Source organism: Nocardia alba NBRC 108234, assembly GCF_001612665.1.
Taxonomy (GTDB): domain Bacteria; phylum Actinomycetota; class Actinomycetes; order Mycobacteriales; family Mycobacteriaceae; genus Nocardia; species Nocardia alba.
This window is the reverse complement of the sequence record NZ_BDAX01000027.1, coordinates 1-56,871: the sequence shown is the minus strand read 5'-3', so window position 1 is coordinate 56,871 and position 56,871 is coordinate 1. Positions and strand designations below refer to the sequence as shown.

The following is a 56,871-nucleotide window of genomic DNA, read 5'->3' as shown; positions in this document are numbered from 1 at the left end:
CACGCGCTCAGTTTGCTCGGTATACCCGATCCGGGGGCGTTGACAACATATGGATTGCCCGCGTTGCGCGCGGTGGCCGATCTGGCTGCCGCGATGACCGTCGGGTCTCTGCTGTTCGCGGCGTTTCTGCTGCCTCCGCGTGACGGCGGTCTGCTCGAGGTCGGCGGCTATCGGGCGGTGCGCCGGGCTTCCGACGCCGCGCTGGTGTGGGCCGCGAGCGCGGCGTTGTTGGTGCCGTTGACGGTGTCGGATACGACCGGTCAGCCGGTGAGCGCGCTCTGGCGACCCGAAGAGCTGTGGCCGGTGATCACACAGGTCGAGGTCGCGGGCGCGTGGCGGACAACGGCGGTGTTCGCGCTGATCCTGGCGATCGGCTGTCGGTGCGCGTTGCGCTGGGGCTGGACGCCGGTGCTGCTGGTCGGCGCGTTGGTGACCATGATGCCGCTGGCACTGACCGGGCACTCGTCCGCCGGTGGTTCCCACGACGTGGCGACCAACTCGCTGATCCTGCACATGGTGTCGGCTTCGGTCTGGGTCGGCGGGCTGATCGCGGTGCTGGCCCACGCGATGCGCGGTGGGGTGAATACCGATATCGCCGCCCGCCGGTTCTCGGTGGCCGCCACCATTTCGATCGTGGTGATCGGTCTCAGCGGTGTCGTCAACGCCTGGGTCCGGGTGCCCCCTGCCGACCTCTTCACCACCACCTACGGCAGGCTGGTGCTCGCGAAAGCGGCCGCGCTGCTGGTGCTCGGCGTCATCGGTTACCTGCAGCGACGGGCGTCGTTGCCCGCGCTGGCCGCCGATCCGCGCGATCGCGGCGCGCTCATCCGTTTCGCCGGGGTGGAGATGCTGATCTTCGCGGCGACCATCGGCCTGGCAGTGGGGCTCGGCCGCACCCCGCCACCGCCGCCCACCGCGGTGCCGACACCGGTCGAAGTGGAGCTCGGCTACACCCTCGCGGGCCCGCCGACCGTGAGCCGCCTGCTGTTCGACTGGCGCTTCGACCTGATCTTCGGAACGCTGGCGATCGTGCTCGCCGCGCTCTACCTGCTCGGCGTCTACCGGCTGCGCAAGCGCGGCGATGCCTGGCCGCTCGGGCGAACCATCGCCTGGTGCAGCGGCTGCCTGGTGCTGTTGCTGGCGACGTCGTCGGGGGTCGGGCGCTATTCGCCGGCGATGTTCAGCGTGCACATGGGCGCGCACATGGCGTTGTCGATGCTGGCGCCGATCCTGCTCGCCCTCGGCGGCGCGGTGACCCTGGCGTTGCGCGCGCTGCCGCCTGCGGGTCGCGGTGGTGTGCCGGGGCCGCGGGAATGGATTCTGGCGGCTGTGCACAACCCGGTCTCCCGGTTCCTCACCCAACCCGTGGTGGCGTCACTGATCTTCGTCGCCGGGTTCTACGCGCTGTACCTGGGCGGGATCTTCGACACCTATGTCGACTCGCACGCCGCCCACCTGATGATGAACACGCACTTTCTGCTCAGCGGCTACCTGTTCTACTGGGTGGTGATCGGGATCGACCCCAAGCCGCGCGAGGTCGCGCCGCTCACCAAGCTCGCGATGGTGTTCGGCACGCTGCCGTTCCACGCGTTCTTCGGCATCGCGCTGATGAGCATGACCACCGTGCTCGGCGACTGGTTCTATCGCACCCTCGACCTCGGCTGGAACATCGACCTGCTCGCCGACCAGCGCAACGGTGGCAGTTTCGCCTGGGCCAGTGGTGAGGTTCCGCTGGTGGTGGTGATGCTCGCCCTGCTGATCCAATGGTCGCGCAGCGACACCAAGCTGGCCAAGCGCACCGACCGGGCCGCCGACCGCGACAACGACGCCGACCTGACCGCCTACAACGCGATGTACGCCGAGCTGGCACGGCGTGACGGTGAGGTCCGCCGGTGAGCGGATTCGGTGTGCCGTCGAGCGAATCGACCGAGCGAGCCGAACCGGCGCGGGTACTGCGCACCGATGTGCGGGCGGCCCGGCGGCGCCTGGCCGGCCGGGTGCGCAAGACGCCGGTGTTCCACACGAGTGTGGACGGACCGGACGGCCCGGTGGCGGTGTCACTGAAAATGGAGTTCCTACAGCACGGCGGCACGTTCACAGTGCGTGGCGCGCTCAACGCCCTACTGTCCGCCGACAGCGGCGCCGACCGGGTGGTTGTCGCCTCGGCGGGCAACGCGGGCATCGCGGTCGCGCTGGCCGCGGCACAGCTCGGCATGGAGTGCACGATCGTCGTGCCGGAATCCGCCCCGCACACCAAAGTAGCCGCGATGTGGGCGCACGGCGCCGAAGTGCTGTGGCACGGAACGACGTACGCCGAGGCGCAACGTCGGGCGCGCAACCTGGCCACCGAGCGCGGGGCCGAGCATCTGCACGCCTACGACATGCCCGCCGTGGTGGCGGGCGCCGGGGTGATCGGGCTCGAACTGGAAGAACAGGTGCGTGGCAGACCGCCGGTGCTGGCCGCGGTCGGCGGCGGCGGGCTCATCGCGGGCCTCGGGGCCGCGCTGGGCAAGCGCAGGGAGATCGTCGGCATCGAGTCCGAGCACATTCCGGTGCTCTCGGCGGCGCTCGCGGCGGGGGCGCCCGTCGATATCGCCGGGCCCGCGCACGCCACCGAGCTGCTGTGCACCACCAGGGTCGGTGATATCGCCTTCGATATCGCCCAGCGGCACCGGATGTCTACGGTCGCGGTGGCCGACGACGCGGTCGCCGCCGCCCGCGAGTATCTCTGGCGTGAGTTCCGGGTGGTGGTCGAGCTCGAAGGCGCCGCCGCGCTGGCCGCCGTGCAGAGCGGTGTGTACACACCGGAGCCCGGTGTGCGCCCGATCGTGGTCCTGTGCGGGGCGAACACCGAGCTTCCCGTGCTCTGACACCGACGTTGTTCACAACCGACTGATTCATCCACAGATTCATCGCGCGCCCCCCGCACCACCGTTCGACAGGCCATTCTTGGGTGGTCAGAGCGATTACGGTGGATTCGAGCGGGGGCGAGCACGATGTACGAAGCGCACACGACGGTGATCGGGACCGTCATCACACATCCGATGCGGCGCGATCTCAGCAACGGCGAACAGATGCTGACGTTCCGGATGGCGAGCAATTCGCGGCGATTCGACGCCACATCGGGGGAGTGGACCGACAACGGCACGTTGTATCTCACGATCTCGTGCTGGCGCAGGCTGGTGTCAGGGGTGGATCGATCGTTGCACCGCGGCGATCCGGTGATCGCCTACGGGCAACTCCGCTCGCACGAGTACCGCGGTAAGGACGGAACCGAGCGGCGGGATCTGGAGATGCGCGCGGTCGCCGTCGGGCCGGATCTCGCGCGATGCCACGCGAACGTTATTCGCCGGTCCGAGGGCCTGCGATCGCTGCCACACGCGGTGGTGCGGAATATTTCCGAGCCCCGCGACGCTGTGCCGGCGAAGGCCGACGACGCTGCCACCGGGTATGCGATGGCCGAACCCGTTGCCGTAGCCTGTACGACCGTGGCGGATCCTCTCCCCGCGCGATCGCCGGACGTGGTGTCGAGCACCACCGGTGCTGAGCAGGTCGACGCATGAGGGTCGTTTCCGCGGCACTCGTCCCTTCCCCATCCCGTCCCTGTTTCCCCCACCGATAGGCTTCCGCGTATGGCTGAGTTCATTTATCAGATGATCAAGGTTCGCAAAGCGCACGGCGACAAAGTCATCCTCGACGACGTGTTCTTGAACTTCCTTCCCGGCGCCAAGATCGGTGTTGTGGGTCCCAACGGCGCGGGTAAGTCCAGCGTGCTGAAGATCATGGCGGGGATCGACCGGCCCAACAACGGCGAGGCGTTTCTGGGTGCCGGCGCCACGGTCGGCATCCTCATGCAGGAACCCGACCTGAACGAGGAGAAGACCGTCCGCGGCAACGTGGAAGAGGGCCTCGGCGAGGTCAAGGTCAAGCTGGATCGGTTCAACGAGATCGCCGAACTGATGGCTACCGACTACTCCGATGAGCTCATGGACGAGATGGGCAAGCTCCAGGAGTTCCTCGACCACGCCGACGCCTGGGATGTCGACTCCCAGCTCGAGCAGGCCATGGACGCGCTGCGCTGCCCGCCGCCGGACGAGCCGGTCACCAATCTCTCCGGTGGTGAGCGTCGCCGCGTCGCGCTGTGCAAGCTGCTGCTGAGCAAGCCCGATCTGCTGCTGCTCGACGAACCGACCAACCACCTCGACGCCGAGTCCGTGCTGTGGCTCGAACAGCACCTGGCCTCGTACCCGGGCGCGGTGCTGGCCGTGACACACGACCGGTACTTCCTCGACAACGTGGCCGAGTGGATCCTCGAGCTCGACCGTGGCCGGGCCTACCCGTACGAGGGCAACTACTCCACCTACTTGGAGAAGAAGGCCCAGCGACTCGAGGTCCAGGGCAAGAAGGACCAGAAGCTGCAGAAGCGGCTCAAGGACGAACTGGCCTGGGTGCGGTCCGGCGCCAAGGCCCGCCAGGCCAAGAACAAGGCTCGACTCGGTCGCTACGAGGAGATGGCGGCCGAGGCCGAGAAGCACCGCAAGTTGGACTTCGAGGAGATTCAGATCCCCGCGGGTCCGCGGCTGGGTGACATCGTGGTCAACGTGTCGAACCTGGATAAGGGCTTCGGCGATCGTCAGCTCATCAAGGATCTGTCGTTCACGTTGCCGCGCAACGGCATCGTCGGCGTCATCGGACCCAACGGCGTCGGCAAGACGACGTTGTTCAAGACCATCGTCGGTCTCGAATCGGCCGACAGCGGTGAGGTGAAGGTCGGCGAGACGGTCAAGCTGAGCTACGTCGACCAGAACCGCGCGGGCATCGACCCGAAGAAGAACGTCTGGCAGGTCGTTTCCGAAGGCTTGGACTTCATCCAGGTCGGCAGCCAGGAGATGCCCTCGCGGGCCTACGTCAGCGCGTTCGGCTTCAAGGGCCCGGATCAGCAGAAGCCGGCGGGGGTGCTCTCCGGTGGCGAGCGCAACCGCCTGAATCTGGCACTGACGCTCAAGCAGGGCGGCAACCTGATCCTGCTCGACGAGCCGACCAACGACCTCGATGTGGAAACCCTCGGTTCGCTCGAGAACGCGCTCGAGCAATTTCCTGGCTGCGCCGTCGTGATCTCCCATGACCGGTGGTTCCTCGATCGCACCTGCACCCACATCCTGGCGTGGGAGGGCGACCGCGACAACGATGCGAAATGGTTCTGGTTCGAGGGCAACTTCGAGGCGTACGAGGCGAACAAGGTCGAGCGTCTCGGCGCCGAAGCTGCTCGCCCGCACCGTGTTACGCACCGCAAGCTGACGCGCGACTGATACGCGCGGCCTGTACGACGGCCCGGTGGAACGATCTGTGAACGGTCGTGCCACCGGGCCGTCGGCGTTGTGCGGCCCGGTGCCCCCAGGCGTTCATCCAGCATTCGCCAAGTTACCGGCGCGGCAAGCCCGAATTGCCTCAGCGTGTTCAGCTACCCGCAGCTAGTCTCGAAAATGCGTCACCTGTGTTGCGAAATCGAAGCGAACCACAATCCATGGGAGTGGGCTAAACGATGACGGTCTCGTCGGAAATCTCCACTGCGGCGTGGGCCGCGGGAATGCCGCGGAGCTTGCGCGGCGATCTCGGGGCTCTCGAGGAGGCGTACTTCCGACACGTCGATACCGGTGACGCGGACTTCCCGATTCCCGGAATCACGCAGATCTTCCGGCACCACATGGAATTGGCCGCCGTGCGGATGCCGGGTAGGGCCGGCGTGCGGGTGCACCATCCCGACGACGGGACCGGGATGGGCGCCGCGGTTCAGGTCGTCACCGACGACATGCCGCTACTGGTGGATTCGCTCACCGCGGCGCTGGGTCGGATGCAGGTGAGCGTCTCCGAGGTGATCCACCCGATCTTCGAGGTCGTCCGCGACGAGCACGGCCACCTCACCGGAGCCTCGGCCCATGAGGTGGACGGTCACAGCGCGACCGGGCTCACCGAATCGTGGATGCACTTGCAGCTGCACCCGTCGACCAGCCGGGCCCAGCTCGATCACATCGAGCGCACCATGCCCCAGGTGATCGACGACGTCCGTCAGGTGATCGACGACACCGAGGCGATGGCTCGGGTGCAGAGCTCGCTCGCCGACACGCTCGACCGGTTCGCCGCCGGGTCCACTCCGTTCCCCGACATCGAAGTGGCCGATTGCGCCAAGCTGCTGCGCTGGCTGGCCGCGGGTAACTTCACCCTGCTGGGTTATGCCCGCTACCGTCGTGGCGTCGAGAACGGTCACACGGTGTCCACCGTGGTACCTGGTGCGAGCCTGGGTGTGCTCCGGCCCGATGTCGGTACCGATTTCCGAGTGCCCATCAACGGTGAAGACCGCCCGTTGCTGCTGCTCACCCGGGGCCTGGTGCGCGCGACCGTGCACCGCTCGGTGTACCCGTACTTCGTTGGTGTCGCCGATGTCGACAAAACGGGCGCCGAGGTGGGCGTGCACCTGTTCATCGGGGTGTTCACCGTCAGCGCGGTGCACGAGAACGTGCTCGACATCCCGGTGATCAACCGCCGGGTGCGGACCGCGATCGAGGGCGCCGGGTTCGACAAGGACTCCTTCTCCGGGCAGGCGATGCTCGAGGTGATCGAGTCGTTCCCGCGCACCGAACTGTTCTCGGCCGACACCGAGACCATGCGCCGCACCGCCGTCGCGGTGCTCGGTGTCGGCTTGCGCAGGCAGGTCCGACTGTTCCTGCGCAGCGATGGCTACGGCCGTTTCGTGGCGTGCATGGTGTATCTGCCGCGCGATCGCTATACGACCGCCGTGCGTCTGGAGATGCAGGAGATTCTGGTCGCCGAACTCGGCGGCGTCGATATCGACTACTCGGCGCGGGTGAGCGAAAGTGAGCTCGCCAGTGTGTATTTCACGGTGATGATGCCCGCGGAAGCCACCGGCCAGGCCCGCCCCGACACCTCCGAGGGCAACCGGCTGCGTCTGCAGACCCTGCTCAACGCGGCCAGCCACACCTGGGACGACCGGATCGACGACGCCGTTGCCTCGTCCACTGTGCTCGATCCCGCTGTGGTGAAACGGTATTCGGAGGCGCTGCCCGAAAGTTACAAAGAGGATTTCGCGCCCGCCCGCGCGCTGGCCGACATCGTGCGCCTCGAGCGACTCACCGACGGCGGCATCGGTCAGCACCTCTACCGCAGGCCTGAGGCGGCGCCCGGTTCATGGCGGTTCAGCCTCTACATCGCCGGTTCCGGTGTCTCGCTGAGTCAGGTGCTGCCGGTCTTGCAGAGCCTGGGTGTCGAGGTGGTCGACGAACGGCCGTACGAGCTCGAATGCGAGGGCACCGCCGAGCGATGGATCTACGATTTCGGCCTGCAGGCCCGGCCGGAGCTGCTGCGCAACGCACTCGGCGGCGATCTCGACGCCGCACTGCTCGAAGCCCCCGGTGATCTCGACGCCCTCCGAACCCGGTTCACCGATGCCTTCGAGGCAGTTTGGTACGACCGGGCCGAAGCCGACGGTCTCAACGAACTCGTCCTGCGTGCCGGCCTGCCGTGGCGTTCGGTCGCGATCCTGCGCGCGTACGCGAAATACCTGCAGCAGGCCGGATTCCCGTACTCCCAGGTCAATATCGCTCGCGTGCTGCTGGCCCATCCGGAGGTCGCGCGCGATTTCGTCGATCTGTTCGCCGCTCGCTTCGACCCGGACACCGTGTCCGTCGAGGTCGCCGTCGAGCTCGAGCAGCGCGTGCGGGCCGGGATCGATGAGGTGGTCAGCATGGATGCCGACCGCATCCTGCGCGCCATTCTCGGCCTCATCAAGGCGACCCTGCGAACCAACAACTACGTCCTCGACGCCGATGGTCGCCCGCGCGACTACCTGGCGCTGAAGGTCGAGCCGCGCGAGATCGCCGAATTGCCCAAGCCGCGACCGCAATTCGAGATCTTCGTGTACTCACCGCGGGTCGAGGGCGTGCACCTGCGGTTCGGCTCGGTGGCGCGTGGTGGCCTGCGCTGGTCGGACCGGCTCGAGGACTTCCGCACCGAGATCCTCGGCCTGGTCAAGGCGCAGGCCGTGAAGAACGCGGTGATCGTGCCGGTCGGCGCCAAGGGTGGTTTCGTGGTGAAACGTCCACCCGCCTCGATCGGGGACCCGGCTGTCGACCGTCAGGCGAGTATCGCCGAGGGCATCGCCTGCTACCGCACCTTCATCTCCGGGCTGCTCGATGTCACCGACAATGTCGACCTGGCCACCGGCGCGGTGCTGCCGCCCGATCGGGTGGTGCGCCGCGACGGTGACGACACCTACCTGGTGGTCGCCGCCGACAAGGGAACCGCCAGCTTCTCCGATATCGCCAACGATGTCGCCACCAGCTACGGCTTCTGGCTCGGTGACGCCTTCGCCTCCGGCGGCTCGGCGGGCTATGACCACAAGGCGATGGGCATCACCGCAAAGGGTGCGTGGGAAGCGGTCAAACGCCATTTCCGCGAGATGGACATCGACACCCAGAGCCAGGAATTCACCGTGGTCGGGGTCGGTGACATGAGCGGTGACGTGTTCGGCAACGGCATGCTGCTCTCGCCGCATATCCGGCTGGTCGCCGCGTTCGACCACCGGCATATCTTCCTCGACCCGAGCCCTGACGCCGCGAGTTCGTTCACCGAACGTGAGCGGTTGTTCGCACTGCCGCGATCCTCGTGGGCCGACTACGACCGGAGCCTGATCAGCGAAGGCGGCGGGGTGTTCGAACGGACCGTGAAGTCGGTGCCGATCTCGCCGCAGACACGCAGCGTGCTCGGTCTGCCCGATTCGGTGCAGACGCTCTCGCCGCCGGAGCTCGTGCGCGCGATTCTGCTGGCGCCTGTGCAACTGCTGTGGAACGGCGGCATCGGTACGTATGTGAAGGCGAGCACCGAATCCAATGCCGAGGTGGGTGACAAGTCCAACGATGCGGTGCGCGTCGACGGAAATCGGTTGCGGGTCAAGGTGATCGGTGAGGGCGGCAACCTGGGCGCCACCGCGCTCGGCCGGATCGAGTTCTGCCGCGCGGGCGGCAAGATGAACACCGACGCACTCGACAACTCCGCGGGCGTCGACTGCTCCGACCATGAGGTCAATATCAAGGTCCTGCTCGACGGCGTGGTCAGCGCGGGTGGCCTCGCGCCCGCCGACCGTAATCCGCTGCTGGCCTCGATGACCGACGAGGTCGCTCGAATGGTGTTGCAGGACAACGTCGATCAGAACACTCTGATCGGGATCGCCCGTACCGACGCGCCCCAGATGCTCAATGTGCACGGCCGCGTGATCGCCGACCTCGAACAGCGACGCGGCCTCGACCGTGAGCTCGAAGCGTTGCCGTCGACTGCCGAGTTGGCCCGTCGGGGTGAGGAGGGCACCGGGCTCGCCTCGCCCGAACTGGCCAATTTGCTCGCGCACGTGAAGCTCGGACTCAAGGCCGACCTGCTCGATACCGACCTGCCCGACAGCGCCTATTTCGCGAGCAAGGTGCCCCAGTACTTCCCGACGCCGCTGCGGGAGCAGTACGGTGCCGCCATCAAGAAGCATCGGCTGCGTCGCGAGATCATCACCACGATGATCGTCAACGAGGTCGTCGACTACGGCGGCATCACCTACGCGCATCGGCTCAACGAAGAGGTCGGCGCCACCACCACCGATACGGTGCGCGCGTTCGCCGCGGCCACCGAGATCTTCCAGCTCCACGACGCGTGGTCGCGCATCCGCGGCGCCGACGCCCCCGCCAGGGTCTGTGACCTGCTGGAACTGGAGTCGAAGCGGACGCTGGACCGGGCATCGCGGTGGTTGCTGAGCAACCGGCCACAGCCCATCGCGGTCGGTGCCGAGATCAACCGCTATCACCGCCGGGTGCAGGAGCTGGCGCCGCAGGTGCCGGGCTGGTTGCGAGGCCACCATGTCACCGCCCTCACCCAGGGCGCCGCCGAGCTGATCGCCGACGGCGCGTCGACCGACCTGGCCACCGAGGTGTTCGGGCTGCTCGGACTGTTCCCCCTGCTCGACATCGTCGATATCGCCGACATCACCGATCGCGACGGCACCGAGGTGGGCGCGCTGTACTACGCGCTCAACGATCATCTCAAGATCGACTGGTTGCTCGAGGCGGTGAGCCACCTCGAACGCGGCGACCGCTGGCACGCGCTGGCGCGGCTCGCCCTGCGTGACGACATGTACGGTTCGTTGCGTTCGCTCACCCTCGACGTGCTGTCCGCGGGTGACCCGGAGGAAACTCCCGATGAGAAAATTGCATACTGGGAGTCGAAGAATCAGTCCCGGCTCGGCCGTGCGCGCGCGGCACTGTCGGAACTGTTCGAGTCCGGGACCCACGACCTCGCCACACTGTCGGTTGCCGCGCGACAGGTGCGGAGCATGGTGAGCGGGGTGGGCGCCCAATCGGAGGTACCACGGTGACGAGTTCGCCGAGCGGCAACACCGCCACGCCCACACCGGAGCTGGTGTTGCCGCAGCGTTTTCACGCGAAGGTCGAGATCCGCTGGTCGGACATGGACGTGTTCCAGCACGTGAATCACGCTCGGATGGTGACCCTGCTGGAAGAGGCGCGGATTCCGTGGCTGTTCGACGACGACAAGCCGACGGCGTCGATGGGGCGACAGGGATGTGTGCTGGTCGACCTGCATGTGAAGTACCGCGGGCAGTTACGCCACGAGGACACCCCGCTCGACATCGCCATGTGGGTCGAACAGCTGCGCGCGGTTGATTTCACCATCGGCTACGAGGTGCGGGCCAATGGTGCGGCCCCCGATTCGCCGCCCGCGGTCATCGCGAGCACTCAGCTCGCCGCGTTCGACATCGACACCCAGCGCCTGCGCAGGCTCAGCGAGTCCGAACGCGACTACCTGGCACTGTGGCGGGCTTGATCGCGTGAGCTCCGAGCAGCGGGTGCTGTACACGCCCGACCCGGCCGAACGCGAGAACCTGGCCACCTTCCTCACTCGTGCCCTCCGTCTCGACCCGGCCGCTGTCGTCCGGTTGCGGCGGAGGGGTTCCAGTCTCGTATCCGCCTGGGTCGCAACAGGGTTCGAGACGCTGGCGGTGCGCACGATCACCGCCGAACTCGGTGTCGACGATGTCACCGTCGGTGCGGACTCGGTCCTCGCCGGGCTGGGCACCGGTCACCCGGTCGATCTCGGCTATTCGATGGACTCGGCGTGGCGTGGCGCGTTGCCGCCGACGGACGGGTTCGCTCATGTGGAGGATGTTCCCGCGCGGGCTCTGGTCGAACTGGCCGAACGCGGTGCCGACGTCGCCCGGGAACACGGCGGTGCGCATGGGCCGCCCGCGTCGTTGCTCGACCAGTCGGTGCTCACTGTCACCGGTGCGGGCGATCTCCAGGTGCAGGTGCCGATGCGGGTGGTATTCGCCCTCACCGCGATGGATTTCATTCCGCATGCGGGGGACAAGGCGGAGTCGCGTCGGATTCAGCCGTCGGAGCTGGTGCGGGTGCGGGCTACCCGGACGTGGTTGCGATTGGATGCGCGATACGGGTCCGTCGCGCGGCGACTGGGTGGCGGGATTCCCTTGTCGCCCAGTTGAGTTCGGTGAATCGGAGTTTCCCGCCCCCGGTCATAGGATTTCGGGGCGGGAGCGTGGCCAGCGCCCGGCCATGGTTACCTCCGAGATCGCCAACGGCGGGCGCCTGTGGCTGCAGACGCGGGCGGTCTGCGCGTCTCGGGTAGACGGCGGAATGAAATCGCTCAGCGGTCAAGTGCCTGCCGATGAGGCGCGGCAGTGCGGTGGTCGTGGCTCCTGCCGGCACGGCTACGAGTAGCGGGTCGGCAGGGCTGTCGTGGCGGTCTCGGGGTGCGCAGTCGCTCGGCGGTCAGTGCACACCGAGGAGGCGCAGCGCAGCGGTGGTCGTGGCTGCCGCCAGCACGGTGACCAGTAGCGGTGCGCGCCGCCACGCGAGAACTCCACCCACGCCGACACCCGCGGGCAGGGCGATGCCGAGGTGGCCGGAGCCGGTGGGCAGCGTGGCCGTTGCCACCAGCGCCGCGAGCAGAATGAGGGCGCCGGTATCCAGGAGGTGGATTGCCCTGGGCGACAACCGCAGCCGATGGCGCATCGCGGGGCCGGTCCATCGCAGCGCATAGGTTCCTACCGCGAGCGCCAACATGGCGGGCAGCAGATATGGCGCGTTCACGCTGCCACGGTTCCTACCGCGAGCCCGCCGGCGGGCAGCAGATATGGCGCGTTCATGTCGCGACCTGCTCGGCGGTAGGGGTCGGTGGGCGCAGGGCGAAGGCCAGTCCGCCCAGGGCGATCAGCACCGGGAGTCCCGCCGGCACGAACGGCGCGACCGATACTGCCAACCCGGCGCCGACGAGTACCGGTCGCACTGTCGCCCGGTCGCGCAGAGCGGGCAGGATCAGCGCCAGCAGGATCACCGGGAACACCGCGTCCAAACCGAGCACGGAAGTGTCGGGCACGAGCGAGCCCAGTGCCGCGCCGAGTGTCGCGCCCAGCGGCCAACACAGTGCCACGCCGATACCGCACGCCCAGTACGCGGCGCGTTTCCGTTCCTGATCGCCGGGGGCCGTGGCGAAGGCCACCGATTCGTCGTTGAGGACATGGATGCCGAGCACTCGCCGCCAGCCGTGTCCGAAGACCTCGGGCGCCGACAATCCGTACGGCAGGTGGCGCGCGTTGAGCAGTAGCCCGGCCACCACCGCCGCCAGCGGACTACCGCCGGCCGCGACGATCCCGAAGAACAGCAGCTCCGACCCGCCCGCCAGCACAGTCACGGCCATCACGATCGGCATCCACATCGGGAACCCGGCCGCGATCGTCGACGCGCCGTAGGACACGCCGAACAGGCCGACGGCGCAGCACGCCGCGACGACGGCAGCCACGGTTGCCCGGTCGAGTGTTCGCCATATCGAACGCATGTTGTTTATATTGAACGCACGGGATGGGTAAAGTCAACGCGGTATCGCCAGCTCTCAGGAGGCGTAGATGGACCGGCAGGACCCCGTCGTCGGACCGCCCCAGGCGGTGATCGCCGCGGCGCTGCGTCGGGAACGCGCTCGTGCCGGGCTCTCGCTCACCGAGGTCGCGAATCGGGCCGGCGTCGCGAAATCCACCCTGTCGCAACTGGAATCGGGTACCGGCAATCCCAGCCTGGAAACCCTCTGGGCGCTGTGCGTCGCCCTGGACATGCCCTTCTCCCGGCTGCTCGACCCGCCGCGGGCCAACGTTCAGGTGATCCGCGCCAACGAGGGCGCGGCGGTCCCGTCGGCCGATGCCGACTACCGGGTGACATTGCTCGCAGCCGGCCAGTCGCACACCCGCTGTGATGTGTACCGCATCGCGGCCGAGCCCGGCCACACCCGTCGCTCGGATCCGCACAGTCCCGGCGTGGTCGAACATGTCGTCCTGGCGGCGGGCCGCGCCATGGCGGGTCCGGCGGATGACCCCGTGGAGATGCGCCCCGGCGACTACATCCGCTACCTGGGCGATCTCCCGCACATCTTCGAAGCGCTCGAGCCGGGAACGTGGGCGACGATGGTCGCCGAGAGCGTCTGAGCGGACCCGATGTCAGGCGGCCCCTTCGCCGAGGTACTGCAACCAGATCGGATCCAGGTCGGCGGTGGTGGACAGCAGCCGCCAGTGCGGCCCCTTGGGTGAGACCAGCGGGTGGCGCAGATGCCAGCCCAGGTCGGCCAGCATCTTGTCGGCCTTGCGGTGATTGCAGGGGGCGCAGCTGGCGACGCAGTTCTCCCACGAGTGCTCGCCGCCGCGGCTGCGCGGGATCACGTGGTCGATGGTCTCGGCCTTGCCGCCGCAGTACCCGCATCGGTAGTGATCGCGATGCATGAGCGCGGCGCGGGTCATCGGCACGCGGGCGCGGTAGGGCACCCGCACATAGGTGCGCAGGCGGATGACGGACGGAATCGCTACTTCGGAGCCCGCGGAATGCAGGACCGGTCCTTCGGGATCGTCGTGGACGGCGTCTGCTTTGGCGCAGATCAGCAGTACGACGGCTCGACGCGCGGACAGCGCGGTGAGCGGCTCGTAGGTGGCGTTGAGGAGCAGGACCCGACGTTTGCGCCATGCGGCGGCGTCGTGGTCTCCGGCGAGATGCAATGGCGCGGGGAGGTGCGGCAGGTCGTGAAGATCATGAGCGCCCGGATGGTGATCGGACAAGATATGCAGCGGGATAGCCCCCGAGCCACGATTGTGGACGTCGGCGGGCTGGAGTTGTCGGTGCGTGCGCGCCTCGTGGGAACGGGCGCTCGGTCGCTGCTTCATCTCGTTGACCTCAATTTCATGATTGGCAGGATCATGTGGTATCTGGGGCCGATACTGACCCCAGTTGACCATGGTTCCGCCGGTATTGCACGGCTATTTTTCAAACTTCCGGATGAACTGTGGTTGAAGGGCGGCGCGTTCGTGACCGTGGCGATCGGGGCACAATGGAACCCGTGAGCACTGGTGAGCAGACAACGACCTCCTTCTACGAAGCCGTGGGCGGCGCGGAGACGTTTCGCCGTCTGGTGTCGGTGTTCTATCGCGAGGTCGCGGCCGACGAGATCCTGCGTCCGCTGTACCCGGAGGAGGACCTCGGCCCGGCCGAGCGCCGGTTCCGGATGTTCCTCGAGCAGTACTGGGGCGGGCCGCGCACCTACTCCGACGAGCGCGGGCATCCGCGCCTGCGCATGCGCCACAATCCGTTCGTCGTCGGGCCGCTCGAGCGTGACGCCTGGATGCGATGCATGCGGATCGCCGTCGGTGAGATCGAGCCGTCGATCTTGGACGACGAACACCGCAAGGCTCTGCTGGACTACTTCCAGATGGCGGCAGCTTCGCTGCAGAACGCACCGTAGCCGTCTCAGCTGATCGCGCGGTGCCCGCTGTTCGCTGATGTCGGGCAGATAGCGAGCCGGTTTCGCCGCGATGGCGCCTTTTACCATGATGTTTCGCGGTGGCGTGGCAAACGCTGGCGATTTGCCGTATTCGCAGAAAGTCTCGCCCCGCATGAATAGTGTCGGTGATCTTTGGCAATATTGCGGGTGTGACACAGACACCTGCCTCGCCGGTGCCGGGGGAAGCACGCACCGATTCGTGGTGGAAAACCGCCGTGTTCTATCAGGTCTATCCGCGTTCGTTCGCCGACTCCGACGGTGACGGCGTCGGCGACCTCGGCGGTGTCCGCGAGAAGATGGGGTACCTGGAGCTATTGGGCGTCGACGCGCTGTGGATCTGTCCGGTGATGCGGTCACCACAGGCCGACGGTGGCTATGACGTGTCCGATCCGCGCGATATCGACCCGCTCTTCGGCGGGCTGGCGGCGCTGGACGAGTTGATCGCCGAGGCGCACGACCGCGAGATCAAAGTGACGATGGATCTGGTGCCCAACCACACCAGCATCGAACACGCGTGGTTCGCCGAGGCGCTGGAGGCCGCGCCCGGCAGCCCCGAACGGGCTCGCTACATCTTCCGAGACGGTCGCGGCGAGCACGGGGCGCAGCCGCCCAACAACTGGCCGAGCATCTTCGGCGGCCCCGCCTGGACCAGGATCACCGAACCCGACGGCACGCCAGGGCAGTGGTACCTGCACATCTTCGCGCCCGAACAGCCGGACCTGAACTGGGACAACCCCGAGGTCGCCGACGACTTCGAGAAGACCCTGCGCTTCTGGCTCGATCGCGGCGTCGATGGTTTCCGCCTCGATGTCGCCCACGGCATGGCCAAGCCGGAGGGCCTGCCCGATATGGACCGGGTCGAGACCAAGATGCTCGTCCACGACGACGACGATCCCCGCTTCAACAACCCGGGCGTACACGCCATCCACCGCCGTATCCGCACCGTGCTCGACGATTACCCGCACGCGGTGTCGATCGGCGAGGTGTGGGTCGACGACAACGTTCGCTTCGGCGAATACGTCCGCCCCGACGAGTTGCACCTGGCATTCAATTTCCGCCTCGCCGAGACTCCCTTCACCGCCGACGGCGTCCACGACGCGATCACGCACTCCATCGACGCGGTCGCCGACGCGGGCGCCCCACCCACCTGGACGCTGTCCAATCACGACATCGAACGTGAGGTGACCCGGTACGGCGGCGGCAAGGCCGGTGTCGCGCGGGGGCGGGCGATGATGATGGTCGAACTCGCGCTGCCCGGTGCGGTGTTCATCTACAACGGGGCCGAACTGGCGCTGCCCAATGTCGACGACCTACCGGACGACGTCCTGCAGGATCCGGTGTGGGAGCGCACGGGCCACCGGGAACGCGGACGGGACGGTTGCCGGGTTCCGATGCCGTGGGAGGGTTCGAACACGCCGTTCGGTTTCACCGCGGGCAAGCCGTGGCTGCCGATCCCCGCCGACTGGGCCGACCGTACCGTCGAAGCGCAACTGGAGACCCTGCACTCGACGCTGTCGCTGTACCGGCTGGCGATCGACCTGCGCGCCACCCGTCCGGAGTTCGCGGGCCAGCAGATCGAGTGGTACGGCAGTCCGGAGGGCTGCCTCGCCTTCCGTCGTCCGGGCGGGCTGACCTGCGTACTGAACGCCTCGGACGACCCGATCCAGCTGCCGCCGGGGGAGGTGCTGTTGTCGAGTGCTCCGGTGGCCGAGGATCGGTTGCCACCGAACGCGGCGGCCTGGTTGGTGTAGCCCGCGCCGGACACGCGGTGGGGCAACTGCCAGCCGGAGGATGAACTACTACACAGCATCGTCTACCTTTGGTGCGTGAGCATTCTCGAGACAGTGCTGATCTTCGTCGGCATCCCGGCCGCGATCTACTTCGCGATCGCGGGTTTGTCCTATCTCGGTAAGCCATTCCCCGGTGAGAAGCCGGCCCACTTCGCACTCGGGCAGAAGTGGACCCACCGGCCGGTGCTGTGGAGTGCTACCGATGAGGTGACCGCCTCGGCGGGCCACCACACCGCCGAGCCGCATGGCAGTCATGCGGCTCTCGAAACCGCGCATGCGGAGCTGATCGGAGGCCGGGCAAGTGGCAAGTTCTAATTGGCCCGCGGTGGTCGAGGCCGACCTGCCGCACGGGTTCGCCCTCACCAGCAGCGGTCGCGTGTCCGGTGTGCACGAGCCCGGCACCGTGTTCGACGAGGTGCCGTTCACCGATCACGAGCGCATCTTCCTCGACAACGCGCTCACCGAGGCGACCCGCGCCACCAAGGTCCGCTTCAACATCTACCTCGGCGACCTCGGCTCCGATCCGGCGGCCGGTGCCGACGCGATCCTGCCGAACACCCCGGAGTCGGCCGATTCGGTGCTCATCGCCGTGTCCCCGAACCAGGGTGCGATCGAGGTTCGCTCGGGTGCGAACGTGGCCGAGCGTGCCAACGACCGCATCTGCCAGCTCGGCGTCACCGCCGCCCTCGCCTCGTTCCGTCAGGGCAACCTGATCGACGGTCTGATCTCGGCCACCCGCGTGATGGCCGCCGCGATCGGTCGCTAGTTCGTTCCGTACCGTCCGGCGCGTTCACCTCGTGGTGAACGCGCCGTTCGTGTCCGCGGACCCGGCGCGGCGCTGATCCCGGATCGCCCGGCAGCGCGGCGATTCCGCGCGCCGATGACGGTCGCACCGAAGATCTCGAGTTGAGCCCGTAGGAGGTTGGGCGTGGTGTGGCGCCCAACCGTCTGTGTGGCATCGCGTAACCTGGTCGGCGGTTTATCGGCCGCGCCACGGCCGTCGGTGTATCGGGGGAAACTTGCACACACGTATTGCTCGGGTGATCGCCGCGGGTTGCCTGGCGCTGTCGGCGTCGGCCTGCGCCCAGGACAGCAAGACCGCCGAATTCACCGCGGCCGCACCCCTTTCCGCGTTCTACAACCCCAGTGCCGAATCGATTCCGGGACAGCGTGGTTCGGTGATCCGGGCGCAGCCGCTCACCGGTGCGCAGGCAGTGCCCGGCGCCCGGAATTTCCTGACGCTCTACCGCTCTCTGGACGCGCAGGAGAAGACCGTCGCGGTGTCGGGGACGCTCGCGGTGCCCGAAGGTGTCGCGCCCGCGGGTGGATGGCCGCTCATCTCCTGGGGGCCGGGCAGCACCGGCGTCGCCGATGTCTGCGCGGCCTCGCGTTCGGAGGGTTCCTCGCCGAGCCGGGATGAACAGGCTCGCTGGGTGGCCAAGGGCTACGCGGTCGCCAGGACCGACTATCAGGGCTTGGGGACGCCGGGCGGTCACGGGTACATGATCGGCGAGACCGAACAGCGCGCGATGGCCGATATCGCCACGGCGGCAAGGGAAATCGACAAGTCGGTCGGCTCGCGCTGGGTGGCGATGGGGCATTCGCAGGGCGGCCACGCGGCCCTGTTCGCCGCCGTCGACGCCGCGGGGTGGACCCCGAATACGCCGCTGCTCGGCGCCATCGCGCTGGCGCCCGCCTCGCACCTGGGCGAACAGGTGCGGATGGCGAAGTGGGCGGCGTCGAACCCACTGGGCAAGCTCGGCACGGGTGATGTGTCGGTGTACCTGCCGCTGTTGGTCCGCGGCGCCCAGACGGTCACCGATGTGGACCCGGCCCGATTCCTCACCGCCCGCGCGCAGTCGCTGCTGCCGGTCGCCGACTCCGACTGCACCGGCGGATTGCGCGAGAATGGCAAGTGGGGCGGCCTGTCGCCGAAGGATGTGTTCACCGCCGATGGGGATGTGTCCGGGTTGCTGCGAGTGCTCGACGACAACGACCCGAGCGCCTTGCGCTTCACCGTTCCGGTGCTCGTGCTCCAGGGCCGTGCCGACCTCACCGTCCCGTTGTCGGCGACCGATGCGATGGTCGCCGAACAGCAGGGGCGGGGCGAGTCGGTCGACTACCGCAAATACGACGGGGTCGACCACAGCGAGATCGTCGCCGCGTCCTTCGCCGACGCGCTCGGCTGGGCGGACACCCGCTTCGGCATCACCCGCTGAGTTCTCGCGACCTCGGCCCGCGTGAGCGGGTTCATCGTTGTCCCCGTTACGCCGAGAGCAGAAGAGCCGGGTGTTTCGGTCCCGGCGTCCCTACGCTCGAAGGATGGGCGAGCACAACGGGTTGCGGGTGATTCCAGGCGGACACGGCGAACGGCGGTCGCGCCCGGAACCACTCTGGCGTGAGGCGCTGGGCGAACGCCTGCGCGCGCTGCGCCTGGAGCAGCGCTCCACCCTCGTCGACACCGCGGGCCGCGCGGGTATCTCGCCGCAGTACCTCTCCGAGGTCGAGCGCGGGCGCAAAGAGCCATCGAGCGAGATGATCGCCGCACTGGCCGGCGCCCTCGGCACGTCGCTGGGAGACCTGGTGGCCCAGGTGGCCGAATCGATGCGCAGGCACGCCCTGGTGCCGACGCGCGCGGTGGTGCTGGGTGGGCAACGCCAGATCGCGCCCTCCGGTGCCGCCCCCATCATCTCGGCGCCGAACGCCGTCCTGCTCGCCGCCTGACCGGCCGATCGGGACCGACGGACGCCGCGCGCTTTCGCGCGCGCGAGGATCGCGTTTCACCAGGTCCGTGCCACCGCGCGCTTTTCCGTGCGCGAGGATCGCGTGCTGCCCTGGTAGTCAGCCGTCGACTGCCGCACTCGTCTGAGCGGCGCTGATCTGGGTGCGGAGTAGGTCGACGATCGCGCTGACGGGGAGTTCGGGGTCGATCGCGCGTTGCACACCGAGGCCGATACCGAGCGAGAGCAGTTGCAGCGCGATGTCTTCGGCCGACATCGGGAGACGCAGGCCGAGTTCGTCGGCCTGCGTCTGGATCACCGTGGCGAGCATCGCCGTCAGGGTGCGTCGGCGTTCGGCGAGTTCGGTGCGGATCTCCGGCATGTGCCGGGTGCTCGTCGCGAACTCGACTTCCAGCGCGGTCCAGCCGACATCACCGATGTTCTCATCGGCCCAGCGCGCGAATCCTTCGATCCGTTCCGCCATGGTGTCGTACGGAAGCATCGAGTCCACCAGGGTCTGCGCTCGTTCCACATGGACAACGTCGATCACGGCCAGGCCCAGTTCGTGCTTGGTCGCGAAGTTGGAATACACCGCGCCCTTGGAGAATCCGGCCTCGGTGGCCACCTTCTCCAACGGGGTCACGTTGTAGCCGTCGGCCATGAACAGTCGTTTGGCGGTCTCGACCAACCGCTCACGCGTGAGTGCGTGCGACTGCTTGCGCGTCATCCTGGCCATGTTGGGGAGTTTAGCAAGATGGGGTACCGCTGGAATTCAAATACCGTTAGTATTCGAAATATGACTACACGACGTGGCGTAGCGATCGGCTGCGGTGGCCTGCTCGGCTTCGCCTGGACCGCGGTCGCCCTCGATGCCGTCGAACGCGCGCTGAACTGGGACATCCGCACCGCCGATGTTCTGATCGGCACCTCCGCCGGCGCGGAACTCGTCGCGACCCTCGGCTCCGGGCGCACCCCGGCCGACCTGCTCGCCGCACTCGACGCCGATGCCGGTGCCGACCCGATCCTGGCCGCGCACGTCGCCGTCGATCCCGGCAGATTTCCCCCGCTCCCGGGGCTCGGATTTCCCGGCCTCGGCCTGGTCGGTGCTGGTCTGCGCGCTCGCTCGCCCTACGCCGCGCTGGCCGGACTGCTCCCGCGAGGGCGCGGTGACGCCGACTGGTTGCGTTCCTTCGGTCAGGCGCTGGCCGCCCCGAGCGGCTGGGTGAGCCACTCCGCCACCTGGGTGGTCGGCGCCGACGCGGCAACGGGTGCGCGAGTCGCCTTCGGAGCGAACGACACACACGGCATGACGGCCGGTGCGGCGCCGGTCGATCTGGGTGACGCCATCGCCGCGTCCTGGGCCATCCCCGGTTGGTTCCCGCCCGTGCGGATCGGCGGGAAGGCCTACGTCGACGGTGGTTCGGTGTCGTCGGTGTCGGCCGATCTGCTGGTGCCCCGAGAACTCGACGAGGTGGTGATCATCGCCCCGATGACATCCGAGGGCGGCGCACCCGCCACCGGCGTGAACCGGGTCGAACGCCTGCTCCGCACGCAGATGACCCGCGGTCTCGACCGCGAGGTGGCCCTGCTGCGCGCTGCGGGCACTCGCGTGATCCGCGTCGAGCCGGGCCCGGAGGAACTGGCCGCCATGGGCCCGAACTTCATGGATTCGGCCCGCCGCCCGGCCACCATCGCCGCCGCCCGTCGCGTTCTGCCCGCCCGCGTCGCCGACGCGCTGCGCGCTTCCGGCCACACGGGCCGACCCGCGTGATCGGCCCGACCCTGCGGTGCCGTCGCACTCCAGCAGCACGGCAGGCAGCGGATGCACGCCATCGCGCCGTCGGATCCCCGCGCGGCGGGGTCGCTGATTCCGTCCGTTCGCGCGTCGAGGTCGGCGCACCACTCGTTTCGTTCGAAGGAGAAGTCGTATGAGCCGCCAGCACGAAGTCGTTGTGATCGGAGCGGGAGTCTCCGGCATCTGCGCGGCGATCAAGTTGATCGAGGCCGGGGTCGAGGATGTGGTGATCGTCGAGAAGGCCGAGACCTTCGGCGGTACCTGGCGGGCCAACACCTATCCCGGCTGCGCGTGTGATGTGCCGTCCGGCCTGTACTCGTTCTCCTTCGCGCCGAACAGCGAGTGGTCGCGGCTGTTCGCGCCCCAGCCCGAGATCCTCGCCTATGTCGACCGGGTCGCGCGGGCGCACGGGCTGGCCGAACACACCCGCTTCGGCGTGGAGGTGGTCGGTTCGCGGTTCGACGATGCCGCCCAGCTGTGGCGGCTCGACACCAGTGAGGGCCCGCTGAGCGCCCGCTTCGTCGTCTCGGCCGCGGGTCCGTGGAACGAACCGCGCCTACCCGAGATCCCGGGCCTGGCCGAATTCCCCGGCGAGGTCTTCCATTCCGCGCGCTGGAACCACGACTACGACCTGCGTGGCAAGCGGGTCGCGGTGGTGGGGTCGGGTGCTTCCGCGGTGCAGTTCGTGCCCGCCATCCAGCCCGAGGTCGGCGAACTGCACCTGTTCCAGCGCACCGCGCAGTGGGTGCTGCCGAAACTCGATCATCCCGTACCCGGCTTCGAGAAGCGGGTGATGCGACGATTCCCGTTCGCGCACAAAGCATTGCGCTCTGTCGAATACGCGCTGATGGAAGGTCTCGGGGTGGCGTTCCGGCATCCGCGACCGCTGATGCAGACCGTGCAGGCGGTGGGTTCGGCGTATCTGCGTGCCGTGGTGCGTGATCCGGCGCTGCGGGCGAAGCTGCGGCCGGACTATCTGCTCGGCTGCAAGCGAATCCTGTTCTCCAACAGCTATCTCCAGGCTTTGACGAAGAGCAACGTCGCGGTGCACGCCACCGGTGTCGCCGAATTCCGTGGCAACACCGTGGTCGGCGCCGACGGCACCACCGCCGAGGTCGACGCGGTGATCCTCGGCACCGGCTTCCACATCCTCGATACCCCGCTGGCCGACATCGTGCGCGGCGCCGACGGCCGCACCCTGGCCGAGCACTGGAAGGGCTCGCCCGAGGCCTACCTCGGCACCGTCACCACCGGGTTCCCCAACGCGTTCACCGTGCTCGGCCCCAGCCTCGGCACCGGCCATTCGTCGGCGTTCGCCATTCTCGAGGCTCAGGTGGCCTTCCTCGTCGCGGCGATCGAGCGGGCCCGGCGCGAAGGCTGGGCGGCGCTGGATGTACGTCCCGAGGTGCAGGCGCGCTACGTCGACCAGGTGCAGGCGGCGCTGGCGAGCACGGTCTACAACGCGGGCGGGTGCCACAGCTACTACATGGACGCCAACGGCCGCAACAGTTTCAGCTGGCCATGGTCCACCGGCGAACTCACCACCCGGGTCAGTGCCTTCGACCCCGCGGACTTCACCATCACCGATGTGACGGTGCCCGCGTGAGCGTATCCACCGCGCACGACGGCAGCTCGATCATCAGACGAGAGGACACACTGTGAGCTACCCACGGATCGATCTCGCGGGCGCGACGGTCGCGATCACCGGCGCCGCTCGCGGCATCGGGCTGGCCACCGCCGAGGCGTTCGTCGCGGCGGGCGCCTCTGTGGCGCTCGGTGACCTCGACGAAGCGCTGGCCGTGCGGGCCGCCGCCGAATTCGGCGACCGGGCGATGGGTCACCTGCTCGATGTCACCGACAAGGTCTCCTACGCGGCGTTTCTCGACGCGGTCGTGCGGTGGCACGGACCGCTCGACGTGCTGGTGAACAACGCGGGCGTGATGCCGAACGGGGCGTTCCTCGAGCAGTCCGACCGGATCGACCGGCTCACCATGGACGTCAACGTCTACGGGGTTATCCACGGTATGCGGCTGGCCCTGCCCGCGATGGTCGAACGTGGCTACGGCCATATCGTGAACGTGGCCTCGCTGGCGGGTAAGTTCCCGCTCAAAGGCCTTGCCGTGTACAACGCCAGCAAGTTCGCGGTGGTCGGCCTGACCGCGGCCACCAGGCTGGAAATGGACGCCACCGGAGTCAGCGTGAGCGCGGTTCTGCCGTCGGCGGTCCGCACCGAACTGAGCTCGGGGATCGACTACGGCGTGCTGCCCGCTGTCGATCCGGAGGACATCGCCGCCGCGGTGGTCCGCACGGTCGAGACCCGGGCGGCCGAGACCGCGGTCCCCGGCTATGTCGGTCTGCTGGCGAACGCGTCCGGTCTCGTGCCGGAGACGGTGATGCGGGCCTTCCGCAAGGCCGCGCACGACGATGCCGCCATCACCCGCGTCGACGACACTGTCCGCCGTGCCTACCTCGACCGCATCGAAAAGCAGTGAGGGCCAGGCCATCACGACTCCCATGCTCGAAATCGCCCTGCTGGACGGTCACTGTTGATGCGCGGTGACCATCCAGCGGGTCGGCGAAGCGCGATCACTCGCGTTCGTGCAGAACCCGGTCGACCAGTCCGTATTCGAGCGCGGTCTCGGCCGTGAACACCCGGTCTCGGTCGGTGTCGCGACGGAGGGTTTCCGGCGTCTGACCGGTGTGCCTCGACAGGATCGCCTCGATCGCCGCGCGCATCCGGACGATCTCGTCGGCCTGCAGGATCAGGTCGGGAATGGTGCCCTGGCCACGAGTCGCGGGCTGGTGCAACACGATTCGGGTATGTGGCAGCATCGCGCGATGCCCGGGCGCGCCGCCCGCGAGCAGGACGGCGCCGACCGCGATCGCCTGCCCGACACACGTCGTGTGCACCGGCGCCTTGATGAACCGCATAGTGTCGTAGACGGCGAGCATGGCGGACAGATCTCCGCCCTCGCAGTTGATGTAGAGGCTGATCGCCTGTCCGGGACTGTCGGATTCCAGATGCAGAAGCTGGGCGATGAGCGCGTTGGCGACGCCGGAATCGATCGGGGTGCCCAGGTACACGATGCGTTCACTGAGCAGATGCGAATAGATATCGGTGATCCGCTCACCGCCGCCGCGATGCTGGGACACGACATTCGGGATCGTGTAGGTCATGAGAGACGGCCCGCCTTTCCATGCTGTGTGGCCGGGCTCGCCTGTCGCGTCGGCAGCCGGTTGTCATCGTGGGAATCGAGTCGACTCGTCCCCGGTGCGCTACCCCGGGGGATCATGCGGTGATCCCGATGCGGTGGCGGTTCGGGACGACCTGGTCGAACGACTCGACGATGTGGTCGATGAACCCGTACTCGAGGGCCTGGGGTGCGGTGAACCAGCGGTCGTGCAGTGAATCCTCGTAGACGCGGTCGAAGGGCTGGCCGGTGTCGTCGGCGATCAGGCGCAGCACCGTGTCGACGGTGTAGCGCAGGTCGTCGGCCTGTACTTCCACCTCCACGGCGCTGCCGCCGATTCCCGCCGACCCCTGGTGCATCAGGACGCGGGCATGCGGCAGGGCGTAGCGCTTGCCCGGGGTGCCGGACGACAGCAGGAATTGTCCGGCGCTGCACGCCAATCCGAGAGCAAGGGTGGAGACCTCGCACGGCACCAGACGCATCACGTCGCGGATCGCGAGCATCGACGGCACCGAGCCGCCGGGGGAGTGGATCCACAGCGAGATCCCGGCCTCGGGGCTCTGCGCGCCGAGAGTGAGTAGCTGGGTGATGAGCAGAGTGCCGTTGTCGTCATCGAGTGGACCGTCGAGGACGAGGATTCGGCGGGCGAACAGTTGTTCGCGGGCTCGCCAGGTGAACATGGGGGCTTTGTCGTTGGGTGCCATGAGTTCACGGTGCCCGGCGTGGGGGGTGGTTCGCTGGTGATGCTGCTGTGGGCGGATCTGCTCTCGGCAGCGTTTGTCGGCGCGCTGGCGCGCGCGTGTCCGCGGCCCTGAATGGCCCCTTCGTGGCCGCCGCTCCCTAGGGGTCGCGGGTGCGGGGTGGGGAGTGCGGTCATGGCGGGGTCGGGGTGTGCGGAGTGGCTTGGGGGATGGCGGGCTGGGGTCATGGTTCGGGGAGCGTGGGTGGGTGGAGAGAGGAGGGCGGCGGGGGTGTGGTCGGCCGCCCTCCCCGGGGTTACTTCGCGTCGAATTCCCTTGCGCGCAGGGAACGTTCGATGCCGGATCGGCCTTCCGAGACCAGGCGGTACAGGGCGGGTGGGTGGTCGCCTGCCAGGAACTCGTCGGCCTTGGCTACCGCTTCCTCGGTGATCGCCCAGTGGGGGTACAGGCCGATCACGACGGTTTGGGCGACTTCGCTGGAACGGCGGTCCCATACCGCGGGGATCTCGGCGAAGTACTTGTCCACGTAGGGGGCGAGTACTTCGCCTTGGCCGGCCGGCGCGAATCCGCCGACGATGGCGCGGGCGGTGATGTTGGGCACCGAGTCGTCGCCCATCACGGTGTTCCAGGCCTGTGCTTTGACCTCGGGGATCGGGCGGGCGGTGGCGGCGGTGGCGGCCTGGCGCTTGCCGGCCGCGGTCGGATCGCCTTGGAGTTCGGCGTCGATGGTGGGGGAGTCCAGGCCGTCGGGGTCGATCTTGCCTGCCGCGGCCAGTGCGGTGATGACGCGCCAGCGCAGGTCGGTGTCGACGGTGAGACCGGGCAGACCGGCCGACGCCGGGTCGGCGTCGAGCAGCTGTGCCAGCGCCTCGGTGTGGCGCGATTGCAGCTCGGCGCCGGTCAAGGCGTTGACGAAGGCGAGCTGATGGTCCGAACCCGCCTCGGCGCCGCGCGCCAGCTCGAGCAGCCGGTCGGCGTAGGCGGCCCAGCCTTCCCGCTGCGCCCACGCCGGATCGGCGTAGCTCGAGATGGCGGTGTTGGCCTGCATGAGCAGTCGCTGCACCACCCCGATCTCGGATTCGGAGCCGATTCCGCGCTGCACGAGCGCCACGAAATCGCGGGCCTTCATCTCGGCCTGACGAGTCATCTCCCAGGCCGCCGACCAGGCCAGCGTGCGCGGCAGCGAATCGGCGATGTCACCGACGCGCGCCACGACCACGTCGAGCGAATCGGGGTCCAGACGCAGCGAGCAGTAGGTGAGGTCGTCGTCGTTGACCAGCACCAGCGCACCGCGCGGCACACCGACCAGCTCGGGCACCTCGGTGCGGCCGGCGGCGTCGAGATCGAGTTCGACCCGGTTGGTGCGCACCAGCTTGCCCTCGACATCGTCGTAGACGCCGATCGCGATCCGGTGCACGCGGTACTCGCCCGCACCGGGCGCGGCACCTTCCTGCACGACCGCGAAGCTCGAGAACGTGCCGTCCGCCGCGACGGCGAAATCGGGGCGAAGGATATTGAGGCCGGTGGTCTTGAGCCACTGCGCGCCCCAGTCCGACAGGTCACGCCCCGACGCCTTCTCCAGCGCCGCGAGCAGATCACCGAAAGTGGCGTTGCCGTAAGCGTGTTCGGCGAAGTAGTCGCGCAGGCCCGCCAGGAACGGCTGCAGCCCCACATAGGCGACGAGCTGCTTGAGCACCGAAGCGCCCTTGGCGTAGGTGATTCCGTCGAAGTTGACCTCCACCGCGTGCAGGTCGGGGATGTCGGCGGCGATCGGGTGGGTGGAGGGCAGCTGGTCCTGACGGTAGGCCCACGACTTCTCCACATTCGCGAATGTGGTCCAGGCACTGGTGTATTCGGTGGCCTCGGCCTGGCACAGCACCGAGGCGAAGGTCGCGAACGACTCGTTCAACCACAGGTCGTCCCACCACTTCATGGTGACGAGATCGCCGAACCACATGTGCGCCATTTCGTGCAGCACGGTCTCGGCGCGACGCTCGTAGGACGCGCGGGTCACCTTGGACCGGAACACATAGTCCTCGAGGAAGGTGACAGCGCCCGCGTTCTCCATCGCGCCCGCGTTGAACTCCGGCACGAACAGCTGGTCGTACTTGCCGAAGGCGTAGGGCACGCCGAAGTTGTTGTGGTAGAACTCGAAACCCTGCTTGGTCTCGGTGAACAGCCGCTCGGCGTCCATGTGCTCGGCCAGCGAGGCCCGGCAGTACAGCCCCAGCGGGATCTCGCCGTCGGCGTCGGTGAAGGTGTCGGACCACTTCGCGTACGGGCCCGCGATGAGCGCGACCAGGTAGGTGCTCATCCGCGGGGTGGTGGCGAAGGTGTGGCGCACGACCGCGCCGACCGGGTGCTGTTCGATATCGGCGCCGTTGGAGATGACCGCCCAGTCCTTCGGCGCGGTGGCGACGACATCGAAGGTGGCCTTGAGATCGGGCTGGTCGAAGCAGGCGAACATGCGCTTGGCATCGGCGGTCTCGAACTGCGAGTACAGGTACACCTTGTCGTCGGTCGGATCGACGAACCGGTGCAGACCCTCGCCGGTATGCGAGTACTCGCACTCGGCCTCGACCACCAGTTCGTTGGTCTCGGCCAAGCCGGGCAGGGCGATTCCGGTCGACTCGTCATAGGTGCTCACATCGAGCGCGACGCCGTTGAGCACCGCCGATCGCACGCGCGCCGCCACCAGATCGATGTAGGTGTCCGCACCGGGGGTGGCGGTGAAGCTCACCGTGGTCGTCGATCCGAACGTGTCCGATACCTCGGACCCCGCACCGCGCGGCTGGTCGGTGAGGTCGAGTTCGATCCGGTAGTTCTGCACGGCCACCACGGCCGCGCGTTCGACCGCCTGGTCGCGGGTGAGATTCGGGGCGGACATAGATCTCCTTCGTCGTCGACGAACACGGCACGGTAGTTCGGCGTCCACAATGCCACCTGCCGCTCGCCCCCGCTCACGAGTTTCCGCCCCACCGCCGGTCAGACCAGCGAGACCACCAGTTTCCCGAGCGTGCGGTCGGTCTCGCCGATCGCGTGCGCCTTCGCCGCTTCGGCGAGCGGGAACACCCCGGCGATGATCGGCACCACCGCCCCCGACCCGAGCAGTTCGGCCACCGAGTTCATGCCCGCGTGATCGGCCTCGACCAGCAACGACGCGAAACCGACGCCGTGGCGCGCCGCCTCGGCGGGCAGATCGACCTGAGTGCCCGCCCCGAGAAGAGTGATGAGTAGCCCGCCGGGACGCAGCGTGGGCAGCGACCGGCGGGAGTTCTCCTCGCCGAGAGTGTCGAGCACCACGTCCACCTCAGAGACAACCTCGGCGAAGTCCACCGCGCGGTAGTCGATCAGCTCGTCGGCACCGAGTGCGCGCAGGTGTTCGTGCTTGGCCGCCGACGCCGTCCCGATCACATACGCGCCACGCGATTTCGCGATCTGCACCGCGAAGTGCCCCACGCCGCCCGCGGCCGCGTGGATCAGAACCCGTTGCCCCGCGCGGATCTTCGCGGTGTCGATCAGCGCCTGCCACGCGGTGAGCGCGGCCAGTGGCGTCGCCGCCGCGACGACATGGTCGACATTGCCCGGCTTGCGGGCGAAGGCCCGAGCGGGTCCGACCACGTAGTCGGCCAGGGATCCGTGCCCGTGCGGGTAGGGCAGCATGCCGAACACCTCGTCGCCCGGCGCGAACAGGGTGACGCCGAACCCGACGGCCTCGACGACACCGGAGACATCCCAGCCGAGCACGAACGGCGGCGGGGGCAGGAACAACCCGGCGATGGCCCGGTGTTTCCAATCGGTCGGGTTGAGCCCGGCGGCGTGTACCCGGATGAGTATCTGGCTCGGACCCGGAGCCGGGCGGGGGAGTTCGATCTCGCGCAGGACCTCGGGTCCGCCGAGCGTGTCCTGGCTGATGGCGCGCATGGTGTTGCTCATAGCGTCCACGGTGCCGGATGCGAGCCATCGGCAAAATGGCTTGAATGTCATCATCCGATAGGATCGTGCCATACATCGTGTGGTGGTCCTGGCGCTCGACGGCGTGTATCCCTTCGAATTGGGCATCCCGCAGCGGATATTCGGCACTCTCGACGACCGCTACGAGGTCGCTACCTGTTCGGTCGACGGCTTGCCGGTGCGGACCTGTGCGGACTACTCGATCGCCGTCGAACATGGGCCGGAGTTGCTGGCAGACGCCGATACCGTGGTGATCCCGTCGTGCGACCCGGCGCAGGCGATCGACGGACTCTCGCCGGCGATCACCGCCGCGCTCGCGCTGATCCGGCCGGGCGCGCGCATCGTGTCGATCTGCACCGGCGCGTTCGTACTGGCCGCGGCGGGCCTGCTCGACGGGCGCCCCGCGACCACCCACTGGCGGCTGACCGACACCTTCCGTAGGCATTTCCCGCGAATCGACCTCGACCCCGACGTGCTGTTCGTCGACGACGGCGACGTCCTCACCTCCGCCGGCGCGGCCTCCGGAATCGACCTGTGCCTGCACATCGTGCGCGCCGATCACGGCAGTGTGGTCGCGAATCGAGTGGCCCGTTCCTGTGTGGTCCCGCCGTGGCGTGACGGCGGCCAGGCGCAGTACATCGACACTCCGGTTCCCGATCCGGCCGCGGCGAGCACGGCCGCGACCAGGCACTGGGCGCTCGAGCATCTCGAGTTGCCGCTGACGGTGAACACCCTCGCCGACCACGCCCGGATGAGTAAGCGCACGTTCGCGCGGCGTTTCGTCGACGAGGTCGGGATGAGCCCGGGCCGCTGGCTCACCCAGCAGCGCGTGGCTCGTGCCCGTCAGTTGCTCGAGGCCGCCGATCTGTCCGTCGAGCAGATCGCGGGGCGGGTCGGCTTCGCCACGGGAACCTCGCTGCGCCAGCATTTTCAGGCGGCGGTCGGGGTAGCGCCGCTGGCCTACCGGCGCACCTTCCGGCTGGGCGCCGACGACCGTGCGACGGCCTGACCGGATTCGAGCGGGCGACCGGGCGCGATCGCGAGCACGGGCAGGCCGGTAGAGTGCGGTGCGAAACCGCAGGTACCGTCCCCAGAATTCGGAGGCTCGACGTTGAAGCATGTGCACGCCGGGAAAGTTCGTGACCTCTACTCCGACGGCGACACCCTGCTGCTCGTCGCGTCGGACCGGGTCTCGGTCTACGACGTGGTGCTGCCGACGCCGATTCCGGACAAGGGCGCGCTGCTCACGCAGCTGTCGAACTGGTGGTTCGAGTACTTCACCGGAATCCCGAACCACGTGGTCTCGGCGACCGATGTGCCCGCGGAGTTCGCCGGACGCGGGATTCGGGTGAAGCCGTTGAAGATGCTGCAGGTGGAGTGCATCGCGCGGGGATATCTGACCGGTTCGGGTCTCAAGGAATACGAGCGATCGGGGACCGTCTCCGGGATCGCGCTGCCCGCCGGGTTGCGCGATGGGGACAAGCTGCCCGAGCCGATCTTCACGCCGTCGACGAAGGCGTCCGAGGGGCACGACGAGGCGATCAGTTTCGCCGATGTGGTGAACCAGGAGGGTCGCGAGGTCGCCGAGAAGCTGCGCGATCTGACCCTCGAGATCTACTCGCGCGGGGCCGAGCACGCGGCGAAGGCGGGCGTGATCGTGGCCGATACGAAGGTCGAATTCGGTTGGGACGGTGACGTTCTCACCCTCGGCGACGAGGTTCTGACCTCGGACTCCTCGCGCTTCTGGCCCGCCGACGACTGGGAGCCGGGCCGTCCGCAGGCCTCCTTCGACAAGCAGTTCGTCCGCGACTGGTCGACCTCCACCGGCTGGAACAAGGAATACCCCGGCCCCGAGATCCCGGCCGATGTCGTCGCGGGCACTCGCCGCAAGTACGAAGAAGCCTACGAGCGCATCACCGGCCAGAAGTGGGCGGGAATCCAGGCCTGAACTCGGCGACGCAGGTCGATGCGCCGGCGACACCGTACTTCACTACTCGAGCACGAGTGTCAGCGTGTCAGTGCACGGGTGCGTCGACTCCTGTGACCGCGCAGATGTGGTTCATGTTCTCTCTGCCCCAGGCGCCGAGTGTGGCGAGGGCCGCGTTGAGTGATACCCCGCGATCGGTCAGTGAGTACTCCACTTTCGGGGGGACTTGCGCGTAGACCTCGCGATGGATGATCCCGTCGTGCTCCAGTTCGCGCAGTTGCTGGATCAGCATTTTCTCGGTCACACCGGGTATCAGGCGTTTCAGGTCGCCGAAGCGTTGGGTGCCGGTGGACAGGGCCCACAGGATCAGCGCTTTCCACTTGCCGCCGACGACGTCGAGAGCGGCGTCGAGCTCGCAGGAATACGGACGCACTCGCTGCTTCATGGTGTCCTTACTTACCTTTTGGTGGGTATTGCACTTAATAGTCGGTACTTGTCGATTGTAGTGCAGAAGGTAAATCTTGAAGTGTGTTGCCGAACGGGCAACGAGAACTTCGACACAAAGGCAGCTATGGCGAATTCACTGGCAGCACAGCATATTTCGGTGATCGGTCTCGGCGCGATGGGCACCGCGCTGGCGAAGGCGCTGCTGGCGGGCGGTCACCAGGTGGTGGTGTGGAACCGCACCACGTCGCGGGCCGAAGCGCTGGCGGCGCAGGGTGCGCGGGTAGCCGAGAGCGCGGCCGAGGCGATGTCGGCGGCCGATCTGGTCATCCTGTGTGTCCTCGACGACGCTGCCGTGCGCGAGCAGATCGAGCCCGCCGCGGCGCTGCTGCGCGGGCGAACGGTGGTCAACCTGACCACCACGACACCCGAGCAGGCGCGCTCGCTGGGCAGGTGGGCCGCGGCCAACGAGGTCGAGTTGATCGACGGCGGCATCATGGCATCACCCGAAATGATCGGCGGCCCGGCTTCCCTCGTGATCTACAGCGGGGCGGCTGTGGCATTCGATCGTCACCGGTCGGTGCTGGAACTGTTCGGCAGGGCCGAGTTCGTCGGCACGGATCTCGGTGCCGCCGCGATGTACGACGTGTCGATTCTCGGCGCGATGTACGCCATGTTCGCGGCGTTTCGCCAGGGCGCCACGATGGTCCGCTCCACCGGCGGTACCGCGGCGCACCTGGCCGCGCTGACGGTCCCGTTCCTGCAGGCGATCGCGACCTCGCTGACCGACCAGGCCGTCGGCATCGACACCCCCGCCGACTACGCGCAGATCCAGAGCGACGAGTTCACCGCCGCCGCCATCGATCTGATCGACAAGGCGGCGGTCGAATCGGGCACGCCCACAGATCTTTACGGTGCGCTGCGCCGGACGCTCACCGGAGGCTGAACCGATCCACGCCGAGGTCTCGGTGGGGAGTCCGGATCGTGCTCCGGCCGACCGGTGTGATTGCCCGGTCGGCCGGGCGATCGTCAGGCGGCGACGCGACTCGCAGCGAGCAAGGCGTCGATGAAGCCCTCGGCCTTCGCGTCGAAGGCCGCGTAGTGGGTGGTCCGCGCGTCGCCGCTGATCGCCTCGCCGAGCACGAGATTGCCCTCGTCGTCGAGGCTTTGGGGCTGCTCCTCGGCATCGGGCAGCAGGCCGACCCGGGAGTCCGCGAAACCGCTGTAGTAAGCCAGGCCCTCGTTGAGCTGGGCCTCCAGCAGTTGCCGCATGCCGGGGATGATCGCGTCATCGGCTGTCGCACCGGCCAATCCGAGCCACAGGATGCGCTTGCCCGCCAGGCGCGGCTTGCTGCGGCCGTAGGCGAAACCGTAGTTCCAGACAGCGTCGATCCAGCCCTTGAGCAGGGCGGGCACGCTCTGCCAGTAGACCGGGAACACCACGACGATGACGTCGGCGGCCGTCATCCGCCGCATGTGCGACTCGGCGGTGGGGGAGTAGACCTTGTCGCGATTGCCCCACTCCGGCTGGTCGGCGACGGTCATCCTCGGGTCGAAGTTCTCGGCGTGCAGATCGAGGAAGTCGACCGTGTACCCGGCGGCGGTGAGTCGGCCGACGGCGCGTTCGGCGACATGGGCGGAGAGCGAATCGGAGCGATGATGGCCGAGAACCACGAGCGCGGTGCCGCCCGATCCGGTGGTCGTCGGTTCGGCGGTGTCAGTCGTGGTGGCAGCGGACTGGGTCACGGTGAGCTCCTGTTCGATCGGGTGCGGGCCCCTCGGCCCGGTACCTAGAGTCAACCGTGGATCGGGTGGACGATCTATGGCTGATCATCTCCAGTCGATAGGAATTCGTCTACGCTGGTGGCGTGGATCCGTTGAGTTCGCTGCTGAGCGGCATTCGTGCCGAAGGATCGGTCGTGGCCCACGCCGTGCTGCGTCCACCGTGGACGATTCGCTTCGCCGACCGCGCGCCCTTGATCATGGTGACGGTGCTGCGCGGCGGCGGCACCCTGGTGCTCGCCGATGGATCCCGCACGAGCCTGATCGCCGGTGACACCGCGCTCGTACAGGCCGGTGAGCCCTTCTATCTGGCCAACACGCCCGCCGCGCTCGACCACCCGCACGAGCGCTACGAGCTGTCCTGTTTCGTGCCGGACGGGTTCTGTTCCACCGATACTTGTTGCGCGACAGCGGAATTGATCGTCACCCCGGCCATCACCGGGGTCCCGGGCGAGACTTCGCTGCTCGTCGGCGCCTACCGGGCATCGGGGCGACGCCACGAACGGCTGTTGCGCGCGCTACCGCCGGTGATGGTGGTCCACGAAGAGCCCGACATGTGCTTGTGGCTGGAACGATCCGCCGCCGACGCGGTCCGGTTGAGCGCGGGCTCGCAGGCGCTGATGGACCGGCTGCTCGACTGGGCGCTGGTCTGCACGCTGCGGTCCTGGCTCGCCGAACAGCAGCATTGCGCCCCCGCCTGGTACCGGGGGATGGCCGACCCGATCGTCGGCCCGGCGCTCACCGCCATCCACGACCGGCCGTTCCACCGCTGGACCGTGGCGAGCCTGGCCACCGAGGCGGCGGTCTCGCGCGCCCTGTTCGCTCGGCGCTTCACGGAAGTGATGGGCGAACCGCCACTGGCCTACCTCACCGAATGGCGCATGGCCGAGGCCGAGGAACTGCTCGCCGATCCCGCGCGCAGCGTCGCCCAGGTGGCGACCACTGTCGGCTATTCCGATGCCTTCGGCTTCAGCGCGGCCTTCAAACGACTCCGTGGGACGAGTCCCACGGAGTTCCGGGCGGCGCTGGCGTGATGCGCGGCGAGCGGGTCAACTCCTCGGCGTGAGCAGGACCAAGGGGATCTCGCGCGTGGTTTTCTTCTGATAGTCGCCGTAGCCCTTGTACGCGCTGACCACCCGGGGCCACAGTGTCGCGCGTTCGTCGGGGGTGGCGACGTGCGCTGTCATCGGGCGCTCGGGGCCGTTGCGCAGCGACACCTCGACGTCGGGGTTGTCGCGCAGGTTCAGGAACCAGGCCGGGTGTGTGGGGTCGCCGCCGCGGGAAGCCACCACGACGATCGTGTCGCCGTCGATGAGCGGCGCGGTCAGCATGACCTTGCGCGGATCCCCGGATTTGCGGCCGATCGTGGTGAGTTGCAGGGACGGCATCCCGAAGAATGTGTTGCCGACACGCCCGCCGGTCACGGTGAGCAGTGTGCGGTGGACCCCGTTCATGATCTTGAGCTGCAGGTCACTGGGCATATCTGAAATCTACTCCGATCTCAGGGCAGCCGATCGATGAGCCGGGTGAGCAAGGGTCGCTGGCCCTTGCCGAGCTTGTCCGCCGCGCTCGCGGGGTCGAACCACTCGGCCCGGTCGATCTCGGGGAATTCCGCCAGACGGCCCGACCGCGGCGGCCACTCCATCTCGAAGGTTCCCGGTACGACATCGGCGGGGTCGAGGTCACCCTCGACGGCCCACACGGTGAGGTATTTGCGCTTGGCGCCGCTGCGGTAGCTCACCTCACCGAGGTCGATCCACTCGCCCTCTGGCACCGGCAGCCCGAGCTCCTCGGTGAACTCGCGCCGGGCCGCCTCGCGCGCGGACTCGTCCTCGGACAGGTACTCGCCCTTGGGAATCGACCACGCCGAGGCGTCCTTCTTGGCCCACAGCGGCCCGCCCATGTGTCCGAGCAGGACCTCGATCCCGGTCTCGACACGTCGAAACACCAGCACACCCGCACTGAAAACGTCCGTCATCGGAGGGAGTCTGCCAGGCGAGCACGCGCGCGGTGGCTCCAGCCGAGGCGGCGGCGCGAGCGCCGATCGCTGTCACTGCCGACCCGCACGCACCCGCGCGGCACGCAGCAACAGGTAGTCCCGTTCGGGCACGCTGGCGGTCTGCCTGGCCGCCCGCTGGTATTCGCGCACGGCCGCGGCCTGCTCGCCCGCCATTTCGTGCAGATGCCCGCGCACGGCCGCGAGGCGATGCGAGCGCGACAGCGGTTCGGCGACGCTGTCGGCCACCGCCAGCCCCGCTGCCGGACCGTGCACCATCGCGGTGGCGACCGCCCGATTGAGGGTGATCATCGGGTTCGGGGTCAACCGCTCGATCATGGTGTAGAGCAGCAGGATTCGGGTCCAGTCGGTGTCGTCGGGGTGTTGGGCCCCGGCGTGCAGGCCGGCGATGGCGGCCTGCATCTGATAGAGCCCGGTCAACCCGGCGGGCATGGTCGAGGTGAGCAGGCGAAGGCCCTCGCTGATCTGGGGGCGGTCCCAGCGGGTGCGGTCCTGCTCGGTGAGCGGGATGAGTTCGCCGTGTGGCCCGCAGCGGGCGGCGCGGCGGGCGTCGGTGAGCAGCATCAGCGCGAGCAGGCCGGTGACCTCGGTGTTCTCCGGAAGAAGTGTGCGCAGAGCGCGGGTGAGCCGGATCGCCTCGACCGACAGATCACCGCGGCGCAATCCGGCTCCCGATGTGCTGGTGTGTCCCTCGGTGAAGATCACGTACAGCACCTGCAGCACGGCACTCACCCGCGTGCTGTCGTACGCGCCGTCGGCGAAGGGTCGCTCGCAGGCGGCCAAGCGCTTCTTCGCCCGCGAGATACGTTGGCCCATGGTCGATTCCGGGACGAGGAAGGCCGCCGCGATCTCGGCGGTACTCAGGCCGCCGACCGCGCGCAGCGTCAGGGCGATGGCCCCGGCGGGTGGCAGGTCGGGATGGCAGCACAGGAAGTACATGTCGAGGGTGTCGTCGCTACCGACCGCCTCGGCGGGAACATCGCGGACGAAGACCATGGTCTCCCTGCGGCGGCGTGCCACCTCGGCACGCACCGCGTCGGCCATCCGGCGCTGCGCGACCTGGATCAGCCAGCCGCGCGGATTGTCCGGAAGTCCGTCGCGATCCCACTGGGTCGCCGCCGCGAGCAGAGCGTCCTGCACCGAATCCTCGGCGAGGTCGAAATCGCCGAAACGGCGGACCAGTACCCCGAGGACCTGCGGCGAGAGTTCGCGCAGCAGGTCCTCGATGCGCGGAGTCAGCGTCTGTCCTCAGGCTGCGTCGGGCGCGCTCATGATCTGGCGCACTTCGATGTACTCACCGATCGGCTTGCCGCCGGGGCCGGGCGCCGCGGAGGCCTGCGCGGCGATCTCGACCGCGCGCTCGACCGAATCGACATCGACCACCCAGAATCCGGCGAGGAACTCCTTGGTCTCCGGGAAGGGACCGTCCGTCACGACCGGCGCCGAGCGGCCGTCGGAGCACACGATCACCGCCTGATCCGGTGCGGCCAGGCCCTGCGCGTCGACCAGCTCGCCCGCGGCGGCGAGTTGTTCGCCCAGTGCCCGCTGGAAGTCGATATGGGCGGCGATGTCCTCCGGCGCCCACTCCGGCAACGGGAGATCGCAGTGGGCGGCGTGAGAATAGGTCTTGACCAGCATGAATTTCATGTTTCGGCTCCTGCTCGGTGCGCCCGTGCGGCACGTTCGACGGTGAGTCGGAGCCGAGACGCGATCTTCGACACGGGCGGCTATGTGAGGTGCATCACAAGGGGATATTCGTGTTCGCGAGCCGGTCGGGATCGACGGATTCCCCCGAGCCGATCAGCTGCTTGATGCGGTCGGTCACATCCCACACATTGACGTTCATCCCCGCGCGCACCCTGTTCTCGGCGTCGAGCCAGAACGCGACGAACTCGCGCTCGTCGACATCGCCGCGCACCACCACCCGCACGTCGTCGCCGCGCCCGACATAGCCGGAGTACTCCATCCCGACGTCGTACTGATCGCTGAAGAAGTACGGAAGCCGGTCGTAGACAGCGGTTTTGCCCAGCATCGTCCGCGCGGCGACGGCGGGCTGATTCAGCGCGGTCGCCCAGTGTTCGATGCGGATCGGCCGGTGCAGCAGCGGATGGTCCTGCTCGGCGATGTCGCCCACCGCGACCACATCGGGGTTGCTGGTGCGCAGCGCGGCGTCCACCAGCACACCGCCGTCGACCGCCAACCCGGCCGCGGCCGCCGCCTCGATATTGGGCTGCGCGCCCACCGCGACCAGCACCGCCTGCGCGGGCACCACGGTGCCGTCGCGCAACCGCACGCCGGTCGCCTCGCCGTCTTCGGTGCGGATCGCGTCGACGGCGGTGTTCGTGCGCAGATCGACCCCGTGCGTGCGATGCACATCGGCGTAGAACGCGCCCATCTCCGGCCCGAGCGCCGCGACCAGCGGCAACTCGGCCGACTCGAGCACCGTCACCTCGACGCCCTTGGCGCGGGCCTGCGCGGCGACCTCGAGACCGATCCACCCGGCCCCGATGATCACCAGGCGGCGATCCGTGCGCAGTATCTCGAGCAGCGCGTTCGAATCGGCGATGGTGCGCAGCGTGTAGACGTTCGGGGCGTCGGCGCCGGGAATATCGAGCGTGCGGGCCCGGGAACCGGTGGCGAGGGCCAGTTTGTCGTAGTCGAGCGTGGAACCGTCGGGCAGCGTCACCGTCTTGGCGATCGGATCGAACGCTGTCGCGGTGGTGCCGAGCCGCAGATCGACGTGGTGATCGCGGTACCAGGCGGCCGAATCGACGGTGAAATCGGGAAGTTGCTGGGTGCCCGCCAGATGCTGTTTCGACAGTGGCGGACGCTCGTAGGGCAGCTCCTCTTCGGCGGCCAGCAGGGTGACGCGGCCGTCGAAGTCGTTGGCGCGCAGGGCTTCGGCGATCTTCGCTCCGCCCAGACCGCCACCGATGACGACGAAATGCTGATTCGAGCTCATGAACGGACTCCTTCTCGCGGACGATACGGACTCCTCGCAACCCGAGCTTAGTGCGCGTTCTCGCCCACGGGAACGATTCCGGCGGTGCTGCGGTTGCACCAGTCGGTGGGGCGACCGACCCGCCACCGCTGACCCGAGAGGAACCCATCGTGAGCGAGCAGGCCACCAAGGATGTCGCCGATTTCTGGTTCGACCCGCTGTGCCCGTGGTGCTGGATCACCTCGCGGTGGATCCTGGAAGTCGAGAAGGTGCGCGATATCGAAGCGCGCTTCCACGTGATGAGCCTGGCGGTGCTCAACGAGGGCAAAGACGACCTGCCCGAGCGCTATGTCGAGCTGATGGCCGCGGCGTGGGGCCCGGTCCGGGTCGTCACCGCCGCGGGCGAGAAGTACGGTGACGAGATCCTGTCGCCGCTCTACACCGCACTGGGCACCCGCATCCACGACCGCAAGGCCGAGTACGAGCGCGAGACGCGGCTGGAGACCTTCGCCGCGATCGTCACCGACGCACTCGCCGAACTGAACCTGCCCGCCGACCTCGCCGAGGCCGCGGCCGGCACCGACTACGACGAGGCGTTGCGGGCCAGCCATCACGCGGGCATGGACAAGGTCGGCCCCGATGTCGGCACGCCGACCATCCACATCAACGGGGTCGCCTTCTTCGGACCGGTGCTCTCGCGCATCCCGCGCGGCGAGGACGCGGGCAAGGTGTGGGACGGTGTGGTCGCGCTGGCCTCGTACCCGCATTTCTTCGAGCTCAAGCGCACCCGCACCGAGGACCCGGTCTTCGACTGATCCAGCGAACGCCAGGTGCCCGCACCGGCACCTGGCGTCGGATCAGACCGTTTTCGGCGGCAGCGCGGGCGACGTCGAATTCAGCGGGTATCCGCCGGGCGGCGGGATCATCCCGGGATGCGGCGCGCTCGGCCGCCAGAACAACGGGCCCGGCCTGCTGCGATCGCGCAGGGCCCACATGCGCCAGGTGAGGACCGGGTGGCTGGCCATCGCGTTGACCAGCCAGATGAAACCGCCCCGGTCGAGCGCGGCGCGGTCGGCCATCTCGTCGACACCGACATCGGTATTGAGGTACTTGCCCGCGGCGAGCGTCGCCATCGCGGTGGACGCGCCGTGCGGGCGGAAGCAGAAGCCGTGATTGTCGGCGGTGTACTCCTGGGCGCGGATCAGCGACGACCCGAGCACCGGCAGCCACGGCGCGACGAACATACCCAGCTGACGCCAGTACGACACGTGGCCGGCGGCGATGTGCCCGACTTCGTGCCCGATGATGAACGCGAGTCCGTCGGGTTCGCGCGCGGCGCCGCCGATCTCGAACAGGTCGCTGTACACCACGACGAACCGGCGGAACCCGTGCCCGGTGGCGAACGCGTTGATCTGGCCGTTTCCCAGCACCACGTAGGCGTCCGGCGCCTTGTGCATCCCGAACCGCGCCGCCGCCTCCTGCACCATCCGGTAGCCCTCGGGGAACTGAGTGGGCGACATCTTCACACCGTTCACCCGCTGGGTCGCGAGGTTCAGACCACGACCGGCCCACAGCAGCACCGGCGCGAACAACAGCAGCAGCACATACGGGCTGGTGACGAGCGAACTGGTTTGCTCCACACCCTTCTCGTCGACCACGGGATCGGTGAACAGCTCGACCGTCATGAGCAGCAGTGCGAGCAGGTACGCGACCGTGGTGACCATGATCACGACGATCAGCAGCGGGATCTCCCACGGATGGCGGGCCGGGCGGTCCCACGGCATCAGCCCGCGCGGTCGCTGCTGCGGCGGTGGCGGCGGTGCGCTCGGCGGGTAGTAGCCCGGGGCCGGCGGATACGGGTTCGCCTGCGGTTGCGCGGGGTTGCCCTGTGCGGGGAAACCGCCCGTCCGCGGATCGGGCCGGTCCCACGGCGACGGCGGCGCGGTGTCGTTGCGCGGTGGCGAAGTGCGGTCGGGCTGCTGGGTCGGGTGCTCCGGCGGGGGACCTGCCGAATGCGGGTGATGCGGTTCGTGCGGGTGCATGAAACGACTCTAAGCGGGCCTGCGACAATCGCAGCCATGCGCGTTTACCTGGGTGCCGACCATGCCGGTTTCGAACTGAAGAATCACGTCAAGGCTCATCTGCAGCAGGCCGGAGTGGAGGTCGTCGACTGCGGCGCCCTCGAATATGACGCTCTCGACGACTACCCCGCCTTCTGCATCGAGGCGGCCCGTCGCACCGTCGCCGATCCGGGCTCGCTCGGCCTGGTCTTCGGTGGCAGCGGCAACGGCGAGCAGATCGCCGCCAACAAGGTCGCCGGCGCCCGCTGCGCCCTGGCCTGGAGCGTCGAAACCGCCGTGCTGGCACGCGAACACAACAATGCCAACCTGATCGGCATCGGCGGCCGCATGCACCCCACCGCCGACGCGCTCGCCATCGTCGACGCGTTCCTCGCGGCCGCCTGGTCGGACGAGGCGCGCCACCAGCGTCGCATCGACATCCTCGCCGACTACGAGAAGACCGGCATCGCCCCCGAGGTCCCCGCGTACTGAGCGCACCGATTGATTTCGCGACAAGATCGGGTAACTCGCATCAGGAAGGTGTGTTTCTTTGCCTGAGGGGCACACCCTTCACCGGATAGCGCAGCTCCATCACCGACGGTTCTCCGGTGGGGTGGTGCGGGTTTCGAGTCCGCAGGGGCGATTCGTCGACGGGGCCGCGCGCGTGGACGGGCAGGTGCTCGAACGGGCCGAGGCCTACGGCAAGCATCTGCTGCATCACTACGCGTCCGGGCTGACGGTGCATGTGCATCTCGGGCTGTACGGCATCTTCAGCGAGGTCGAGTTGCCGATGGCGGCGCCGGTCGGGCAGGTGCGCATGCGCATGCTCGGCGCCGCAACGGATTTCGGCACCGATCTGCGCGGGCCCACGGCGTGTGAGGTGCTCGTGCCGCCCGAAGTGGACGCGCTCACCGCGCGCCTCGGCGCCGACCCGTTACGCCCCGATGCCGACCACGAACGAGCGGGCGCGCGAATCCGCCGATCCCGCAGGGCGATCGGCGCGTTGCTGATGGACCAGGCCCTGATCGCCGGTGTCGGCAACGTCTACCGCGCGGAAGTTCTCTTCCGGCACGGCATCTCGCCCTTCCGGCCCGGAACGTCGATCACCCCCGCCGAATGGGACGCGCTCTGGGCCGACCTGGTCGACCTCATGCCGATCGGCGTCACCACCGGTCGCATGCACGTGGTTCGTCCCGAACACGACACCGGCGCACCGGCCTACACCAAAGATCGCCCCCGTACCTACGTCTACCGCCGCCAGGGTGAACCCTGCCGGGTCTGCGCGAGCCCGGTGGCCCATCGGGTCATGGAGGGCCGCAACCTCTTCTGGTGCCCCACCTGTCAGCCCGAGTGATAATCGGCTGAGCCGGACCGCGAAGTGCAGGCTTCGCGATCCGACTCAGCCGGCGACCGCCGTTCCCAGTTCGGGGTCGCCCGATTCAGCGAGCGCGAAACGCCGCCCGCCCGCCGATTTCGCCGAGTACATCGCGCGGTCGGCGCGACGCAGCAGGTCGGTGAAATCGCACGTCTTTCCGGGTGGGCAGAACGCGGTGCCCACACTGGCCGAAACCGGCACGGGGCCCGCGCTCGACCACACCGGGTCGCGCAGTGCGGCGACCACGAGGTGCGCCAACTCGCCAAGGGTGTCGCGGCGGGGGTTGGCCGCCACCACGAACTCGTCGCCGCCGTATCGGCAGATCACCGTGTCGGGCGGGCACACCTCACGCAAGCGGTTGGCCAGTTCGACCAGTACCTCGTCGCCGATCGCGTGTCCGTAGCCGTCGTTGATCTGTTTGAAGCGGTCCAGGTCCACCACCAGCACACCGACACCGCGGCTCGGGTCGGCGGCGAAGGCGCGCACCCGTTCTTGCAGCAGCGTGCGGTTCGCGAGATCGGTGAGGGCGTCGTGGGTCGCCTCGTGGCGCAAGCGGTGCTGCAGCGCGGCGATCTCCTGTACGCGCAGTGACACTTTCGCCGAGATGTTCTGTTCCTGTTGCGCCAGCGCGCGTTCCTGGAGAGCCTGTGCGTAGCTGTCGATGGCCTGGCTGGCCACCAGCGGCCAGCGGGTCGCCACCAGCGAACCCGGAACCCCCGAGGGGAAACCGAGCAGCCAGCGGCTGGCATGGGCCAGCATCCTGGTGCGTTCGAACGGTGCCTCGGCCAACCGGGCGCCGAGCTTGCGCGCCTGTGGAACCGGGAACGGCTCGGTCCGAGCCAGGTGCAGCAACCGCTCGACGATGTCGACGAGCACCGGCTCCAACTGGTGCGGCGCCGTGGAAGAGCCCGGTTCGGCGCAGACCGCGCGGGCCCAGGCGCGGGCCATCGCGGCGACCGGTGGCTCGATGTGGACAGTCATCGATATCACCGGCGGTAGATGGCGACGAACTTGCCACCTCGATCATTCGCACTGCTACGCGGTTGGGTCCACCGAGTTCGGCACACGCTCACCGCCCCCTTTCCAGATACCCCCGTCCGGCAAAAAGGATCCTAGCAAGCCACTCGAGACCGGAAAACCGCGTTCTAGAACGCGTTCTCTGGTCTCTAGCGAATGGCGATCGGCTATGACATCGCTACAACGTCTCCGGCGTTACAACATTCCCGAAAAAACTTTCAGGAGCCATGAACATGCAGCGTAATGCCCCTTCGTGGGGCGGTGGACGTTGCGTCGCCATGGGTCCCTCCTGGCACGGGGTGCGAGTTGTGACGATGTGGCAGTAGCCGTCACGCGCACTCTCATGGTGGCCTACTCGCCGCCCACATGCCGGGTTTTTTAGGAAAATTCTCCTATTAATTCCCCCGGTGGAGCAGGCGCCGGTCCCCATGGGCGCATCAACCATCGTCGCCCGGACAGGAGGTCGGAACTAGGGTCATTAGGCCCTAATCGGGCGCGGCGACGATTGGTAAGGCGGGGTGGGGGTACACCGTCGTCCGGGGCGCGCCGATCGGGCAGGCAGAAGCCGGATTGGCATTTTTCGCGCGGGATTCGGTACAGTCGTGGCGCACACGACATCGTGGCGATCCCATCGATGTCGTATGCCTGCGGGTGTAGTTCAATGGTAGAACCTCAGCCTTCCAAGCTGATGGTGCGGGTTCGATTCCCGTCACCCGCTCAAACATGTATGGCCTCCACGGTGTTCACACCGGTGAGGTATCGGGGTGTAGCGCAGCTTGGTAGCGCATCCGCTTTGGGAGCGGAGGGTCGCAGGTTCAAATCCTGTCACCCCGACCATCACCACCATTCGCCCAGCTCGGGCTTGTAGGAGATCGTCGGCGGACCGAAGGACCGAATGTCGGTCAGGCGCAGCCGAACCGGAAGTCCGCCCGCGCCGGGGACCCCGCCGTCACGGTGACCCGCACCGGCTCGGTGACGGCCAACCCGCAGCCTCCGGGCACCGTCACCACCTTCACCTCGTAACAGCCCGCGGGCAGCGCGATCGTGGCGCGTCCGTCGGCCCCGGTCACCAGCTTCGCGACCGCCTGCTTCGTCTCGCACGGTGTGACCGCGATGTCGGCCCGATTCACCGGGACCGGCTCCCGTCCGGTGAACGTCCACGCCGTCAACGACCCCGTCTCCCGCGGTGCTGGATCGGCGCTCGCGACACCGCTGACCATGAGCGGAGCGAGTACGGACAGAGCGAGAAATGTACGGCGCATGAACCTCTCCTCATCGATGAGTCGGGTCGTCCGCTGCTGATAGTAGGCCTATCGGGGTGAAAATCCGCACGTCACACCCGGGTTCGGCGTCGACGATTCGGCGACGAATCCCGACCTCGGGCGTGTGCTGCCCGTCGGCAGGTTCACTCGGGCACCGGGGTGATGCCCGCGCGTTCGCTCCACACCTGTTCGGCGGGGACGGAGATCGTGGTCATCTCGGGGTAGCGAAGGGCGGACAGGGTGCCGCCGAAGACCGCGCCGGTGTCGAGGCAGAGGGTGTTGTTGACCCAGGTCAGGGCGTGAACCGGGGTGTGGCCGTAGAGAACGGTGGGGGCGCCTCGGTAGTCACGCGCCCAGTCGTAACGGATGGGATAGCCGTGTTCGTCGAGCTCGCCGGTGGGGGAGCCGTAGAGGGCGAAGGAGCGGGCGCGGCCGGAGGCGCTGCCGTGCAGGCTCTCGGGCAGGCCGGCGTGGGCGACGACCAGCTTGCCGCGGTCGAGCAGGTAATGGCTCGGCAGGTCGCGCAGGAAAGCGTGCGCGGCCGCGCGGAACCCGAGGTCCTCGACGGCCAGCTGGGCCAGCGACTGTTCGAGGCCGTGCGCGATGCGGACATTGCGGCCGTCGAGGGCGCGCATCAGTTTGTGGTCGTGATTGCCGCTGACACACAGGGCGGTTCTCGCCGCCACCATCCCCATCACCAGGCGCAGCACGCCAGGGGTGTCGGGGCCACGGTCGACGAGGTCGCCGACGAAGACCACGGTGCGATCGTCAGGATGGGCGGCGCCGACCGGACGACCGCGGTCGTCGCGGGCGAGGGCGTAGCCGAGTTCGTCGAGCAGGGTCTCCAGTTCGGCGCGGCAGCCGTGGACATCGCCGATCACGTCGAACGGTCCGGTCAGATCGCGGCGATCGCGCGGGAGCAGGTCGGTGCGGCGGTTGTCGGTCATATCCCTTCCATCGTCGTGCAGGGCGGGCCCGCGCCGCAAACCGGTTATCGCGCGGTGGGGATCGCCGAATCGGGCCAGACCCACTCGGCCACGACCGGGATGTCGTCGCCCTGTTCGCGGGTCCAGCGGTGCGCGATCAGCCGGGCGTCGACGATCTCCTGGCGCAGACCCGCGGCTCGCTCGCGCAGCCCGGGAACCCGGTCGATCACATCGAGCACCAGATGGAAGCGGTCCAGGTCGTTGAGCATCACCATGTCGAAGGGCGTGGTGGTGGTGCCCTTCTCCTTGTAGCCGCGCACGTGCAGGTTGGCGTGGTTGGTGCGGCGGTAGGTGAGCCGGTGCACCAACCACGGGTAGCCGTGGAAAGCGAAGATCACCGGGCGGTCGGTGGTGAACAGGGCGTCGAACTCGGCGTCGGGCAGGCCGTGCGGGTGCTCGTCGGCGGGCAGCATGCGCATCAGGTCGACGACGTTGACGAACCGGATCCGCAGGTCCGGCAGCCGCTCCCGCAGGATGGCCACCGCGGCCAGGGTTTCCAGGGTCGGCACATCGCCCGCGCACCCGAGCACCACATCGGGTGTGGTGCCGGGGTCGTCGTTGTGACACGCCCACTCCCAGATCCCGAGCCCGCGAGTGCAGTGCAGCCCCGCCTCCTGCGCCGAGAGCCAGTCCGGTCCCGGCTGCTTGCCCGCGACGACCACGTTGGCGTAGTGCAGTGACCGCAGGCAGTGGTCGTAGGTCGACAGCAGCGTGTTGGCATCCGGCGGCAGATACACCCGCACGATATCGGGGCTCTTGTTCGCCACCACGTCGAGGAAACCGGGATCCTGATGGGTGAAACCGTTGTGGTCCTGGCGCCACACATGCGAGGTGAGCAGGTAGTTCAGGCTCGGGATCTTGCGCCGCCACGGCACCGCCGAGCTGGCATCGAGCCATTTGGCGTGCTGATTGAACATGGCGTCGACGATGTGGACGAACGCCTCGTAGCAGGTGAAGACGCCGTGGCGGCCGGTCAGCAGATAGCCCTCGAGCAGGCCCTCGCACATGTGCTCCGACAGCACCTCGACCGCGCGCCCGACCGGCGACAGATCCACATCCCAGCGTCCGACTTCCTCCTGCCAGTCACGCCCGGTGACCTCGAGAATGTCCTGCAACCGGTTGCTCACCAGTTCGTCGGGGGCGAAGGTGAGGAAGTTGTGCGGATTGCGCGCGGTGACATCGCGCAGCCAGCCGCCGAGCACCCGGGTGGCCTCGTGCCGGCCCGCACCGGGCGATACGACATCCACGCAGTAGTCACGCCAGTCGGGCAGGTCGAGATCGCGAATCAGCAAGCCGCCGTTGGCCACCGGGTTCAGGCTCATCGGATCGGCCGGCACTTGCTCGCGCAGGGCCCGCACCGGTGACCCGTCCTGTTCGAACAGTTCCTCCGGCCGGTACGAGCGCAACCACAGTTCCAGCACCCGCCGGTGCTCGGCGTCGGCGCGCGCATTGGGCAGCGGCACCTGGTGGGCGCGGAACGTGCCCTCCACGCGTTCGCCGTCGACCACCGGGGGACAGGTCCAGCCCTTCGGCGTGTGCAGCACGATCATCGGCCAGCGTGGACGTCGCGTCTGCCCGTCCTCGCGAGCGGCTCGCTGGAACCCCGCGATCCGGTCCAGGCAGGTGTTCATCGCGGTGGCCATCGCCTGGTGGACCGGCGCGGGATCGGTGCCGGACACGATCAGCGGTTCGTAGCCGTAGCCGCGCAGCAGCTCGATCAGTTCTTCCTCGGGAATCCGGGCCGGGATCGTCGGATTGGCGATCTTGTACTCGTTGAGCGCGAGGATCGGCACCACCGCGCCGTCGCGCCCCGCGTTGAGGAACTTGTTCGCGTGCCAGCTGCCCGCCAGTGGGCCGGTCTCGGCTTCGCCGTCGCCGACCACGCAGAACACAACGAGATCGGGATTGTCCAGGGCGGCGCCGTAGGCGTGCAGCAGGGAGTAGCCGAGCTCACCACCCTCGTGGAACGACCCCGGCGTCTCCGGCGCGCAGTGACTCGGCACCCCACCAGGGAAGGAGAACCGGTGGAAGAATCTGCGCATCCCGTCGACGTCGCGGGGCAGGTCGGGCTCCAGTTGGGCGTAGGCGTTCTCGAGCCACGCGCAGGCGTTGGGTCCGGGTCCACCGTGACCAGGGCCCGCGACGTAGACCGCGTTCAGGTCGCGCTCCCTGATCACCCGATTGGCATGGGCCCAGACCAGATTCAGGCCGGGCACGGTGCCGAAGTGGCCGAGTAGGCGGGGCTTGATGTCGTCGGGGACCAGCGGGGTGCGCAGCAGCGGATTGCTCAGCAGATAGATCTGTCCGACCGCGAGATAGTTCGACGCCCGCCACCACGCGTCGACCGCGGCGAGTTCCTCGCGCGAGAGCGGACCCGGCGCGTCGGTGAGGACGTAGGGCTCCGGGGCGATGGTCCGGCCATGACCGTCTCCGACATTGTCCGCGGCGGTGTCGCCATCGGTGGTTTCGGTCATCGCGGACTCCTCGGGCTCGATGAGGTCACGACGCCGTCCGCGCCGCGCCCGGGCGCCGATCGGAGACCGGCGACACCGGTGGAGATACGCATCGCCGAGCCTACCGTCGTGCCGGTTCCCGACGCCGAAACGACGGTCGATTACTGTGCGGGCCATGCATTCTCTCGGCAGGATCATCGGAATCGGACTCGTCGCGGCCGCCGCGATCACGACAGCGGCCTGTGGCTCCGACACGGATTCGAGCTCGTCGAGCTCGAACGTCGTCGCCGGGAATTCCGCGAGCACGGGGCTCGAGTGCACTGCCGACGAGGTGAAAGTCACCGGCGGTTTCGGTGAGGCGCCCAAGATCACCATTCCCGACACCTGCGATCCGCCCAAGACCTTGATCGTCAAGGATCTCGTGGTCGGCAGCGGGCCGGGCGCGGCGGCCGGGCAGCCGCTGACCATGAACTACGAGCTGGTCACCTGGTCGGACAAGCAGGTACTCGACAGCTCCTTCAAGCGCGGTAAGCCGTTCGGCCTCACCCTCGGCGCCGGCCAGGTCATCCAGGGCTGGGACGAGGGCCTGATCGGCGTGCAGCAGGGCACGCGCAGGCTGCTGATCGTGCCGCCGAACCTGGGCTACGGCGCGGGCGGCAACGGTGTGCCGCCGAACGAGACACTGGTGTTCGTGACCGACGCCGTGCAGGTCGGCCGCTAGCGCCGCCCTCAACCAAACACCGATTGCGCGGCCGTGCGGTCGGTCAACTACCCTGGTCGGGATGCGCGTTATGCGCCGCACCTGGCTTAGCCGTGCCTGACTTTGGCGCGTCGCCCCCCGCGGGGACACCACCATGAACTACGAACCAAGGAGTATGTCCGTGAAGAGCACCGTCGAGCAGCTGAGCCCGACCCGGGTCCGGATCAACGTCGAGGTGCCCTTCGAGGAGCTGAAGCCCGACTTCGACAAGGCCTACAAGGCGCTGGCGCAGCAGGTCAAGATTCCCGGCTTCCGTCCCGGCAAGGCTCCGGCCAAGCTGATCGAGACGCGTGTCGGCCGTGGCGCCGTGCTCGAGCAGGTCGTCAACGACGCGCTGCCGAACAAGTACGCCGAAGCCGTCCAGACCTCGGAGGTCAAGGTCATCGGCCAGCCCGAGATCGAGATCACCAAGATCGAAGACGGCACGGAGCTGGCCTTCACCGCCGAGGTCGACGTGCGCCCCGAGATCACCCTGCCCGACTACTCGGGCATCGAGGTGACCGTCGATTCCTTCACCATCGGTGACGACGACATCGAAGAGCAGCTCACCTCGCTGCGTCAGCGCTTCGGCACCCTCACCGGTGTCGAGCGCGCCGTGGCCGACGGCGACTTCGTGTCGATCGACCTGTCGGCCACCGTCGACGGTGCCGACGTCCCCGAGGCGGCCACCACCGGCCTGTCGCACGAGGTCGGTTCGGGTCAGCTGATCGAGGGCCTCGACGAGGCGGTCATCGGCCTGAACGCCGGCGAGTCCAAGGAGTTCACCTCCACCCTGGTGGCGGGCGACCACGCAGGCAAGGAAGCCGTGATCACCGTGACCGTGCAGTCGGTCAAGGAGCGCGAGCTGCCCGAGGCCGACGACGAGTTCGCCCAGCTGGCCAGCGAGTTCGACACCATCGACGAGCTCAAGGAAGACCTGAAGGGCCGCGTCGAGCGCGTCAAGAAGGTCGAGCAGGCCGGTTCGATCCGGGACAAGGTGCTCGACGCACTGCTCGAGACCGTCGAGGTCCCGCTGCCCGAGGCCGTCGTCAAGGCCGAGGTCGACGCCGTGGTCCACGACGCCGTCCACGGTTTCGACCACGACGACGCCAAGCTGGCCGAGGCGCTCGAGGCACAGGGCTCCTCCCGCGAGGAGTTCGACAAGGACACCCAGGAAGCCGCCGAGAAGTCGGTGAAGACCCAGCTGCTGCTCGACGCCATCGCCGAGGCCGAGAACACCCAGGTCGGCCAGCAGGAGCTGACCGAGCGAATCCTGTTCCAGGCGCAGCGTTACGGCATGTCGCCGGAGCAGTTCATCCAGCAGGTGCAGCAGGCGGGTCAGCTGGGCGCGGTCTTCGCCGATGTGCGACGCGGCAAGGCGCTGGCCGGAGTTGTCGGTCAGGTGAAGGTCACCGACTCCGAGGGCAATGTGGTCGACACCACCGAAATGTTCGGTGACCCTGCGGAATCCGCTGAAATCGAGCTGGACGAAGCCGCTGCCGAGTAGGTTTCGGCGGCGTGATTTGATTGCGCTGTGAGCGAATAGGGGCGGCGCCGGGAGTTCGGTGCCGCCCTCCTTCGTTAGTGTTTGTGACGACGAACCGTATTCGTATGGCCGTAGCAATCGGTGAGAAGAGAAGGCAGGTATCCGTGACGATCAACCAGGCAGGGGTCATGACAGCCGCTACCGCTGGACTCAACCTCAGTGATTCCGTATACGAACGGCTGCTTCGCGAGCGCATCATCTTCCTGGGCACCCAGGTCGATGATGAGATCGCGAACAAGATCTGCGCGCAGATCCTGCTGCTCTCGGCCGAGGACGCGACCAAGGACATCGCGCTCTACATCAACTCGCCCGGTGGCTCGGTCACCGCGGGCATGGCCATCTACGACACGATGCAGTTCGCCGAGTGCGACATCAAGACCGTCGCGATGGGTCTGGCCGCGTCGATGGGACAGTTCCTGCTCACCGCGGGTACCAAGGGCAAGCGTTTCGCGCTGCCGCACACCCGGATCATGATGCACCAGCCGTCGGCGGGCATCGGTGGTTCGGCGGCCGATATCGCGATCATGGCCGAGCAGTTCGCCCACACCAAGCGTGAGCTCAACGAACTGCAGTCGCTGCACACCGGCAAGTCGGTGGAGCAGGTGACCGAGGACGCGGACCGCGACCGTTGGTTCACGGCGAAGGAAGCCCTCGAATACGGCTTCATCGACCACGTGGTCACGCACGCGAACCAGGCGAAGTAACCGCCGCCGTCCCCCCTCACTCGAGACAAGCTTGGAGATAAAGATGGCCAACCTCTTCGACCCGCGCGCCGGTCATGGCGGCTCCGCCGCGGGACTGCCGCAGTCGCGCTACATCCTGCCGCAGTTCACCGAGCAGACTTCGTTCGGCGTCAAGACCTCCGACCCGTACAACAAGCTGTTCGAGGAGCGCATCATCTTCCTGGGTAACCAGGTGGACGACGTCTCGGCCAACGACATCATGGCGCAGCTGCTGGTGCTGGAGTCCCAGGACCCCGACCGCGACATCACCATGTACATCAACTCGCCCGGTGGTTCGTTCACCGCGCTGATGGCGATCTACGACACCATGCAGTACGTGCGCCCCGACGTGGTCACCGTCTGCCTGGGTCAGGCCGCCTCCGCCGCCGCGGTGCTGCTGGCCGCGGGCGCCCCCGGTAAGCGCGCCGCGCTGCCCAACGCGCGCATCCTGATCCACCAGCCGTCCTCCGGCGGTGTGCAGGGTCAGGTATCGGACCTCGAGATCGCCGCGGCCGAGATCGAGCGCATGCGTCGCCTGATGGAAGTCACCATCTCGCGCCACACCGGCAAGCCCGAGGAACAGGTCCGCAAGGACACCGACCGCGACAAGATCCTGACCGCCGAGGAAGCCAAGGATTACGGCATCATCGACCAGGTCTTCGACTACCGCAAGCTCAGCGGACAGAAGTGACACGCCCGGGCCCGCTGTCCTGATCTGGGCGGCGGGCCCGGCTTTTTCACCCGCGGTGGCTCACAATGGTGGGGACCCGCACAACCCTTCACATCGAACATGCGCGAGTTGTCGACCTGTCTCGCGCACAACAGGTACGGTCGACTCAGGGACCATTGCTCTGATTGACGGCACCGAGACGTATTTCCGGCCCAATCGGGGGACGACGGTCGCACTCGGACAAGGAAGTAGGGACCTACGAGATGGCGCGCATCGGAGACGGCGGCGATCTGCTGAAGTGCTCGTTCTGCGGAAAGAGCCAGAAGCAGGTCAAGAAGCTCATCGCGGGCCCTGGGGTGTATATCTGCGACGAGTGCATCGATCTGTGCAACGAGATCATCGAAGAAGAGTTGGCCGAGTCGAGCGAAGTGAAGCTCGACGAGTTGCCCAAGCCTTCGGAGATCCGGGATTTCCTCGAGAACTACGTGATCGGCCAGGACACCGCGAAGCGGACCCTCGCCGTCGCGGTCTACAACCACTACAAGCGCATCCAGGCGGGCGACAAGGGCCGCGACAGCCGCGGTGAGGCCGTCGAGCTGATGAAGTCGAACATCTTGATGCTCGGCCCCACCGGCTGCGGTAAGACCTACCTCGCGCAGACTCTGGCCAAGATGCTGAACGTGCCGTTCGCCATCGCCGACGCCACCGCGCTCACCGAGGCGGGCTACGTCGGCGAGGACGTCGAGAACATTCTGCTGAAGCTGATCCAGGCCGCCGACTACGACGTCAAGCGCGCCGAGACCGGCATCATCTACATCGACGAGGTCGACAAGATCGCCCGCAAGAGCGAGAACCCGTCGATCACCCGCGATGTGTCCGGTGAGGGTGTGCAGCAGGCGCTGCTGAAGATCCTGGAAGGCACCCAGGCGAGTGTGCCGCCGCAGGGCGGTCGCAAGCACCCGCACCAGGAGTTCATCCAGATCGACACCACCAATGTGCTGTTCATCGTGGCGGGAGCCTTCGCGGGCCTGGAGAAGATCATCTCCGACCGCACCGGTCATCGCGGCATCGGCTTCGGCGCCGAGGTGCGCTCCAAGGCCGAGGTCGACACCGACGACCACTTCGCCGACGTGATGCCCGAGGATCTGATCAAGTTCGGTCTGATCCCCGAGTTCATCGGCCGCCTGCCCATCGTCGCCTCGGTGACGAACCTGGACAAGGAATCACTGGTCACCATCCTGTCCGAACCGAAGAACGCACTGGTCAAGCAGTACGTTCGCCTGTTCGAGATGGACGGCGTCGACCTCGAGTTCACCGCTGACGCGCTCGAGGCCATCGCCGACCAGGCGATCCTGCGTGGCACCGGCGCTCGCGGCCTGCGCGCCATCATGGAGGAAGTCCTGCTGCCGGTGATGTACGACATCCCGGGCCGCGACGACGTCGCCAAGGTGGTCGTGAACGCCGATACCGTCATCGACAACGTGCTTCCGACGATCGTGCCGCGCAAGGCGCAGCGTGCGGAGCGTCGCGAGAAGTCGGCGTAACAAACCAACGGCAAAGGGCCCCTTCGGATCTGATCCGGAGGGGCCCTTCGCTGTGTGTGTCGGCGCGCTAGTGGACGGCCGGATTGCCCATGCTCGGCGCGGCGAGGAGATCCTCACCGTCGTCTGCCGGGATCTCCGCGCTGGCACGCACGATCGCGGTGCTGTAGCGGGCACTGGCGGCATTGTGGATGAGCAGTGCGACACCGATCATCACCGGGGCCACCGCGTGCACAGCGGCGTCGTACCAGTGCTGTGTGCTCAGGTGTGGATAGGTGTTGAGCGCGATGGTCAGGGTGAGCAGGAACAGCTCCGCGATCAGAACCTGGTTGCGGTTGCCCATCACGCCCCACTCGGCCACTCGCGTGGTGCCGATCATGATGATGATCAGACACACGCTGATCATCGCCTCCAGACCGAAACTGGCCCAGTAGAGCGGATCGGTGGGGCCGCCGGGAGCGATGTTGTGCTGGACGTTCACCGCCGACCACAGCATGCCCGTGATCACCACGCCCGCCAGCGCCCGCAGCGACCAGGTGCGGTGCTGATAGAGCGAGGCGAGCCGGGCGCGCGGATTGGACTCGCGCCGTTGCGCGGCGATGGCCTTGCGGGCCAGCATCAGGTCCGACATCTCGGCGCGCTCGAGCTCCGCGGTGGTTTCCCGCAAACGGTCGGCGTGCGAGGAAGCGGCCTTGATGTGCTTCCAGCGCTGATCGCGCTCGTAGGTACGGATCTTCTCGGCGAGTTCGCGCTCGGCGCGCAACTCGTCCTCCGACAGCGCGTCGGTCAGTGCCGGATCGGACTGATAGGCGATGCGACGCCTGGCCCGTTCCACTCGCACGGGTAGAGCGGTTACCTCGTGATCGAGCGGGTGTTCCTCGCGCATCGCAACTCCAGGTAGCAAAATGGTTCGCCGGGTCGCGTCATTCTTGCGCATCGAGCGGGGAGGCGACACCCGCGGGCCCGAATTGCTCGACCGGTGGGCGCTGAAAATGTCTGGCGCACAACTGTGTAGCTGTCGATATTCCCAACACGGGAGACGGTGACGACCGTTCGAGAACCGGTCGCGCCCGGGCCGAGGAGCTTCGTTGATCCTCCGTGGTTCGCCGTTGAACCTTGATCCCGTAAAAATGCTTCTGATGATGTGTCGTTGCTGGTCACCGTGGTGTTACGGCGATCGGCTGCGATTGTCATTTCGTCCGTTTAGTCCGTCTTCGCGGGCCCTTCACTGAATACGACGGGTTCGGCAAGCAAAACTCATCGGCGTATCCTCGCGGTGTGTCGGACTGGTGCTGCCGATTTCGTGCTGTTTACTCGGTCCGGCAATCAGATGTTCGAGTGACGAGTGGAAGCGGAGGAGACATGGCACTGCCTACGATGACCGCCGAACAGCGCACCGAGGCGTTGGCCAAAGCGGCTGCCGTGCGCAAGGCGCGCTCGGAACTGATCGGCCAGGTGAAGGAGGGCAAGGTCACCGTCGCCGATCTGCTCAAGAAAGCCGACAGCGACGACCTGGTGAAGAAGACCAAGGTCGCTGCTGTGATCAAGGCACTACCGGGCGTCGGCCCGGTCAAGGCCGCCAAGCTGATGGATCAGGCCGAGATTCCCGAGGATCGTCGCATCGGTGGCCTCGGCGCTCGTCAGCGCGCGGCCCTGCTCGACGCCCTCGAGGCCTGAGCCGATTCGCGATCCGACGCCCGTGGTGCTGGACGCACGGGCGTCGGGATGGTCTGTGAGTGACACCCAGTAGGTGATTTACACGCAGTAGGTCAGCAGGAAGTCGTTGATCCGCAGGCGCCATCCCGGTTGCAATTCGATCGGGAGGGTGCCCACGCGTGACCAGCGGTCGCTGTCGGGGGCGGCGAAGAATGTTCCGGAGGTCGCGGGGGCCTCGCGGACGAATACCTTGCCACGGTCGGGGGCCACGAAGGCATGGACCCGGGAGACGAGCCGATCGCGTTCGATCAGGATCGGCGTCGCCGCGGAAGCGCGGACCGATTCCTCCCCCGAGGGGTTGCGGCCGAGCACGTAGGGCCGGTCCAGCGGGTAGCTCAGCCCGTCTTCGGTGACCAGGGCGCCGCGTGAACCACTGTGGGGCGAGGCGGCCTTGCTCAACGCGATCGGTTCGGAGCGCTGGGCGGCATCGAGTGCCTGGGACCAGGCGCGGGGACTGTTGGCGCCGGGTGAGTTGCGTGGACCGGTGCTCACGGTGACGCCCTCGGAGTTGAGGGCGACGTCGCCGGTGAGCGGCCGGCTGCCCGTGCTCACCGTCTCGCTGTCAGGTCGGCCCGCGTCGGTCGCCAGACCCGAGGTGGCGGGGTGATCGGGGGTCGGTGCCGGGAATCCCGCGGTGGCGGGCAGCGCGTCGCTGGTATCGGTGGGTCGCGAGGGACGCAGGGCTTGGAAGCCGGTGGCCTCCGTCGGCGCGGGCTCGTCGACGGATTCGACCCGACGCGGCGGGGGATTGCGGCGTCGGCCGAGGTTGAGCACGAAACCGTTGCCGGTGACGATGCCCGCGCGCAGATCGGTGCGAGGATTGGCGCTGGTCGGGTCGGCCATCTCGGCACCGACCGCGATCCGGCGGACCGGTTCGCGGATGATCTCGTCGACCCAGGTGAAGGCCCGGTCGCCGGCGAGGCGGCGGTTGCCCTCCGCGCCGGAGATCTCGGCGATCACCGCGCCGCGCAACAGGATCAGCATCCCGTCGGCGGTGGGGGCGAGCACACCGAAAGGTGGTGGGGCAGAAGCGCCGCCGAACACCACGCCCGCCAGGCGCTGCGCCAGCGCCGCGCCGGGTGCGCTGGCCGCGGTGCTGTTGGCGACGGTTTCCACCGCGCCGAGTAACCGATCGGTCGACGGTGTCTCCCCGGCCAGATAGACGACGACATCGCCGAATCGAGCGACGATCCCGGTCCCCGGCACGATGGCCACGGTGGACGAATGCGCGTGCATCAACGCCTCCTTGTCGGAATGGCCTTCACCGCTGCCACGGCCGACCCCCTCTGTGCGGCAGACCGCGACCTAGGTCTCCGCAGCCAGCATAGATGGACTGGCGCTCGGGGACAGGGTTCGCAGGTGAACTTCGAACGACGTTCGTAGGAAACGATGTTCGTGCGCCGCGTAGGATCGGCGCATGAACGCCGCACCCGTCAGTCGCCGGGACCGACCGGCGAAAGTTCCGTTGAGCCGCGACCTCGTCATCGAGACCGGATTGCGCGTCCTCGACACCGAGGGCTCGGCGGCGCTCACCATGCGCCGGGTCGCCAAGGAGCTCGACACCGGCGCCGCGTCGCTCTACGTCTACGTCGCGCACCGCGACGATCTGCTGACCGGCATGCTCGACCACGTCCTGTCCCAGGTGGAGGTCCCCGCCGCGGGTGACTGGCGTGCGCGGGTGACTCGACTGGTCGAGTCCGCGATCGACGCGCTCGGCCGTCACGACGGTCTCGCGTTCGTCGCCTTCGGTCGGTTCCCCACCACCGAACACGCCCTCGGACTGATCGAGCGGTTGCTGATTCTCCTGCGCGACGGCGGGCTCGACTCGACGACCGCCGCCTGGGCGGTCGACCTGATCTACCGGCATATCGCGGCCGAGTCCGTGCGGCGCACCAGCGGTGACCTCCGGGCGCGCTGGGCACTGCGCGCGCTGCTCAACGGGATCGTCGGCACTCCGGCCGGTGGTGGACCTGCTCGGCTCGCGCGTGCGGACGAGATCGCGGCGCTGCGGGAGATCGAGCGGCGGGCCGGTGCGCCGTTCGCGGAGGTGGGCATGATCGCGGTCGCCGAGGACGAGCCGCCGTCGTGGGAGACGTTGCGGGCCTTCGTTGTTGACGGGCGTGCTTGGGTGTGGCCGGACGACAACGATCATCCGGTGGGGTATCTGGTTCTCGGGATGGTGGACGGGCGGCCGCATATCGAGCAGGTGTCGGTCGATCCGGCCTACGCGGGGGCGCGGATCGGTAAGCGGCTGATCGACTGTGCGGTCGCTTGGGGTGTGCGCAATGGGTTCGAGGAGATGACGCTCACTACGTTCACCCAGGTTGCGTGGAACGGGCCCTACTACGAGCGTCTCGGGTTCAGGTATATCGCGCCGGGGGATGAGACGCCGGGTTTGCGGGCGATACGGGGGAGCGAGATCGAGGATGGGCTCGATGAGTGGCCGCGGGCTTGTATGCGGGTTGAGTTGGGGTCTTGGGTTGGGGGCTGATCAGGGGATCGGTAGTCCCAGAGGTTTGACGCTGTGTTTGTTGGCGCGCTGGCGCGCGCGTGTCCGCGGCCCTGAATGGCCCGCCGGTCAGGCGCCGCGAATTGCTCCTTCGTCGCGTCTTCGCGGCGCCTGA

General features: G+C 67.9%; 53 protein-coding genes, 2 tRNA genes and 1 pseudogene (1 of these 56 only partly in view). 34 read left to right on the top strand and 22 right to left on the bottom strand.

Features of this window, described 5'->3' with window-relative positions:
- The 7 genes from NA12_RS26145 to NA12_RS26115 all read left to right on the top strand — a co-directional run.
- Window positions 1-1,896 carry the 3' portion of a bifunctional copper resistance protein CopD/cytochrome c oxidase assembly protein gene (locus NA12_RS26145; RefSeq protein WP_067456853.1) on the top strand. 153 nt of this gene lie to the left of the window's left edge, so 1,896 of the gene's 2,049 nt are visible here — the last part of the coding sequence; the start codon falls outside the window, past its left edge; it ends in the stop codon at window positions 1,894-1,896.
- A complete protein-coding gene (locus NA12_RS26140) occupies window positions 1,893-2,870 on the top strand; it encodes a serine/threonine dehydratase (protein WP_243655086.1) in 978 nt (325 codons plus the stop codon). The genes NA12_RS26145 and NA12_RS26140 overlap by 4 nt, the downstream gene beginning before the upstream one ends.
- A 126-nt stretch (window positions 2,871-2,996) precedes the next feature.
- Window positions 2,997-3,563 carry a single-stranded DNA-binding protein gene (locus tag NA12_RS33300; protein ID WP_084473107.1) on the top strand — a complete coding sequence of 189 codons (567 nt, stop codon included), beginning with the start codon at window positions 2,997-2,999 and terminating at the stop codon, window positions 3,561-3,563.
- Window positions 3,564-3,632: 69 nt separating this feature from the next.
- Window positions 3,633-5,309, top strand: a complete 1,677-nt coding sequence (gene ettA, locus NA12_RS26130) for an energy-dependent translational throttle protein EttA (RefSeq protein ID WP_067456851.1) — start codon at window positions 3,633-3,635, stop codon at window positions 5,307-5,309.
- A 233-nt stretch (window positions 5,310-5,542) separates the two neighbouring features.
- Window positions 5,543-10,426 carry an NAD-glutamate dehydrogenase gene (locus tag NA12_RS26125; RefSeq protein WP_067456848.1) on the top strand — a complete coding sequence of 1,628 codons (4,884 nt, stop codon included), beginning with the start codon at window positions 5,543-5,545 and terminating at the stop codon, window positions 10,424-10,426.
- Between the two features lie 41 nt (window positions 10,427-10,467).
- Window positions 10,468-10,893 (top strand): acyl-CoA thioesterase, encoded by a 426-nt coding sequence (locus NA12_RS26120; RefSeq protein ID WP_067456907.1) that lies wholly within the window; start codon window positions 10,468-10,470, stop codon window positions 10,891-10,893.
- A 4-nt stretch (window positions 10,894-10,897) separates the two neighbouring features.
- Window positions 10,898-11,569, top strand: coding sequence for a DUF8185 domain-containing protein (locus tag NA12_RS26115; RefSeq protein WP_067456845.1), 672 nt, complete (start codon window positions 10,898-10,900; stop codon window positions 11,567-11,569).
- A gap of 286 nt (window positions 11,570-11,855) precedes the next feature.
- On the opposite strand, the gene NA12_RS26110 is transcribed toward NA12_RS26115, so the two are convergent.
- Together NA12_RS26110 and NA12_RS26105 are read right to left on the bottom strand one after the other, a co-directional pair.
- A complete protein-coding gene (locus NA12_RS26110; RefSeq protein WP_067456842.1) occupies window positions 11,856-12,176 on the bottom strand; it encodes an AzlD domain-containing protein in 321 nt (106 codons plus the stop codon).
- 52 nt (window positions 12,177-12,228) lie between these two features.
- The gene (locus NA12_RS26105) at window positions 12,229-12,921 is read right to left on the bottom strand and encodes an AzlC family ABC transporter permease (protein WP_067456839.1); all 693 of its coding nucleotides are present in this window, start codon (window positions 12,919-12,921) and stop codon (window positions 12,229-12,231) included.
- A 67-nt stretch (window positions 12,922-12,988) separates the two neighbouring features.
- On the opposite strand from NA12_RS26105, the gene NA12_RS26100 reads away from it, so the two are divergent.
- Window positions 12,989-13,558 (top strand): helix-turn-helix domain-containing protein, encoded by a 570-nt coding sequence (locus NA12_RS26100; RefSeq protein ID WP_067456836.1) that lies wholly within the window; start codon window positions 12,989-12,991, stop codon window positions 13,556-13,558.
- Window positions 13,559-13,570: 12 nt separating this feature from the next.
- Here the strand turns inward: NA12_RS26100 and NA12_RS26095 are convergent, their stop codons facing one another.
- Window positions 13,571-14,179 carry an HNH endonuclease gene (locus tag NA12_RS26095; protein WP_243655085.1) on the bottom strand — a complete coding sequence of 203 codons (609 nt, stop codon included), beginning with the start codon at window positions 14,177-14,179 and terminating at the stop codon, window positions 13,571-13,573.
- Here NA12_RS26095 and NA12_RS26090 point away from each other — a divergent pair.
- The 7 genes from NA12_RS26090 to NA12_RS26060 all read left to right on the top strand — a co-directional run bounded on the left by NA12_RS26090 (window position 14,144) and on the right by NA12_RS26060 (window position 19,412).
- Window positions 14,144-14,461, top strand: a complete 318-nt coding sequence (locus NA12_RS26090; RefSeq protein WP_132370220.1) for a hypothetical protein — start codon at window positions 14,144-14,146, stop codon at window positions 14,459-14,461. The two genes, NA12_RS26095 and NA12_RS26090, sit on opposite strands and share 36 nt — an antisense overlap.
- On the top strand, window positions 14,449-14,859 hold the full coding sequence (locus tag NA12_RS26085) for a globin (protein ID WP_067456827.1): 411 nt from the start codon (window positions 14,449-14,451) through the stop codon (window positions 14,857-14,859). Before NA12_RS26090 ends, NA12_RS26085 begins: the two co-directional genes overlap by 13 nt.
- Before the next feature lie 188 nt (window positions 14,860-15,047).
- On the top strand, window positions 15,048-16,649 hold the full coding sequence (locus NA12_RS26080) for a glycoside hydrolase family 13 protein (RefSeq protein WP_067456823.1): 1,602 nt from the start codon (window positions 15,048-15,050) through the stop codon (window positions 16,647-16,649).
- A gap of 75 nt (window positions 16,650-16,724) precedes the next feature.
- Window positions 16,725-17,003, top strand: coding sequence for an aa3-type cytochrome oxidase subunit CtaJ (gene ctaJ, locus NA12_RS26075; protein WP_067456820.1), 279 nt, complete (start codon window positions 16,725-16,727; stop codon window positions 17,001-17,003).
- A complete protein-coding gene (locus tag NA12_RS26070) occupies window positions 16,990-17,454 on the top strand; it encodes a DUF5130 domain-containing protein (protein WP_067456817.1) in 465 nt (154 codons plus the stop codon). Before ctaJ ends, NA12_RS26070 begins: the two co-directional genes overlap by 14 nt.
- Window positions 17,455-17,707: 253 nt before the next feature.
- Window positions 17,708-18,907, top strand: a complete 1,200-nt coding sequence (locus NA12_RS26065; RefSeq protein WP_165914865.1) for an alpha/beta hydrolase family protein — start codon at window positions 17,708-17,710, stop codon at window positions 18,905-18,907.
- A 103-nt stretch (window positions 18,908-19,010) separates the two neighbouring features.
- A complete protein-coding gene (locus tag NA12_RS26060) occupies window positions 19,011-19,412 on the top strand; it encodes a helix-turn-helix domain-containing protein (protein WP_084473105.1) in 402 nt (133 codons plus the stop codon).
- A 117-nt stretch (window positions 19,413-19,529) separates the two neighbouring features.
- On the opposite strand, the gene NA12_RS26055 is transcribed toward NA12_RS26060, so the two are convergent.
- Window positions 19,530-20,144 (bottom strand): TetR/AcrR family transcriptional regulator, encoded by a 615-nt coding sequence (locus tag NA12_RS26055; protein ID WP_067456810.1) that lies wholly within the window; start codon window positions 20,142-20,144, stop codon window positions 19,530-19,532.
- A 60-nt stretch (window positions 20,145-20,204) separates the two neighbouring features.
- On the opposite strand from NA12_RS26055, the gene NA12_RS26050 reads away from it, so the two are divergent.
- From NA12_RS26050 to NA12_RS26040, 3 genes are all read left to right on the top strand, one after another.
- Window positions 20,205-21,179, top strand: coding sequence for a patatin-like phospholipase family protein (locus NA12_RS26050; RefSeq protein ID WP_067456807.1), 975 nt, complete (start codon window positions 20,205-20,207; stop codon window positions 21,177-21,179).
- A 157-nt stretch (window positions 21,180-21,336) separates the two neighbouring features.
- Window positions 21,337-22,809 carry a flavin-containing monooxygenase gene (locus NA12_RS26045; RefSeq protein ID WP_067456804.1) on the top strand — a complete coding sequence of 491 codons (1,473 nt, stop codon included), beginning with the start codon at window positions 21,337-21,339 and terminating at the stop codon, window positions 22,807-22,809.
- A gap of 52 nt (window positions 22,810-22,861) precedes the next feature.
- Window positions 22,862-23,695 (top strand): SDR family oxidoreductase, encoded by an 834-nt coding sequence (locus tag NA12_RS26040; protein ID WP_067456801.1) that lies wholly within the window; start codon window positions 22,862-22,864, stop codon window positions 23,693-23,695.
- 94 nt (window positions 23,696-23,789) lie between these two features.
- Here NA12_RS26040 and NA12_RS26035 read toward each other — a convergent pair whose 3' ends face one another.
- The 4 genes from NA12_RS26035 to NA12_RS26020 all read right to left on the bottom strand — a co-directional run bounded on the left by NA12_RS26035 (window position 23,790) and on the right by NA12_RS26020 (window position 29,031).
- Window positions 23,790-24,380, bottom strand: a complete 591-nt coding sequence (locus tag NA12_RS26035; RefSeq protein WP_067456798.1) for a ClpP family protease — start codon at window positions 24,378-24,380, stop codon at window positions 23,790-23,792.
- Window positions 24,381-24,492: 112 nt separating this feature from the next.
- The gene (locus tag NA12_RS26030) at window positions 24,493-25,098 is read right to left on the bottom strand and encodes a ClpP family protease (RefSeq protein ID WP_067456795.1); all 606 of its coding nucleotides are present in this window, start codon (window positions 25,096-25,098) and stop codon (window positions 24,493-24,495) included.
- 292 nt (window positions 25,099-25,390) lie between these two features.
- Window positions 25,391-27,982 (bottom strand): aminopeptidase N, encoded by a 2,592-nt coding sequence (gene pepN, locus NA12_RS26025; RefSeq protein ID WP_067456791.1) that lies wholly within the window; start codon window positions 27,980-27,982, stop codon window positions 25,391-25,393.
- 98 nt (window positions 27,983-28,080) lie between these two features.
- Window positions 28,081-29,031: an NADP-dependent oxidoreductase gene (locus NA12_RS26020; protein WP_067456786.1), complete on the bottom strand. Its 951-nt coding sequence runs from the start codon at window positions 29,029-29,031 to the stop codon at window positions 28,081-28,083.
- A gap of 70 nt (window positions 29,032-29,101) precedes the next feature.
- On the opposite strand from NA12_RS26020, the gene NA12_RS26015 reads away from it, so the two are divergent.
- Window positions 29,102-30,058 (top strand): GlxA family transcriptional regulator, encoded by a 957-nt coding sequence (locus NA12_RS26015; RefSeq protein WP_084473104.1) that lies wholly within the window; start codon window positions 29,102-29,104, stop codon window positions 30,056-30,058.
- Window positions 30,059-30,160: 102 nt separating this feature from the next.
- Window positions 30,161-30,997, top strand: a complete 837-nt coding sequence (locus tag NA12_RS26010) for a phosphoribosylaminoimidazolesuccinocarboxamide synthase (protein ID WP_067456782.1) — start codon at window positions 30,161-30,163, stop codon at window positions 30,995-30,997.
- A gap of 67 nt (window positions 30,998-31,064) precedes the next feature.
- Here the strand turns inward: NA12_RS26010 and NA12_RS26005 are convergent, their stop codons facing one another.
- On the bottom strand, window positions 31,065-31,421 hold the full coding sequence (locus NA12_RS26005; protein WP_067456779.1) for a winged helix-turn-helix transcriptional regulator: 357 nt from the start codon (window positions 31,419-31,421) through the stop codon (window positions 31,065-31,067).
- 21 nt (window positions 31,422-31,442) lie between these two features.
- On the opposite strand from NA12_RS26005, the gene NA12_RS26000 reads away from it, so the two are divergent.
- A complete protein-coding gene (locus tag NA12_RS26000) occupies window positions 31,443-32,366 on the top strand; it encodes an NAD(P)-dependent oxidoreductase (protein WP_243655084.1) in 924 nt (307 codons plus the stop codon).
- An 83-nt stretch (window positions 32,367-32,449) separates the two neighbouring features.
- Here NA12_RS26000 and NA12_RS25995 read toward each other — a convergent pair whose 3' ends face one another.
- A complete protein-coding gene (locus NA12_RS25995; protein ID WP_067456773.1) occupies window positions 32,450-33,166 on the bottom strand; it encodes an NAD(P)H oxidoreductase in 717 nt (238 codons plus the stop codon).
- Window positions 33,167-33,288: 122 nt separating this feature from the next.
- Between NA12_RS25995 and NA12_RS25990 the strand changes: the two genes are divergently transcribed.
- Window positions 33,289-34,236: an AraC family transcriptional regulator gene (locus NA12_RS25990; RefSeq protein ID WP_067456770.1), complete on the top strand. Its 948-nt coding sequence runs from the start codon at window positions 33,289-33,291 to the stop codon at window positions 34,234-34,236.
- A 15-nt stretch (window positions 34,237-34,251) separates the two neighbouring features.
- On the opposite strand, the gene NA12_RS25985 is transcribed toward NA12_RS25990, so the two are convergent.
- From NA12_RS25985 to NA12_RS25965, 5 genes are all read right to left on the bottom strand, one after another.
- Complete coding sequence (locus NA12_RS25985; protein WP_067456767.1) at window positions 34,252-34,683, bottom strand: nitroreductase family deazaflavin-dependent oxidoreductase; 432 nt, start codon at window positions 34,681-34,683, stop codon at window positions 34,252-34,254.
- Between the two features lie 20 nt (window positions 34,684-34,703).
- Complete coding sequence (locus NA12_RS25980; RefSeq protein WP_067456764.1) at window positions 34,704-35,180, bottom strand: NUDIX hydrolase; 477 nt, start codon at window positions 35,178-35,180, stop codon at window positions 34,704-34,706.
- A 72-nt stretch (window positions 35,181-35,252) separates the two neighbouring features.
- Entirely contained in the window at window positions 35,253-36,458 is a 1,206-nt protein-coding gene (locus tag NA12_RS25975; protein WP_067456761.1) for an RNA polymerase sigma factor, read from the bottom strand.
- A 9-nt stretch (window positions 36,459-36,467) separates the two neighbouring features.
- Entirely contained in the window at window positions 36,468-36,866 is a 399-nt protein-coding gene (locus NA12_RS25970; RefSeq protein ID WP_067456758.1) for a YciI family protein, read from the bottom strand.
- 94 nt (window positions 36,867-36,960) lie between these two features.
- Window positions 36,961-38,181, bottom strand: coding sequence for an NAD(P)/FAD-dependent oxidoreductase (locus NA12_RS25965; RefSeq protein WP_067456755.1), 1,221 nt, complete (start codon window positions 38,179-38,181; stop codon window positions 36,961-36,963).
- A 149-nt stretch (window positions 38,182-38,330) separates the two neighbouring features.
- On the opposite strand from NA12_RS25965, the gene NA12_RS25960 reads away from it, so the two are divergent.
- The gene (locus NA12_RS25960; protein ID WP_067456752.1) at window positions 38,331-38,975 is read left to right on the top strand and encodes a mycothiol-dependent nitroreductase Rv2466c family protein; all 645 of its coding nucleotides are present in this window, start codon (window positions 38,331-38,333) and stop codon (window positions 38,973-38,975) included.
- A 42-nt stretch (window positions 38,976-39,017) separates the two neighbouring features.
- On the opposite strand, the gene NA12_RS25955 is transcribed toward NA12_RS25960, so the two are convergent.
- On the bottom strand, window positions 39,018-40,202 hold the full coding sequence (locus tag NA12_RS25955) for a M48 family metallopeptidase (RefSeq protein WP_067456749.1): 1,185 nt from the start codon (window positions 40,200-40,202) through the stop codon (window positions 39,018-39,020).
- A 36-nt stretch (window positions 40,203-40,238) separates the two neighbouring features.
- On the opposite strand from NA12_RS25955, the gene NA12_RS25950 reads away from it, so the two are divergent.
- Window positions 40,239-40,712 carry a ribose-5-phosphate isomerase gene (locus NA12_RS25950; RefSeq protein ID WP_067456746.1) on the top strand — a complete coding sequence of 158 codons (474 nt, stop codon included), beginning with the start codon at window positions 40,239-40,241 and terminating at the stop codon, window positions 40,710-40,712.
- A 58-nt stretch (window positions 40,713-40,770) separates the two neighbouring features.
- Window positions 40,771-41,574 carry an Fpg/Nei family DNA glycosylase gene (locus NA12_RS25945; RefSeq protein WP_067456744.1) on the top strand — a complete coding sequence of 268 codons (804 nt, stop codon included), beginning with the start codon at window positions 40,771-40,773 and terminating at the stop codon, window positions 41,572-41,574.
- A 45-nt stretch (window positions 41,575-41,619) separates the two neighbouring features.
- Here NA12_RS25945 and NA12_RS25940 read toward each other — a convergent pair whose 3' ends face one another.
- Window positions 41,620-42,576, bottom strand: coding sequence for a GGDEF domain-containing protein (locus NA12_RS25940; RefSeq protein ID WP_067456742.1), 957 nt, complete (start codon window positions 42,574-42,576; stop codon window positions 41,620-41,622).
- A 683-nt stretch (window positions 42,577-43,259) separates the two neighbouring features.
- Between NA12_RS25940 and NA12_RS25935 the strand changes: the two genes are divergently transcribed.
- A tRNA-Gly gene (locus NA12_RS25935) sits at window positions 43,260-43,330 on the top strand.
- A 42-nt stretch (window positions 43,331-43,372) separates the two neighbouring features.
- Window positions 43,373-43,449, top strand: a tRNA-Pro gene (locus NA12_RS25930).
- 65 nt (window positions 43,450-43,514) lie between these two features.
- Here NA12_RS25930 and NA12_RS25925 read toward each other — a convergent pair.
- From NA12_RS25925 to NA12_RS25915, 3 genes and pseudogenes are all read right to left on the bottom strand, one after another.
- Window positions 43,515-43,874, bottom strand: a complete 360-nt coding sequence (locus tag NA12_RS25925; protein ID WP_067456739.1) for a SpaA isopeptide-forming pilin-related protein — start codon at window positions 43,872-43,874, stop codon at window positions 43,515-43,517.
- A gap of 173 nt (window positions 43,875-44,047) precedes the next feature.
- A pseudogene (locus NA12_RS25920) lies at window positions 44,048-44,785 on the bottom strand (metallophosphoesterase); the annotation flags it as partial.
- Between the two features lie 80 nt (window positions 44,786-44,865).
- Window positions 44,866-47,334, bottom strand: coding sequence for a phosphoketolase family protein (locus tag NA12_RS25915; protein WP_132370218.1), 2,469 nt, complete (start codon window positions 47,332-47,334; stop codon window positions 44,866-44,868).
- A gap of 154 nt (window positions 47,335-47,488) precedes the next feature.
- Here NA12_RS25915 and NA12_RS25910 point away from each other — a divergent pair, with 154 nt between their 5' ends.
- The 5 genes from NA12_RS25910 (at window position 47,489) to clpX (ending at window position 52,534) form a co-directional block, all read left to right on the top strand.
- Window positions 47,489-48,034, top strand: coding sequence for an FKBP-type peptidyl-prolyl cis-trans isomerase (locus NA12_RS25910; RefSeq protein ID WP_067456733.1), 546 nt, complete (start codon window positions 47,489-47,491; stop codon window positions 48,032-48,034).
- A 160-nt stretch (window positions 48,035-48,194) separates the two neighbouring features.
- A complete protein-coding gene (gene tig, locus NA12_RS25905; protein ID WP_067456901.1) occupies window positions 48,195-49,559 on the top strand; it encodes a trigger factor in 1,365 nt (454 codons plus the stop codon).
- 167 nt (window positions 49,560-49,726) lie between these two features.
- Entirely contained in the window at window positions 49,727-50,302 is a 576-nt protein-coding gene (locus NA12_RS25900; protein WP_067456898.1) for an ATP-dependent Clp protease proteolytic subunit, read from the top strand.
- A gap of 43 nt (window positions 50,303-50,345) precedes the next feature.
- Window positions 50,346-51,011 (top strand): ATP-dependent Clp protease proteolytic subunit, encoded by a 666-nt coding sequence (locus NA12_RS25895; protein ID WP_067456730.1) that lies wholly within the window; start codon window positions 50,346-50,348, stop codon window positions 51,009-51,011.
- Between the two features lie 242 nt (window positions 51,012-51,253).
- Window positions 51,254-52,534, top strand: coding sequence for an ATP-dependent Clp protease ATP-binding subunit ClpX (clpX, locus tag NA12_RS25890; RefSeq protein ID WP_067456728.1), 1,281 nt, complete (start codon window positions 51,254-51,256; stop codon window positions 52,532-52,534).
- A 67-nt stretch (window positions 52,535-52,601) separates the two neighbouring features.
- On the opposite strand, the gene NA12_RS25885 is transcribed toward clpX, so the two are convergent.
- A complete protein-coding gene (locus NA12_RS25885) occupies window positions 52,602-53,417 on the bottom strand; it encodes a hypothetical protein (RefSeq protein ID WP_067456725.1) in 816 nt (271 codons plus the stop codon).
- 476 nt (window positions 53,418-53,893) lie between these two features.
- On the opposite strand from NA12_RS25885, the gene mihF reads away from it, so the two are divergent.
- Entirely contained in the window at window positions 53,894-54,208 is a 315-nt protein-coding gene (gene mihF, locus NA12_RS25880) for an integration host factor, actinobacterial type (RefSeq protein ID WP_067456722.1), read from the top strand.
- A gap of 78 nt (window positions 54,209-54,286) precedes the next feature.
- On the opposite strand, the gene NA12_RS25875 is transcribed toward mihF, so the two are convergent.
- Entirely contained in the window at window positions 54,287-55,483 is a 1,197-nt protein-coding gene (locus tag NA12_RS25875; RefSeq protein ID WP_067456718.1) for an FHA domain-containing protein, read from the bottom strand.
- A gap of 181 nt (window positions 55,484-55,664) precedes the next feature.
- Between NA12_RS25875 and NA12_RS34735 the strand changes: the two genes are divergently transcribed.
- Window positions 55,665-56,738 (top strand): GNAT family N-acetyltransferase, encoded by a 1,074-nt coding sequence (locus NA12_RS34735; RefSeq protein ID WP_165914864.1) that lies wholly within the window; start codon window positions 55,665-55,667, stop codon window positions 56,736-56,738.
- Window positions 56,739-56,871: the final 133 nt, after the last annotated feature.

What these genes read in the sequence shown, in the direction of transcription:
- NA12_RS26125 (WP_067456848.1), top strand. Translation starts at nt 5,543, where the DNA reads ATGACGGTCTCGTCGGAAATCTCCACTGCGGCGTGGGCCGCGGGAATG.
- NA12_RS25965 (WP_067456755.1), bottom strand. Translation starts at nt 38,181, where the DNA reads ATGAGCTCGAATCAGCATTTCGTCGTCATCGGTGGCGGTCTGGGCGGA.
- NA12_RS26030 (WP_067456795.1), bottom strand. Translation starts at nt 25,098, where the DNA reads ATGGCACCCAACGACAAAGCCCCCATGTTCACCTGGCGAGCCCGCGAA.
- NA12_RS25915 (WP_132370218.1), bottom strand. Translation starts at nt 47,334, where the DNA reads ATGACCGAAACCACCGATGGCGACACCGCCGCGGACAATGTCGGAGAC.
- NA12_RS26055 (WP_067456810.1), bottom strand. Translation starts at nt 20,144, where the DNA reads ATGGCCAGGATGACGCGCAAGCAGTCGCACGCACTCACGCGTGAGCGG.
- pepN (WP_067456791.1), bottom strand. Translation starts at nt 27,982, where the DNA reads ATGTCCGCCCCGAATCTCACCCGCGACCAGGCGGTCGAACGCGCGGCC.
- NA12_RS25885 (WP_067456725.1), bottom strand. Translation starts at nt 53,417, where the DNA reads ATGCGCGAGGAACACCCGCTCGATCACGAGGTAACCGCTCTACCCGTG.
- NA12_RS26060 (WP_084473105.1), top strand. Translation starts at nt 19,011, where the DNA reads ATGGGCGAGCACAACGGGTTGCGGGTGATTCCAGGCGGACACGGCGAA.
- mihF (WP_067456722.1), top strand. Translation starts at nt 53,894, where the DNA reads ATGGCACTGCCTACGATGACCGCCGAACAGCGCACCGAGGCGTTGGCC.
- NA12_RS25950 (WP_067456746.1), top strand. Translation starts at nt 40,239, where the DNA reads ATGCGCGTTTACCTGGGTGCCGACCATGCCGGTTTCGAACTGAAGAAT.
- NA12_RS26105 (WP_067456839.1), bottom strand. Translation starts at nt 12,921, where the DNA reads ATGCGTTCGATATGGCGAACACTCGACCGGGCAACCGTGGCTGCCGTC.
- NA12_RS34735 (WP_165914864.1), top strand. Translation starts at nt 55,665, where the DNA reads ATGAACGCCGCACCCGTCAGTCGCCGGGACCGACCGGCGAAAGTTCCG.
- NA12_RS25985 (WP_067456767.1), bottom strand. Translation starts at nt 34,683, where the DNA reads ATGCCCAGTGACCTGCAGCTCAAGATCATGAACGGGGTCCACCGCACA.
- ettA (WP_067456851.1), top strand. Translation starts at nt 3,633, where the DNA reads ATGGCTGAGTTCATTTATCAGATGATCAAGGTTCGCAAAGCGCACGGC.
- NA12_RS25910 (WP_067456733.1), top strand. Translation starts at nt 47,489, where the DNA reads ATGCATTCTCTCGGCAGGATCATCGGAATCGGACTCGTCGCGGCCGCC.
- NA12_RS26035 (WP_067456798.1), bottom strand. Translation starts at nt 24,380, where the DNA reads ATGACCTACACGATCCCGAATGTCGTGTCCCAGCATCGCGGCGGCGGT.
- NA12_RS26085 (WP_067456827.1), top strand. Translation starts at nt 14,449, where the DNA reads ATGGAACCCGTGAGCACTGGTGAGCAGACAACGACCTCCTTCTACGAA.
- NA12_RS26100 (WP_067456836.1), top strand. Translation starts at nt 12,989, where the DNA reads ATGGACCGGCAGGACCCCGTCGTCGGACCGCCCCAGGCGGTGATCGCC.
- NA12_RS25980 (WP_067456764.1), bottom strand. Translation starts at nt 35,180, where the DNA reads ATGACGGACGTTTTCAGTGCGGGTGTGCTGGTGTTTCGACGTGTCGAG.
- NA12_RS26020 (WP_067456786.1), bottom strand. Translation starts at nt 29,031, where the DNA reads ATGAGCAACACCATGCGCGCCATCAGCCAGGACACGCTCGGCGGACCC.
- NA12_RS26050 (WP_067456807.1), top strand. Translation starts at nt 20,205, where the DNA reads ATGACTACACGACGTGGCGTAGCGATCGGCTGCGGTGGCCTGCTCGGC.
- NA12_RS26005 (WP_067456779.1), bottom strand. Translation starts at nt 31,421, where the DNA reads ATGAAGCAGCGAGTGCGTCCGTATTCCTGCGAGCTCGACGCCGCTCTC.
- NA12_RS25900 (WP_067456898.1), top strand. Translation starts at nt 49,727, where the DNA reads ATGACAGCCGCTACCGCTGGACTCAACCTCAGTGATTCCGTATACGAA.
- NA12_RS25940 (WP_067456742.1), bottom strand. Translation starts at nt 42,576, where the DNA reads ATGACTGTCCACATCGAGCCACCGGTCGCCGCGATGGCCCGCGCCTGG.
- NA12_RS25955 (WP_067456749.1), bottom strand. Translation starts at nt 40,202, where the DNA reads ATGCACCCGCACGAACCGCATCACCCGCATTCGGCAGGTCCCCCGCCG.
- NA12_RS26045 (WP_067456804.1), top strand. Translation starts at nt 21,337, where the DNA reads ATGAGCCGCCAGCACGAAGTCGTTGTGATCGGAGCGGGAGTCTCCGGC.
- NA12_RS25970 (WP_067456758.1), bottom strand. Translation starts at nt 36,866, where the DNA reads ATGAAATTCATGCTGGTCAAGACCTATTCTCACGCCGCCCACTGCGAT.
- NA12_RS25925 (WP_067456739.1), bottom strand. Translation starts at nt 43,874, where the DNA reads ATGCGCCGTACATTTCTCGCTCTGTCCGTACTCGCTCCGCTCATGGTC.
- NA12_RS25875 (WP_067456718.1), bottom strand. Translation starts at nt 55,483, where the DNA reads ATGCACGCGCATTCGTCCACCGTGGCCATCGTGCCGGGGACCGGGATC.
- NA12_RS25895 (WP_067456730.1), top strand. Translation starts at nt 50,346, where the DNA reads ATGGCCAACCTCTTCGACCCGCGCGCCGGTCATGGCGGCTCCGCCGCG.
- NA12_RS33300 (WP_084473107.1), top strand. Translation starts at nt 2,997, where the DNA reads ATGTACGAAGCGCACACGACGGTGATCGGGACCGTCATCACACATCCG.
- clpX (WP_067456728.1), top strand. Translation starts at nt 51,254, where the DNA reads ATGGCGCGCATCGGAGACGGCGGCGATCTGCTGAAGTGCTCGTTCTGC.